The 57,671-nt window shown below is 70.8% G+C and carries 47 protein-coding genes (2 of these 47 only partly in view); 18 read left to right on the top strand and 29 right to left on the bottom strand.

The window, feature by feature from the left end; all coding sequences use genetic code 11:
- The 4 genes in view from JOD51_RS08090 to JOD51_RS08075 are tightly spaced (at most 3 nt apart) and all read left to right on the top strand, a layout consistent with a single transcriptional unit that may run on beyond the window.
- Positions 1 to 679, top strand: partial view of a hypothetical protein gene (locus tag JOD51_RS08090; protein ID WP_204607788.1) — the 3' portion only. 242 nt of this gene lie to the left of the window's left edge; the window shows 679 of its 921 coding nt (coding positions 243-921); its start codon lies off the left edge, out of view; it ends in the stop codon at positions 677 to 679.
- A 3-nt stretch (positions 680 to 682) separates the two neighbouring features.
- Positions 683 to 1,849: an HpcH/HpaI aldolase/citrate lyase family protein gene (locus JOD51_RS08085; protein ID WP_204607787.1), complete on the top strand. Its 1,167-nt coding sequence runs from the start codon at positions 683 to 685 to the stop codon at positions 1,847 to 1,849.
- On the top strand, positions 1,846 to 4,629 hold the full coding sequence (locus JOD51_RS08080; protein ID WP_204607786.1) for a phosphoribosyltransferase domain-containing protein: 2,784 nt from the start codon (positions 1,846 to 1,848) through the stop codon (positions 4,627 to 4,629). The genes JOD51_RS08085 and JOD51_RS08080 overlap by 4 nt, the downstream gene beginning before the upstream one ends.
- A complete protein-coding gene (locus tag JOD51_RS08075) occupies positions 4,626 to 5,447 on the top strand; it encodes an HAD family hydrolase (RefSeq protein ID WP_204607785.1) in 822 nt (273 codons plus the stop codon). The genes JOD51_RS08080 and JOD51_RS08075 overlap by 4 nt, the downstream gene beginning before the upstream one ends.
- An 87-nt stretch (positions 5,448 to 5,534) precedes the next feature.
- On the opposite strand, the gene JOD51_RS08070 is transcribed toward JOD51_RS08075, so the two are convergent.
- The 3 genes from JOD51_RS08070 to glgA all read right to left on the bottom strand — a co-directional run bounded on the left by JOD51_RS08070 (position 5,535) and on the right by glgA (position 8,040).
- Positions 5,535 to 5,783, bottom strand: a complete 249-nt coding sequence (locus JOD51_RS08070; RefSeq protein WP_071275272.1) for a type B 50S ribosomal protein L31 — start codon at positions 5,781 to 5,783, stop codon at positions 5,535 to 5,537.
- Positions 5,784 to 5,922: 139 nt separating this feature from the next.
- Positions 5,923 to 6,705, bottom strand: a complete 783-nt coding sequence (locus JOD51_RS08065; protein ID WP_204607784.1) for an ABC transporter ATP-binding protein — start codon at positions 6,703 to 6,705, stop codon at positions 5,923 to 5,925.
- A gap of 138 nt (positions 6,706 to 6,843) precedes the next feature.
- On the bottom strand, positions 6,844 to 8,040 hold the full coding sequence (gene glgA / locus JOD51_RS08060; protein ID WP_204607783.1) for a glycogen synthase: 1,197 nt from the start codon (positions 8,038 to 8,040) through the stop codon (positions 6,844 to 6,846).
- A gap of 47 nt (positions 8,041 to 8,087) precedes the next feature.
- On the opposite strand from glgA, the gene glgC reads away from it, so the two are divergent.
- Both glgC and serB read left to right on the top strand, forming a co-directional pair.
- The gene (glgC, locus tag JOD51_RS08055) at positions 8,088 to 9,329 is read left to right on the top strand and encodes a glucose-1-phosphate adenylyltransferase (RefSeq protein ID WP_204607782.1); all 1,242 of its coding nucleotides are present in this window, start codon (positions 8,088 to 8,090) and stop codon (positions 9,327 to 9,329) included.
- A gap of 26 nt (positions 9,330 to 9,355) precedes the next feature.
- Positions 9,356 to 10,033 carry a phosphoserine phosphatase SerB gene (gene serB / locus JOD51_RS08050; protein ID WP_204607781.1) on the top strand — a complete coding sequence of 226 codons (678 nt, stop codon included), beginning with the start codon at positions 9,356 to 9,358 and terminating at the stop codon, positions 10,031 to 10,033.
- Positions 10,034 to 10,212: 179 nt separating this feature from the next.
- On the opposite strand, the gene fabG is transcribed toward serB, so the two are convergent.
- Positions 10,213 to 10,926: a 3-oxoacyl-ACP reductase FabG gene (fabG, locus tag JOD51_RS08045; protein ID WP_204607780.1), complete on the bottom strand. Its 714-nt coding sequence runs from the start codon at positions 10,924 to 10,926 to the stop codon at positions 10,213 to 10,215.
- Between the two features lie 164 nt (positions 10,927 to 11,090).
- On the opposite strand from fabG, the gene JOD51_RS08040 reads away from it, so the two are divergent.
- Genes JOD51_RS08040 through JOD51_RS08030 form a run of 3 tightly spaced genes read left to right on the top strand, consistent with a single transcriptional unit; the run spans position 11,091 to position 12,867 of the window.
- Positions 11,091 to 11,606, top strand: coding sequence for a DUF3099 domain-containing protein (locus tag JOD51_RS08040; RefSeq protein WP_204607779.1), 516 nt, complete (start codon positions 11,091 to 11,093; stop codon positions 11,604 to 11,606).
- Complete coding sequence (locus tag JOD51_RS08035; RefSeq protein ID WP_204607778.1) at positions 11,606 to 11,881, top strand: hypothetical protein; 276 nt, start codon at positions 11,606 to 11,608, stop codon at positions 11,879 to 11,881. The genes JOD51_RS08040 and JOD51_RS08035 overlap by 1 nt, the downstream gene beginning before the upstream one ends.
- Positions 11,878 to 12,867, top strand: coding sequence for an SURF1 family cytochrome oxidase biogenesis protein (locus JOD51_RS08030; protein WP_204607777.1), 990 nt, complete (start codon positions 11,878 to 11,880; stop codon positions 12,865 to 12,867). The genes JOD51_RS08035 and JOD51_RS08030 overlap by 4 nt, the downstream gene beginning before the upstream one ends.
- Before the next feature lie 138 nt (positions 12,868 to 13,005).
- Here JOD51_RS08030 and JOD51_RS08025 read toward each other — a convergent pair whose 3' ends face one another.
- Positions 13,006 to 14,604 (bottom strand): ABC-F family ATP-binding cassette domain-containing protein, encoded by a 1,599-nt coding sequence (locus JOD51_RS08025; protein ID WP_204607776.1) that lies wholly within the window; start codon positions 14,602 to 14,604, stop codon positions 13,006 to 13,008.
- Positions 14,605 to 14,720: 116 nt separating this feature from the next.
- Here JOD51_RS08025 and JOD51_RS08020 point away from each other — a divergent pair, with 116 nt between their 5' ends.
- Positions 14,721 to 15,320 (top strand): biotin transporter BioY, encoded by a 600-nt coding sequence (locus tag JOD51_RS08020; protein ID WP_204607775.1) that lies wholly within the window; start codon positions 14,721 to 14,723, stop codon positions 15,318 to 15,320.
- A gap of 348 nt (positions 15,321 to 15,668) precedes the next feature.
- Here JOD51_RS08020 and JOD51_RS08015 read toward each other — a convergent pair whose 3' ends face one another.
- The 5 genes from JOD51_RS08015 to sufB all read right to left on the bottom strand — a co-directional run bounded on the left by JOD51_RS08015 (position 15,669) and on the right by sufB (position 19,864).
- Complete coding sequence (locus JOD51_RS08015) at positions 15,669 to 15,998, bottom strand: metal-sulfur cluster assembly factor (RefSeq protein ID WP_204607774.1); 330 nt, start codon at positions 15,996 to 15,998, stop codon at positions 15,669 to 15,671.
- A gap of 2 nt (positions 15,999 to 16,000) precedes the next feature.
- Positions 16,001 to 16,774, bottom strand: a complete 774-nt coding sequence (gene sufC / locus JOD51_RS08010) for a Fe-S cluster assembly ATPase SufC (RefSeq protein WP_204607773.1) — start codon at positions 16,772 to 16,774, stop codon at positions 16,001 to 16,003.
- A 61-nt stretch (positions 16,775 to 16,835) separates the two neighbouring features.
- A complete protein-coding gene (locus tag JOD51_RS08005) occupies positions 16,836 to 17,162 on the bottom strand; it encodes a non-heme iron oxygenase ferredoxin subunit (RefSeq protein ID WP_372377828.1) in 327 nt (108 codons plus the stop codon).
- Positions 17,162 to 18,445, bottom strand: coding sequence for a Fe-S cluster assembly protein SufD (gene sufD, locus JOD51_RS08000; RefSeq protein ID WP_204607772.1), 1,284 nt, complete (start codon positions 18,443 to 18,445; stop codon positions 17,162 to 17,164). The genes JOD51_RS08005 and sufD overlap by 1 nt, the downstream gene beginning before the upstream one ends.
- On the bottom strand, positions 18,446 to 19,864 hold the full coding sequence (sufB, locus tag JOD51_RS07995; RefSeq protein WP_110902235.1) for a Fe-S cluster assembly protein SufB: 1,419 nt from the start codon (positions 19,862 to 19,864) through the stop codon (positions 18,446 to 18,448). It abuts the gene before it with no gap.
- A 250-nt stretch (positions 19,865 to 20,114) separates the two neighbouring features.
- Here sufB and JOD51_RS07990 point away from each other — a divergent pair, with 250 nt between their 5' ends.
- Positions 20,115 to 21,080 carry a COX15/CtaA family protein gene (locus tag JOD51_RS07990; protein WP_204607771.1) on the top strand — a complete coding sequence of 322 codons (966 nt, stop codon included), beginning with the start codon at positions 20,115 to 20,117 and terminating at the stop codon, positions 21,078 to 21,080.
- A 392-nt stretch (positions 21,081 to 21,472) separates the two neighbouring features.
- Here JOD51_RS07990 and JOD51_RS07985 read toward each other — a convergent pair whose 3' ends face one another.
- A complete protein-coding gene (locus JOD51_RS07985; protein WP_204607770.1) occupies positions 21,473 to 22,402 on the bottom strand; it encodes a heme o synthase in 930 nt (309 codons plus the stop codon).
- A gap of 414 nt (positions 22,403 to 22,816) precedes the next feature.
- On the opposite strand from JOD51_RS07985, the gene tkt reads away from it, so the two are divergent.
- From tkt to pgl, 6 genes are all read left to right on the top strand, one after another.
- Positions 22,817 to 24,916, top strand: a complete 2,100-nt coding sequence (gene tkt, locus JOD51_RS07980; protein ID WP_204607769.1) for a transketolase — start codon at positions 22,817 to 22,819, stop codon at positions 24,914 to 24,916.
- 155 nt (positions 24,917 to 25,071) lie between these two features.
- Positions 25,072 to 26,184, top strand: a complete 1,113-nt coding sequence (gene tal / locus JOD51_RS07975) for a transaldolase (RefSeq protein ID WP_204607768.1) — start codon at positions 25,072 to 25,074, stop codon at positions 26,182 to 26,184.
- A 2-nt stretch (positions 26,185 to 26,186) separates the two neighbouring features.
- On the top strand, positions 26,187 to 27,791 hold the full coding sequence (locus JOD51_RS07970; protein ID WP_204607767.1) for a phosphoglucose isomerase-related protein: 1,605 nt from the start codon (positions 26,187 to 26,189) through the stop codon (positions 27,789 to 27,791).
- A 19-nt stretch (positions 27,792 to 27,810) separates the two neighbouring features.
- Positions 27,811 to 29,349 (top strand): glucose-6-phosphate dehydrogenase, encoded by a 1,539-nt coding sequence (gene zwf / locus JOD51_RS07965; RefSeq protein ID WP_166778867.1) that lies wholly within the window; start codon positions 27,811 to 27,813, stop codon positions 29,347 to 29,349.
- A complete protein-coding gene (locus tag JOD51_RS07960) occupies positions 29,346 to 30,290 on the top strand; it encodes a glucose-6-phosphate dehydrogenase assembly protein OpcA (protein WP_204607766.1) in 945 nt (314 codons plus the stop codon). The genes zwf and JOD51_RS07960 overlap by 4 nt, the downstream gene beginning before the upstream one ends.
- Positions 30,291 to 30,403: 113 nt before the next feature.
- Entirely contained in the window at positions 30,404 to 31,174 is a 771-nt protein-coding gene (pgl, locus tag JOD51_RS07955) for a 6-phosphogluconolactonase (protein ID WP_204607765.1), read from the top strand.
- A gap of 197 nt (positions 31,175 to 31,371) precedes the next feature.
- On the opposite strand, the gene JOD51_RS07950 is transcribed toward pgl, so the two are convergent.
- The 11 genes from JOD51_RS07950 to uvrB form a co-directional block, all read right to left on the bottom strand.
- On the bottom strand, positions 31,372 to 31,734 hold the full coding sequence (locus JOD51_RS07950) for an RNA polymerase-binding protein RbpA (RefSeq protein WP_204607764.1): 363 nt from the start codon (positions 31,732 to 31,734) through the stop codon (positions 31,372 to 31,374).
- A gap of 1 nt (position 31,735) precedes the next feature.
- Positions 31,736 to 31,987 (bottom strand): preprotein translocase subunit SecG, encoded by a 252-nt coding sequence (secG, locus tag JOD51_RS07945; RefSeq protein ID WP_110825023.1) that lies wholly within the window; start codon positions 31,985 to 31,987, stop codon positions 31,736 to 31,738.
- 141 nt (positions 31,988 to 32,128) lie between these two features.
- On the bottom strand, positions 32,129 to 32,908 hold the full coding sequence (gene tpiA / locus JOD51_RS07940) for a triose-phosphate isomerase (RefSeq protein WP_204607763.1): 780 nt from the start codon (positions 32,906 to 32,908) through the stop codon (positions 32,129 to 32,131).
- Complete coding sequence (locus tag JOD51_RS07935; protein WP_204607762.1) at positions 32,905 to 34,122, bottom strand: phosphoglycerate kinase; 1,218 nt, start codon at positions 34,120 to 34,122, stop codon at positions 32,905 to 32,907. The genes tpiA and JOD51_RS07935 overlap by 4 nt, the downstream gene beginning before the upstream one ends.
- A gap of 4 nt (positions 34,123 to 34,126) precedes the next feature.
- Entirely contained in the window at positions 34,127 to 35,131 is a 1,005-nt protein-coding gene (gene gap / locus JOD51_RS07930) for a type I glyceraldehyde-3-phosphate dehydrogenase (RefSeq protein ID WP_204607761.1), read from the bottom strand.
- Positions 35,132 to 35,381: 250 nt separating this feature from the next.
- The gene (gene whiA, locus JOD51_RS07925; protein WP_110902223.1) at positions 35,382 to 36,362 is read right to left on the bottom strand and encodes a DNA-binding protein WhiA; all 981 of its coding nucleotides are present in this window, start codon (positions 36,360 to 36,362) and stop codon (positions 35,382 to 35,384) included.
- A gap of 78 nt (positions 36,363 to 36,440) precedes the next feature.
- Positions 36,441 to 37,328, bottom strand: coding sequence for an RNase adapter RapZ (gene rapZ / locus JOD51_RS07920; protein ID WP_111073544.1), 888 nt, complete (start codon positions 37,326 to 37,328; stop codon positions 36,441 to 36,443).
- Between the two features lie 150 nt (positions 37,329 to 37,478).
- Complete coding sequence (gene uvrC, locus JOD51_RS07915) at positions 37,479 to 39,638, bottom strand: excinuclease ABC subunit UvrC (protein ID WP_204607760.1); 2,160 nt, start codon at positions 39,636 to 39,638, stop codon at positions 37,479 to 37,481.
- Positions 39,639 to 42,647, bottom strand: a complete 3,009-nt coding sequence (gene uvrA / locus JOD51_RS07910; RefSeq protein WP_239539813.1) for an excinuclease ABC subunit UvrA — start codon at positions 42,645 to 42,647, stop codon at positions 39,639 to 39,641.
- Between the two features lie 48 nt (positions 42,648 to 42,695).
- Positions 42,696 to 43,688, bottom strand: a complete 993-nt coding sequence (locus JOD51_RS07905; RefSeq protein WP_204607759.1) for an SDR family NAD(P)-dependent oxidoreductase — start codon at positions 43,686 to 43,688, stop codon at positions 42,696 to 42,698.
- Positions 43,678 to 45,768 (bottom strand): excinuclease ABC subunit UvrB, encoded by a 2,091-nt coding sequence (uvrB, locus tag JOD51_RS07900; RefSeq protein ID WP_204607758.1) that lies wholly within the window; start codon positions 45,766 to 45,768, stop codon positions 43,678 to 43,680. The genes JOD51_RS07905 and uvrB overlap by 11 nt, the downstream gene beginning before the upstream one ends.
- 143 nt (positions 45,769 to 45,911) lie before the next feature.
- Between uvrB and JOD51_RS07895 the strand changes: the two genes are divergently transcribed.
- On the top strand, positions 45,912 to 47,243 hold the full coding sequence (locus JOD51_RS07895; RefSeq protein ID WP_204607757.1) for an MFS transporter: 1,332 nt from the start codon (positions 45,912 to 45,914) through the stop codon (positions 47,241 to 47,243).
- 135 nt (positions 47,244 to 47,378) lie between these two features.
- On the opposite strand, the gene JOD51_RS07890 is transcribed toward JOD51_RS07895, so the two are convergent.
- From JOD51_RS07890 to polA, 7 genes are all read right to left on the bottom strand, one after another.
- Entirely contained in the window at positions 47,379 to 48,533 is a 1,155-nt protein-coding gene (locus tag JOD51_RS07890) for an acyltransferase (protein WP_204607756.1), read from the bottom strand.
- Entirely contained in the window at positions 48,530 to 50,143 is a 1,614-nt protein-coding gene (locus JOD51_RS07885) for an AMP-binding protein (protein ID WP_204607755.1), read from the bottom strand. Before JOD51_RS07885 ends, JOD51_RS07890 begins: the two co-directional genes overlap by 4 nt.
- 22 nt (positions 50,144 to 50,165) lie before the next feature.
- Complete coding sequence (locus tag JOD51_RS07880; RefSeq protein ID WP_204607754.1) at positions 50,166 to 51,242, bottom strand: BPSS1187 family protein; 1,077 nt, start codon at positions 51,240 to 51,242, stop codon at positions 50,166 to 50,168.
- Entirely contained in the window at positions 51,239 to 51,841 is a 603-nt protein-coding gene (coaE, locus tag JOD51_RS07875; protein WP_204607753.1) for a dephospho-CoA kinase, read from the bottom strand. The genes JOD51_RS07880 and coaE overlap by 4 nt, the downstream gene beginning before the upstream one ends.
- 144 nt (positions 51,842 to 51,985) lie before the next feature.
- A complete protein-coding gene (rpsA, locus tag JOD51_RS07870; protein ID WP_204607752.1) occupies positions 51,986 to 53,437 on the bottom strand; it encodes a 30S ribosomal protein S1 in 1,452 nt (483 codons plus the stop codon).
- A 175-nt stretch (positions 53,438 to 53,612) separates the two neighbouring features.
- Positions 53,613 to 55,292 (bottom strand): DUF885 domain-containing protein, encoded by a 1,680-nt coding sequence (locus tag JOD51_RS07865; RefSeq protein ID WP_204607751.1) that lies wholly within the window; start codon positions 55,290 to 55,292, stop codon positions 53,613 to 53,615.
- 166 nt (positions 55,293 to 55,458) lie between these two features.
- Positions 55,459 to 57,671 carry the 3' portion of a DNA polymerase I gene (gene polA, locus JOD51_RS07860; protein WP_204607750.1) on the bottom strand. It continues 460 nt past the right edge of the window, so 2,213 of the gene's 2,673 nt are visible here — the last part of the coding sequence; its start codon lies beyond the right edge, outside the window; the stop codon is at positions 55,459 to 55,461.

Below are 57,671 nucleotides of genomic sequence, written 5' to 3'. Positions count from 1 at the left end.
GCTGAGCCTGTCCTTCGGCCGCCAGCCCGCGCCCTCCGCGGACCGGACCCCGGCACCCCGTACCTCCGCCGCGCCGACGTCGGGCGCAGCCCGCGTGCCCGCACCCGGCGCGACCGCGCCCGCCCAGCCCCGTCCCGACCGCATCGCGCGTCGGCTGGCGGAACGGGCCTCCCGGATCCGTCCCTTCCCGGCACCGGACCCGCGTGACGTCCGCGTCCTCGGTCCCGAGGACCCGGTGGTCCGCATCGACCGCCGCCGTGCAGCCGTCGGCGCACTCCGCGTGACCGGTTCGACGAGTGCCGCGTGGGAGTCGGTCGACCACGTCGTGGGCGCGGCGACCGCCGACGGCGCGAGCGCCGGGCGCACCGTCACCACGCGGGGCAACCGTCCGCTGGTCGGCTACGACGGCGCCGACGTGCTGGTCGCCCTCCGCCACGTCCGCGAACTCCGCCGGGCACTCGTGATGGGCCGCGGGTCGGACCGGCTCGTCATCGGGCTGCACGACGGCACCACCCTGGCGGTGGACCCCGGTGACGCCGACACCACCACGATCCTGGCGCTCTCCGTCATCGACGGCGAACTCGAGCTCCGCGCCGAGCCGTTCCCCAGGGCGACCCACGACGGCGACGTGTTCGCCGCGTTCGGGTTCCTCCTGTCCGCCCCGACCGTCGGAGTCTGATCCGTGCGCCACTTCGCCAACATCGCCGACCAGGAACCACTGTTCCTCCGACCACCCGAGGACGTGACGCGGGACAGTCCGCAGGACCTCCGCGCCGTGGCCCTCGGTGCCACGCTGTACACGCCCGGGATCCGGCCCGACCTGGTCCGTGACGTCCGTCGCCAGACCGAGCTCGGTGCCGGTTCGATCGTGCTCTGCCTGGAGGACTCCGTCGCCGACGACGACCTGCCCACGGCCGAGGCGAACGTCGAGACCGCGCTCCGCACCCTCACCGAGGAACTGGACCTGGCGACGCTGCCGCAGCTGTTCCTCCGCGTCCGGACTCCCGAGCACTTCGCACGCCTGCTCGACCGCTTCGGCAGCCGGGCACTCGACGTCCTGGCCGGCATCGTCCTGCCGAAGTTCGAGAACCCGGACGGTGCCGGTGCCCGGTGGTTCGAGGTGCTCGACGCCGCGAACGCGGGCCGCGCACCCGGGTCCCGACTGCTCGTGATGCCGATCCTCGAGTCCCCCGGGATCATGCACCGCGAGTCCCGCACCGAGGCCCTCGCCGACGTCCACGACCTGCTGCTGGAACGGCGGGACGACGTCCTGGCGGTCCGGATCGGCGCGACCGACCTGTCGAGCGTCTACGGCCTCCGTCGACCATCGCACCTGACCGTCTACGACGTGCAGGTGCTGGCCTCGGTGATCGGCGACGTGGTGAACGTCCTCGGTCGTGCCCGCGACGGCTTCGTCGTCGCGGGGCCGGTGTGGGAGCACTACCCGGACTCCGACCGGGTGTTCCGCACGCAGCTGCGCACCACGCCGTTCCAGGAGGCCGGGGACCTGAAGCTCCGCCGGCAGCTCCTCCTGGAGGGCTTCGACGGACTGCTCCGCGAGGTCACCCTCGACCGCGCGAACGGCCTCACCGGCAAGACGGTCATCCACCCGCGCCACGTGCCGCTCGTGCACGCGATGTCGGTCGTCAGCGACGAGGAGTTCTCGGACGCCTCCGACGTGCTCGCGAACGCGACGGGCGGGGTCGCCGCCTCCCGGTACGGCAACAAGATGAACGAGATGAAACCGCACCACGCGTGGGCGGAGCGCACCATGCTCCGGGCCCGGGCGTTCGGTGTGGCCACCCCGGACGTGACCTACGTCGACCTGCTCGAGCGGAGCCAGCCGTGACCACGCCCACCCCCACCGCAGCCCCGACGGGGTCCGTCCTGCCGACGCCCGACGAGCTCGGCGTGGTCCTGACGGACGAGCCCACCGCCGGTACCGCGTCCACCTCCCCCGGCGTCCCACTGGCGTCGCTCGTCCGGCTCGCACTCCGGCGGAACCCGCGCCGCGCGCACCTGCTGGTGTCGACGGTGCTCGCGAAGCACGTGCCGACCGTGCCCGCGGTCGCGCTGCTCGCCGGTGAGGCCCTCGGAGCCCGCGTCGCCGACGTCCTGGACGGCGGCGCACGCCTCGACGCCGGGGCCGCCACGCGCCTCCGGGAGGTCCTGGACCTGCAGGCCGTCCTCGATCAGCGGTTCGACACGGGCCAGCAGTTCGACACGGGCCAGCCGGTCGTTCCGGGCCAGCAGCGGGAGACCGACCCAGCGACGGGTGCGGCGCCGGACTCGGGCCACGGGTCCGACGCCCTGCACCGTGCCGCCACGACGCTCCGCACCGACCTCGCCGCGGTCCGGCCGACCCTGCCGGACGTCCTCGTCCTCGGGTTCGCCGAGACCGCGACCGCCCTCGGCGCGACCGTCGCCGAGGCCCTCGGCGCCGGGTACCTGCACTCGACCCGCCACGACCCGCCCGGGGCGACACCCGCCGCCGGCTTCGACGAGGCGCACTCGCACGCCACCGCGCACCGCCTGCTCCCGACCGAGGACGACTGGCTGCCGACCGACGGCACCGTGGTCCTGGTCGACGACGAGCTGAGCACCGGCGCGACGGCCCGCGCCACGATCCGCGCCCTGCACGCCGTCGCACCGCAGCGGCAGTGGGTCGTCGCGGCGCTCGTCGACCTGCGCTCCGACGCGGACGTCGCGGCGACCGACGCCCTCGCGACCGAGCTCGGCGCGCCCGTCGCGGTCGTCGCCCTCGGGCGGGGCCGGGTGTCCCTGCCGGACGGACTCACCGACACCGCTGCGGACCTCGTCGCCGCGGCCGCCGCACCGCTCACCACGGGCCCGCTCGACAACGCAGCATCGTCCAATGGTGTCCCGACGTCGGACGGGAGGCCCACGCCGGGCCCGGCACGCGCCTCCAGTCCCGAGACGGTCACCGCACCGCCCACCGCGGTCGACCGCACCGGCACCCCCGCCGCGCGCGTCCGCACTCCGCGGACCGACGTCGAGGGCATCGCCGCGGACCTGGCCCGGGTGCTCACCGACGCATCGGGCCGGGTGCCGGACCGGGTCCTGGTCCTCGGCACCGAGGAGCACATGGCCACACCGCTCGCGATCGCGGACGCACTCCGCCGTCGGACGACCGCGGACGTCCGCTCGTCGACGAGCACCCGCTCCCCCGTCGCGGTGTTCGACGACCCGGCCTGGCCGATCCGATCCGGTATCCGGCACCGCTCCCACGACGTGACGGTCGACGGCCCGGGCGAGCGGTACGCGTACAACGTGCACGGGTTCGACGCGGTCGTCGTCGTGCCCGAGCCGGGCACCGACCGCGGATCACTCGAGGGTCCCGACGGCCTGCTCGACGTCCTGGCCGCCGTGACACCCCGTGTGGTGGTCGTGGACAGCGCACTCGAACCGGCCGGTGCTGCGCCGTCGTCTCCTCGGCCGCTGACGGGGCCGTCCTTCGGGTCGTACGAGCCGGACGAGGTGACCTGGCTGCTGCAGGACCTGGCCGACGCGGCGCTCGAGGCCGACACCGCCGACCGCGAACGGGCCATCCAGCTCGAGGGAGCGAACTACGCCGAGTCGCTGCCCGTCGAGTACGTGCCGTCGGAGTCGTACGAGGAGCTCTACCGTGACGCCCTCGGCCGATCGGCGGACCGCATCGCCGAGGCGGTCGGCATCGTCACCGACCTGGTCCTCCGCGACCGCCCGAACGCCGTGCTCGTCTCCCTCGCCCGTGCCGGCACGCCCGTCGGGATCCTGATGCGCCGGTGGGCCGAGCAGCAGCGCGGCGTCCGCCTGCAGCACTACACGGCGAGCATCGTCCGCGGGGTCGGCATCGACGAGACGGCGCTCCGCTGGCTCGCGGCGCACCACGACGCGTCCCAGGTCGTCTTCGTCGACGGCTGGACCGGCAAGGGCGCCATCACCCGCGAGCTGACCGACGCGCTCGACCGGTTCGCGGCGACCGACGGCGTGCGCTTCGGCGACGAGCTCGCGGTCCTCGCCGACCCGGCCGGCTGCACGCCGCTGCACGGCACCCGTGACGACTACCTCGTGCCGTCGGCGTGCCTCAACTCGACCGTGTCGGGGCTGGTGTCCCGCACGGTGTTCAACCGCGCCTGGACCCCGGAGGGCACGCTGCACGGCGCGAAGCAGTACCGCGAGCTCGGTGCCCGCGACCACTCCCGCTCGTTCGTCGCGACCGTCGCCGAGCGGTTCGCCGCCGTCTGTCCCCGGGTCGACGCGGCCGTGGCTGCCGACGGTGGCCCGGCGTCGCGCGCGGTCGACTGGCGCGGCATGCGGACCGTCGAGGCGATCGGTGCCGAGTACGGCATCACCGACCTGCACCTGGTGAAGCCGGGTGTCGGCGAGACCACCCGGGTGCTGCTCCGTCGTGTCCCGTGGCAGGTGCTCGTCCGCGACCCGGACGACGTCGACATCGCGCACGTCGTCGCCCTGGCCCGGGAGCGCGGCGTGCCGGTCGTGACCCGGCCCGACCTGTCCTACAGCTGCGTCGGACTCATCCACCCGCTCGGCAGCCGGGTGTCGGACACGGGTACGGACACCGCCGCGGACGCCATCGACCCCACCGGCACGGGGCCCGCCGCATGAGCGCCCTCGTCGGGTTCGACCTCGACCGCACCGTCGTCTACTCCGCCGCCGCACTCATGCTCGACGGCCCGGACGAGGACGCCCCCGCGCTCGTCGTCACCGAGGTGTACCAGGGCCTGCCGCTGTCGTTCATGACCCGTCGTGCGGAGCGTGCCCTGGAGGCCCTGGCCGAGACGTCCGTCGTGGTCCCGGTGACCACCCGGACCGTCGCCCAGTTCCAGCGCATCCGCCTGCCGCTGCCGTCCACCGGCTGGGCCGTGACGACGAACGGCGCCGTCGTGCTGCACGACGGCGTGCCGGACGAGTCCTGGACCGCCACCCTGCGCGACGAGGTGGCGGCGACGTCGGCGCCGCTGCCCGAGGTCGAGCACCGGCTGGCCACTGCGCTGCCCGAGGGGTCGGTCCTCCGCACCCGCCGCGCCGAGGACGTGTTCGTGTACGCGATCGTCGAGCGCTCCGAGTTGCCGGACACCGCCGTCGAGGCCTTCGCCGCCGAACTCGCCGAGCTCGGGTGGCGGGTGTCCGTGCAGGGCCGGAAGCTCTACGCGGTCCCGACGCCGATCCGGAAGGAACGTGCCCTGGCCGCCGTCGCCGAACGCACCGGCGCGACCCGCACGATCGCCGCGGGTGACTCGCTGCTCGACCGGGAGATGCTCGCCTGGGCGGACGTGGCGATCCGGCCGGCGCACGGTGAGCTGCACGCCGTCGGGTGGACCGCGCCGAACCTCATCGTGACGCATGCGCAGGGTGTCCTGGCCGGCGAGGAGCTCGTCCAGCTCGCCGCTGCTGCCGCTGCCGAGGCGACGTCCCGCGCCTGATCGGCAGGCGATCCGATCGGAACGCGGAACGGGCAGCCCTCCCGGAGGAGGACCGCCCGTTCGCACTCCCAGCGGGAGCGAGGCTGCTTACTTGCTGAAGCCCTTGAAGCGCTGGTTGAACTTCTCGACGCGGCCGGCCGAGTCGAGGATGCGCTGCTTGCCCGTGTAGAACGGGTGCGAGGCGGACGAGATCTCGACGTCGATGACCGGGTAGGTCGCACCGTCGAGCTCGATGGTCTTGTCGCTGTTCGCGGTCGAACGCGTCAGGAACGTCTCACCGGAAGCCAGGTCGCGGAAGACGATGGCGCGGTACTCGGGGTGGGTTTCGGTCTTCATGGGGATTCCTCGGTGGATCGCGATGACGGAAGATGGGAAGTCGTGTGGCCTACGCCAGCGGACCACGTTACCAGACGACGGCCCCGATCGGGAGCGCGAGGCGCTGTGTCGTGGTGGGTCAGGGCTGTGTCGCGCCCGGTCAGACGGCGCGGGCGGTCCAGCGTCCGGCGTCGTGGGACACCGTCAGCTCGACACCGAACGCGGTGGAGAGGACCTCGGCGGTCAGGACCTCCGCGATCGGACCGGCGGACTGCACGTGCCCGTCGGCCAGGACGAGCGCGTGCGTGAAGCCCGCGGGGATCTCCTCGACGTGGTGGGTCACGATGACGATCGCCGGCGAGTCCGAGCTCTGCGCGTAGCCGCCGAGCGTCCGCACCAGGCTCTCGCGGGCACCGAGGTCGAGCGACGCGGCCGGCTCGTCGAGGAAGAGCACCTCGGGGTCGGTCATCACCGCACGGGCGATCTGCACGCGCTTCTGCTCGCCGTCGCTCAGCTCCCCGAAGCTGCGCTCGGTGAAGGCGCCGAGGCCCCACTCCTCGAGCACGCGCTGGGCACGGCGGACGTCGAGTTCCTCGTACTCCTCGTTCCAGCGGCCGGTGACCGAGTACGCGGCGGTGAGGACCACGTCGATGACCTTCTCGGTCATCGGGATCCGACGCGCCAGCGCGGTCGACGCGAAGCCGATCCGGGGGCGGAGCTCGAACAGGTCGGCGCCGCCCAGTTCGGTCCCGAGGACCTCGACGTCGCCGGACGTCGGGAACGTCTGCGCACCCGCGATCTGGAGCAGCGTGGTCTTGCCGGCACCGTTCGCACCGAGCACCACCCAGCGCTCGTCGTCCTGCACCTCCCACGAGATCCCGTCGAGGATGGTGGACCCGTCACGGACCACGGAGACGTCTGACAAGCGCACGACCGAGGGCATGCCGCCAGCCTACGCGAGCGCGGTGCGCTCCCCCGTCAGCGCCGCGCGTGCGGCGGTCGACGGGCGGCAGACGGGAGGCCCGGTGCCGGTCTCGAGGACCGGCACCGGGCCTCCAGGCCGTCGGCGCGTGGGACGCGGTCAGCGACCCGCGAGCACCTCGTCGTAGACGGCACGTGTCTTCGTGGCGATCGCGCCCCAGGTGAACTCGCTCTCGACGCGGAGTCGACCGGCGCGCCCCATGAGCTTCGCGAGCCCGAGGTCGGCCAGCACCTCGTTCAGGGTCGCGGCGAGGTCGGCGACGTACCGGTCCGGGTCGGTCGGCGTGCCGGTGCCGTCGGTCGCCTGGTCGATCGGCACGATGCGGCCGGTCAGACCGTCGGCGACGACCTCGGGGATGCCGCCGGTCTTCGTGCCGACGACGGGGATGCCGCACGCCATGGCCTCGAGGTTCACGATGCCGAGCGGCTCGTAGATCGACGGGCAGACGAACACGGTCGCGCTCGAGAGGACGTTGACGATCTCGCGGTGCTCCAGCATCCGGTCGATCCAGACGACGCCGTTGCGGCGGGTCCGCAGGTCCTCGACCAGTCCGGTGACCTCGGCGAGGATCTCGGGTGTGTCGGGAGCGCCGGCGCAGAGCACGACCTGGACGTCCTCGGGCAGGGACGCCACCGCACGGAGCAGGTAGGGCAGCCCCTTCTGGCGGGTGATCCGGCCGACGAAGACCACGCTGGGGCGGTCCGGGTCGATGCCGAGCGCCCGGACGGCGTCGTCGTCGCGCTGGGGCTTCCAGTCGTCGATGTCGATGCCGTTGTAGACGACCTTCACGCGGGACGGGTCGATCGAGGGGTACGAGCGCAGGATGTCCGCGCGCATCGCCTTCGACACCGCGACGACGCCGTCGGCGTTGGTGAACGCCTCGCGCTCCATCCAGCTGGACAGGCGGTAGCCGCCACCGAGCTGCTCGGCCTTCCACGGACGGAGCGGCTCCAGGCTGTGGGCCGTGACGACGTGCGGGATGCCGTGGGTGAGCTGCGCGAGACGCCCGGCGGAGTTCGCGTACCAGGTGTGCGAGTGCACGAGGTCGGCGCCCTCGACGTCGGCAGCGATCTGCACGTCGGTGCCGAGCGCCTGCAGCGCACCGTTCGCCTGCTCGAGGCCCGCCGGGGTGCGGTAGGCCCACACACCCTGTTCATCGCGGAAGCCACCGAAGGCCCGGACACGGACGTCGGTGTCCGTCCCGGACCGCAGCGCCGCGGTCAGCTGGGCAACATGGACACCGGCACCGCCGTAGACCTCCGGCGGATACTCCCTGGTCAGTAGATCGACTCGCACGCGTTCAAGGTAACGGTTTCCCAGTGCTGACGCCTACTGTGAGCGACATGGCAACGAAGAAGGTATTCGGCATCGTCCTGGCCGGCGGCGAGGGCAAACGGCTCATGCCGCTCACCGCAGACCGTGCGAAGCCGGCCGTGCCGTTCGGTGGGAACTTCCGCCTCGTGGACTTCGCGCTGTCGAACCTGGTCAACTCCGGGCTCAAGCGCATCGTCGTCCTGACGCAGTACAAGTCGCACTCACTCGACCGGCACGTCTCCCAGACCTGGCGCATGGAGGGGCTGCTCGGCTCCTACGTCGCCTCCGTCCCCGCACAGCAGCGGCTCGGCAAGCGCTGGTTCGCCGGCTCCGCCGACGCGATCCTGCAGTCGCTGAACCTGATGCGCGACGAGCGGCCCGACATCGTCGTCGTGGTCGGCGCGGACCACGTGTACCGGATGGACTTCTCCCAGATGGTGGAGGCGCACATCGCCTCGGGCCGCAGCGCCACCGTCGCGGCGATCCGGCAGCCGATCGAGCTCGCGGACCAGTTCGGCGTCATCAAGGTCGACGACGCGGACCCCACCCGGATCGAGGCGTTCCTCGAGAAGCCCAAGGACGCCACCGGCCTGCCCGACTCCCCGCACGAGGTCCTGGCGTCGATGGGCAACTACGTCTTCGACGCCGACGCCCTGGTGGACGCGGTCCTCCGCGACGGCCAGATCGAGTCGTCCGACCACGACATGGGCGGCGACATCATCCCGGACTTCGTCGCACGTGGCGACGCCGGCGTGTACGACCTGCAGCGCAACGAGGTCCCCGGGTCGAACGACCGTGACAAGTACTACTGGCGCGACGTGGGCACGATCGACTCGTTCTTCGACGCCCACATGGACCTGATCGCCCCGGTCCCGGTCTTCAACCTGTACAACCAGGACTGGCCGATCTTCAACCAGCAGACGAACCTGCCGCCCGCGAAGTTCGTCCGCGACGCCAACGGCAACACCGGGTCGACGGTGGACTCCATCGTGTCGCTCGGCTGCCTGCTCTCCGGGGCCCACGTCGAGCGCAGCGTCATCGGCCCGTGGGCGACGATCGACTCGCAGGCGAAGGTGCTCGACTCGATCGTCTTCGAGCGCGCGACCATCGGAGCCGGCGCGATCGTGAACCGGGCGATCCTGGACAAGGACGTCGTCCTCGCCGCGGGCGCCCACGTCGGCGTGGACCGTGAGGCAGACGAGGCCCGTGGCTTCACCGTCACCGACTCCGGCATCACCGTCGTCGGCAAGGGCGTCCGCGTCGAAGCCTGACCCCGTCCGCTCCGCGTCGTGACCCCATGACGTCACGGGGCACCCGACCCCGCTACCGTGGTCGGGTGCCCCGTTTCCTCGTCGTCCTCGATGCCGATTCGACCCTGCTCGAGGACGAGGTCATCGAGCTCCTCGCCGACGCGGCGGGGACCCGGCCACAGGTGCAGGCGATCACGGAGCGCGCCATGCGCGGCGAGATCGACTTCGCCGAGAGTCTCCGGGAGCGGGTCGCGACGTTGGCGGGCCTCCCGGTCGACACGTTCGTCCGCGCCCAGCAGGCGGTCCGCGTCACCCGCGGCGCCGATGAACTCGTCCGCGGCGTGCACGCCGCCGGCGGGACCGTCGCCGTCGTCTCCGGCGGCTTCCACGAGGTGCTCGACCCCTTCGCCACCGGACTCGGTCTCGACCACTGCCGGGCGAACCGACTCGAGACGCGGGACGGCGTGCTGACCGGGCGTGTCGCCGGCGCCGTCGTCGACGCGTCGGCGAAGGCGGAGGCCCTCCGGACCTGGGCCGACGCGGACGGGGTACCGCTGGCCCGGACGGTCGCCGTCGGGGACGGGGCGAACGACCTCGCGATGATGGCGGTCGCGGGGCTCGCCGTCGCCTTCGACGCGAAACCGCGGGTCCGTGCGGAGGCGGACGTCGCGGTCGTCGACCGCGACCTGTCGGTCGTGCTGGCCGCGCTCGGCCTGCGCGGCTGACGCGCCGCTGCGCCGGGCGGCGGCTGCGCCGCGCGCGGCGGGCGTGGCGTGGCGTGGCGTGGCCGAGCCTCGGCCCCGCGGACAGTTCGCGCCGCCGAACGGCCGCGAAGTGTCCGCCCAGCCGAGGCTCGGCCCTCGCGGCAGCGCCGCGCGGCAGCGCCGGCGCCGGCGTCAGCGGGTCAGTGGCCCATGCCCAGGCCGCCGTCGACCGGGATGACCGCGCCCGAGATGTAGCCCGCGCCGTCGCCGGCCAGGAACAGCGTGGCGTCCGCGACGTCGTCGACGCTGCCGTAGCGCGCCGCCGGGATCGCCTTCTTGAACTCGGCCTGCAGCTCGTCCGACAGTGCCGCCGTCATGTCGGTCTGGATGAAGCCCGGGGCGACGACGTTGGCGGTGATGCCACGGGAGCCGAGCTCGCGCGTGATGGACCGGGCCATGCCGACCAGTGCGGCCTTGGACGAGGCGTAGTTGACCTGCCCGATCTGCCCGTACGCCCCGACGACGCTCGACATCAGGACGATGCGGCCGAACTTCGCCTTCATCATCCCCTTGGTCGCACGCTTGACGACGCGGAACGTGCCGGTCAGGTTCGTGTCGATGACGCTCGTGAAGTCCTCCTCGGACATCCGGAGCAGCAGCTGGTCGTTCGTGATCCCGGCGTTGGCGACCAGGACCTCGATCGGGCCGAGCGCGGCCTCGACCTCGGTGAACGCACGGTCCACCGACGCGGTGTCGGTGATGTCGGCCTGCACGGTGAGCGCACCCTCGGGGCCGCCCTGCCCGGTGCGCGACGTCACGGCGACCCGGTGTCCGGCGTCGACGAAGCGGGCGGCCAGTGCGTGGCCGATGCCGCGGTTGCCGCCGGTGATGAGGACGGTACGGGGGGTGGTCATGGTCGCTCCGTTCGCTGGTGGTCGCTGGCACGTCGGGCCCCACGGGTCCGGACACGCCCGGACGAGCCTAGCGGTGCACTCCCCCGACGGCCGGTCTCCGCACCACCGGTCGGATGTCGGCCCCCGGGCGTAAACTGGAGGTCGGCAGACGGAGACCCCACCGCATGAACCGCAAGAACCAGCAGAACCCGAGCGGCCCGCGCATCCAGCTCCAGCGTGCAGCGCCGGAACACGTGATCGCGGAGCCGATGGCCTCGCAGAACATCACGACGCTCCCCGACAACCCCGAGATCGACCGCGCGCACCGGCTGTCCCGCTACGTGTGGCAGATGGCCTTCCGCGTCGTCTGCTTCGTCGGGGCCGTCCTGATCTGGAGCGCCTGGCACTCGTGGATCGCCGTGCTGCCGATCGTCGCCGCGGCCGTCGTCCCCTGGGTCGCGGTGGTGCTGGCGAACGCGGGCAACCGCACCGGCGGCGACGTCGTCCGACCCGGCGGCGCGGTCGAGCTGTACGACGCGGTCGACCCACACCTCCGTGACGAGCAGGAAGACGCGCGGGCCCAGGCCTACCGTGCCGAGCAGGAGCGACTGCGCGACCAGGCCCAGCGTGCGCAGGAGGACTGGCAGCGCAACGGTGACCGGTCCCGCGTCTGGACCGCGCGGAACGGCGGCCGCCGCTGATGGGAGCGACCTTCGACCTGTTCACCGAACCCGGCGCGACGCCGGTGTGTTCGCGGGCCGGTTGTTCGTCGACGGCCTCGTGGCGGGTGAACTGGCGGAACCCCCGGATCCACGCCGAGGACCGCGTGAAGATCTGGGCCGCCTGCGACGAGCACCGCGACTTCCTCGCCGACTACCTGCGCTCCCGGTCGTTCCCGGTGCGGGTCACCGGCATCGACGACGACGTGGAGAACCTCGACGACACCTCCGCGCGTGTCGCGGGTGACGGGCGATGACCGAGGGCTTCGACCCCGGCTCCCGGTACGGCCGGCGCCACGCGGCACGGATCCGTCAGGCGAACGACGGCGCGACGACATCGCCGGCGGACGGCGCGACCGCACCGGTCCGCGACGACGGACCCGCCGAACCGTTCGTCGGGTGGCACTTCGTCCGCAGCCGCCGCTGGCTCGGCTACTTCGCCATCGCCGTCGCGTTCGCGATCATCTGCACGCTCTTCGGCATGTGGCAGTGGGACCGTCGGAACGAGGCCGTCCGACAGAACGACCAGATCGCCGCGAACTACGACCACGCCCCGGTCCCGATCGACCAGGTCCTCCCCCGTGCCGGCACGTGGAGCAACGACCTGACCTGGCTGCGCGCGAGCGTCACCGGACGGTACGACACCGACCACCAGCTCCTCGTCCGCAACCGCGTGCACAACGGCCAGCCCGGGTTCGAGGTCCTCACTCCCCTGGTCACGACCGATGGCCGTGCCTTCGTCGTCGACCGCGGTTGGGTGCCGACGGGCAACAAGCAGGACGCCCCGGACAGCGTGCCGGCCCCTCCGACCGGCACCGTCACCGTCGTCGTGCGGCTGCAGCAGTCCGAGCCGCGCATCCCCGGGCGCACCGACCCCGCGAACACCGACCAGGTGCAGTCCGTCACGCTGCCCGACGTCGCCGACAAGGCCGGGCACCCGATCTGGACCGGCGCGTACGGCCAGCTCGACAGCGAGACGCCGGCCCCGGCCGAGCGCGCACCACTCGGCTGGGACCGGCCGAGCGCCGACACCGGCCTGCACCTCAGCTACTTCATCCAGTGGTTCCTGTTCGCCGTCGGAGGCTTCGGCTTCCTGGCCTACGTGATGGTGCAGGAGTACCGGAACCTCAACCAGGACGACCCGGAGGAGCGCGAGCGCGCCCTCGACCGGCAGCGCCGCAAGGATGCGAAGCCGAAGTCCGACGCGGAGATCGAGGACGAGCTCCTGACGACCGGTCGCTGACGGACCGCACAGACGGACGGGAGGCCCGTGGCGGTGTCGCCACGGGCCTCCCGTCCGTCTGTGGCACGGCCACGCACCCGCGGTCGCGCACCCGCGGTCCCGCACGCGCGGGACCGCACGCGCGGGCCCGCGCTCGCGTCAGGCGAGCTCGATGAGCTCCGCGTAGTCCTTGTTCCAGTGGTCCTCGGTGCCGTCCGGCAGGAGCAGCACCCGCTCGGGGTTCAGCGCCTCGACCGCACCCGCGTCGTGGGAGACGAGGACGACGGCACCCTCGAAGCCGGCCAAGGCGTTGAGGATCTCTTCGCGCGACGCCGGGTCGAGGTTGTTCGTGGGCTCGTCGAGCAGCAGCACGTTCGCGCCCGAGACGACGATCATCGCGAGCGACAGACGGGTCTTCTCACCACCGGAGAGCACCCCGGCCTTCTTGTAGCCGTCGTCACCCGTGAACAGGAACGAGCCGAGGACGCGACGGGCCTCGGTCTCGTTGAGGTCGGTCGACGCGGAGACCATGTTCTCGATCACCGTGCGGTTGACGTCGATGTTCTCGTGCTCCTGCGCGTAGTACCCGATGCGCAGGCCGTGCCCGGGCAGGATCGCCCCGGTGTCCGGCGCGTCCGCACCCGCGAGGATGCGCAGCAGCGTCGTCTTGCCGGCACCGTTGAACCCGAGGATGACGACACGGGAACCTCGGTCGATCGCCAGGTCGACGCCCGCGAAGATCTCGAGCGACCCGTAGGACTTCGACAGCCCCTCGGCCATCAGCGGCGTCCGGCCGCACGGAGCGGGCGTGGGGAAGCGGATCTTCGCGACCCGGTCGGCGACGCGCTCGTCCTCGAGGCCCGCGAGCAGCTTGTCGGCACGCGCGACCATCTGGTGGGCCGCAGCCGCCTTCGACGCCTTCGCACCGAAGCGGGCGGCCTGGTCCTTGAGCGTCGCGGCCTTCTTCTCGGCGCCGGCCCGTTCCTTGCGGCGGCGCTCCTCGTCGGCCACACGCTGCCGCTGGTAGAGCTTCCAGCCCATGTTGTAGATGTCGATGGTCTGGCGGTTCGCGTCGAGGTAGAACACGCGGTTCACGACCTCGTCCACCAGCTCCACGTCGTGGGAGATGACGATCACACCGCCCGGGTAGGTCTTGAGGTGCTCGCGCAGCCAGAGCACCGAGTCCGCGTCGAGGTGGTTCGTCGGCTCGTCGAGGATCATCGTGTCCGCCTCGGAGAACAGGATGCGTGCCAGCTCGATGCGGCGACGCTGCCCACCGGAGAGGGTCTTGAGCTGCTGGTCGAGGATCCGGTCCGGCAGCTTGAGGTTCGACGCGATCGACGCCGCCTCGGCCTCGGCCGCGTAACCACCCAGCGCGTTGAACTCGTCGTCCAGACGGGAGTACCGCTTCATCGCCTTCTCGGCGACGGCCGGGTCGGTGCTGGCCATGTCGAGCGTGGCCTTCCGGATGCCGTCCACGAGCTCACCGAGGCCGCGGGCGTCGAGGATCCGCTTGCGAGCGGTGTCCTCGGGGTTCCCGGAGCGAGGGTCCTGCGGCAGGTAGCCGATCTCACCGGACCGCTGGATCGTCCCGTCGGTCGGAGCAGCCTCACCCGCCAGGGCCTTGGTCATGGTGGTCTTCCCCGCGCCGTTCCGGCCGACGAGGCCGATCTTGTCACCCCGCTCGACGCGGAAGGACACGTTCTCCATCAGGAGGCGAGCCCCGACGCGGATCTCGAGTTCGTGCACGGCAAGCACAGTGGACGTCCAATCAGTTGGTGGGTTTGCACAACGGTGTGTGCGGGAGGTGCACCGCTACGCTGACGGGAACCGATGGTCCAGAACAGGACCAGCAGTCCATTCTAGGAGAATCCATGACGAACGCCACCGGGTTCGCTCCCCGCGCAGTCCTCGCCGACCGTCTGCGCACCCACGGCCTGGCCACCGACGCCGCCCTGATCGCCGGTGGGGCGCTGTTCACCGCCGCGCTCGCGCAGGTCGAGGTGCCGATGTGGCCGGTCCCCGTGACCGGTCAGACGCTGGCCGTCGTCCTCGTCGGCGCGACCCTCGGCGCCCGCCGCGGTGTCCTCTCGATGCTCGTCTACGCGATCGTCGGGCTCGCCGGTGCACCGTTCTTCGCCGACGCGCAGGGCGGCCTGCACGCGCTCACCCTGCCGAGCTTCGGGTACGTCATCGGCTTCATCCCGGCCGCCGGCCTCATCGGCTGGCTCGCGCGTCGGAACTGGGACCGTAAGGTCGGCCGCGCCGCGGTGGCGATGCTGCTCGCCAGTGCGATCCCCTTCGTCACCGGTCTGCCGTACCTGGCGGTCGCCCTCGGCGCGCTCGGTGCGCCGAACGACCTGCAGTCGGTCCTGGCGGCCGGCCTCTACCCGTTCGTCATCGGCGGCATCGCGAAGGCCCTCATCGCGGCCGGCGTGCTGCCCCTGGCTTGGAAGGCGCTCGGCCGCCGCTGAGCGCACTCCGCACCCTGCCGAGAGGCCCCGCACCGATCCGGTGCGGGGCCTCTCGTCGTCCGCAGTGCGTCCGGCGCTCACACGACACCCCGGCTGCCCTCCGCCGACCGGTCACAACACCCCGCCTGCCCTCCGCCGAGCGGTCACGATCCGTCGGTTCGGGACGCCGAGAACGACGTTCCGTGACCGCTCGGCGGGGGACGGCTGGCGCGTCGGAAGGCGGGCGCGTCGGACGGCCGGCGCGTCGGACGGCCGGCGCCCCGGACGACGGCGCGGGTGGGCACGACGACGGACGGGAGGCCCGGTACCAGCTGGTACCGGGCCTCCCGTCTGCGGATGGTCGCGTGGCTAGATCGAGAAGCCGAGCGCGCGCATCATCTCGCGGCCGTCGTCGGTGATCCGCTCCGGACCCCACGGCGGCATCCAGACCCAGTTGATGCGGAACGCGTCGACGATGCCGTCGAGGGCGTTCGCGGTGTCGTTCTCGATGACATCGGTCAGCGGGCAGCCCGCGCTCGTCAGCGTCATGCTGATGATGAGCGCGGTCGCCTCGTCGTCCCAGGCCAGGTCGTAGATGAGCCCGAGGTCGACGATGTTGACGCCGAGCTCCGGGTCCTGGACCTCTTTCAGGCCCTCGACGACCTCGTCGAACTTGTCCGGTGCCAGTGTGGTGATCATCGTCACTCCACCGGCGCGGCGGCAGCGGCCTGCACGTAGCGGTCGTAGCCCTCGTTCTCGAGGCGCTCGGCCAGCTCCGGGCCGCCCTGCTCGGCGATCTTGCCGGCGACGAACACGTGGACGAAGTCCGGCGTGATGTAGCGGAGGATGCGCGTGTAGTGCGTGATGAGCAGCACGCCGAGGCCGGTCGCGGCCTTGGCGCGGTTGACGCCCTCGGACACGATCTTCAGCGCGTCGACGTCCAGGCCGGAGTCGGTCTCGTCGAGGACGGCGAACTTCGGCTTCAGGAGCTCGAGCTGCATGATCTCGTGGCGCTTCTTCTCGCCACCGGAGAAGCCCTCGTTGACGTTGCGCTCGGCGAAGGCCGGGTCCATCTTGAGGTCCGCCATCGACGTGCGGAGGTCCTTGATCCAGCCACGGAGGGCCGGGGCCTCGCCGTCGATCGCGGTCTTGGCGGTACGGAGGAAGTTCGACACCGTCACGCCGGGGATCTCGACCGGGTACTGCATCGCGAGGAACATGCCGGCGCGCGCACGCTCGTCGACGCTCATCGCCAGGACGTCCTTGCCGTCGAGGGTGATCGAGCCGCCGGTGACGTGGTAGCGCGGGTGCCCGGCGATCGTGTACGCCAGGGTCGACTTGCCGGACCCGTTCGGGCCCATGATCGCGTGGATCTCGCCCTCGTTGATCGTCAGGTCGACGCCCTTGAGGATCTCCTTGACGCCCTGGTCGGTGTCGATGGCGACCTGCAGGTCACGGATTTCGAGAGTGGACATTGCGTTCCTTCGGTTGCAGCTGTGGTGCGGCGTCAGCCGCGGGAAGAGTGTGGGGTCGCGCTCAGTCGACCGGGACGGGCTCGTGCACGTCGACGTAGACGTCGCCGTCACGGACCTCGACCCGGAAGACCGGCACCGGCTCGTACGCCGGGAAGTTCTTCGGCTTGCCGGTCGTCAGCGAGAACTGCGACCCGTGTGCCCAGCACTCGAGCGAGTCGCCCTCGACGAAGCCTTCCGACAGCGAGATGTCGCCGTGCGTGCAGGTGTCGCCGATGGCGTGCACGGTGCCGGCCGAGTCCTTCACGATCGCGATGGCGGTGCCGTCGACGACCGCGCGCATCGGGCTGTCCACCGCGATGTCGCTCTCGGCGCAGACCTTCTCGGCCATCAGGCGTCGACCCCGGCAGCAGCAGCCTCGGCGGCGGGCGCGGCGAGGACCGTCCGGCCCTCCATGAGCTCCTGCTCGACGGCGGCGATGAGCCGTTCCTCGAGCTCGGGTGCGCCGATCTTCTGGATGACCTCGACCAGGAAGCCCAGGACGACGAGACGCCGGGCCTCTTCCTCCGGGATGCCACGGGCCTGCAGGTAGAAGAGCTGCTCGTCGTCGAAGCGACCGGTGGCGCTGGCGTGGCCGGCACCGGTGATGTCGCCGGTCTCGATCTCGAGGTTCGGGATGCTGTCGGCGCGCGTCCCCTCGGTCAGGACCAGGTTGCGGTTCTGCTCGTACGAGTCGGTGCCCGGAGCGGAGCGTCCGATGAGGACGTCGCCGATCCAGACCGTGTGCGCACCCTGGCCCTGCAGCGCGCCCTTGTAGTTGACACGGCTGCGGGTGTTAGGTGCGTCGTGGTCGACGTAGACCTGCTGCTCGATGTACTGGCCGGCGTCCGCGAAGTAGACGCCGTACATCTCGACGTCGCCGCCCTGCGCACCGAGGTGCGTGGACGGGTTGACGCGGATGACGTCACCGCCGAGCGAGACCACGACGTGCTTGAGGAAGGCGTCGCGGCCGACCTCGGCGAAGTGCGTCGAGACGTGCACCGCGTCGTCGTCCCAGTCCTGGACCGTGACGAGGGTGAGGCGGGCGCCGTCGCGGACGACGACCTCGACGTTCTCGCTGAGGAGCGCCGACCCGCGGTTGTCGATCACGACGATGCCCTGCGCGTGCGGCTCGGCGGTGATGACCGTGTGTGCCGCCCGCGGCTGCGTGCCGAAGTCGGAGCGGGTCACGGTGATGAACTCGTGCTCGTCCGTGCCCTGCACGGTGATCGCCAGGACGGCGTCACGCGCGCTCCAGGCAGCGGCGGCCGCCCGGTCCTCCGGCAACCCGGCGCCACCGACGCGGGGGTCGTCGCTGCGACCCCACTCGACGTCGGCGCCCGCGGACTGGGTCGCGAGGAAGGGGTACGCCGAGCCGTCCAACGTGCTGTCGAGCAGCGGCTGGATCTTGGCGAGCGGCGCGAACTTCCAGTTGACCTCTCGGCCGGTGACGGTGGGGAAGGCGCCGACGTCGCCCGAGCGGAACCGCTGGGAACGCGTCTGCACCGGCACCTTGGTGTCCCAGCCGCCGTCGGAGTGCGCCCGGGCGCCGTGCTGGTCCGTACCGCCCGACGAGAGCGTGCTCGCGGGCTCCGTCGGCTGGTCGATGTGGGGAGGAGGGGTGGTGCTGGACATCTAGCCGACGGATCCTTCCATGCTCATCTCGATGAGCTTGTTGAGTTCGAGTGCGTACTCCATCGGGAGCTCGCGGGCGATGGGTTCGATGAATCCGCGCACGATCATCGCCATGGCCTCGTCCTCGGCCATGCCGCGGGACATGAGGTAGAACAGCTGCTCCTCGCTGACGCGGGAGACGGTCGCCTCGTGGCCGAGCTGCACGTCGTCGACGCGGATGTCGATCGCCGGGTAGGTGTCGCTCCGCGAGACGGTGTCGACGAGCAGCGCGTCACAGCGGACCGTGTTGGCCGAGTGGTGTGCGCCCGGGTCGACCCGGACCTCGCCGCGGTACCCGGCACGACCGCCACCGCGGGCGATCGACTTCGAGACGATCGACGACGTCGTGTACGGCGCCATGTGGATCATCTTCGCGCCGGCGTCCTGGTGCTGGCCGGGGCCGGCGAAGGCGACGGACAGGGTCTCGCCCTTGGCGTGCTCACCGGCGAGGTAGATGGACGGGTACTTCATCGTGACCTTGGACCCGATGTTGCCGTCGATCCACTCCATGGTCGCACCCTCGTGGGCGATCGCACGCTTGGTGACGAGGTTGTAGACGTTGTTCGACCAGTTCTGGATCGTCGTGTACCGAACGCGGGCGTTCTTCTTGACGATGATCTCGACGACGGCCGAGTGCAGGGAGTCCGACTTGTAGATCGGGGCGGTGCAGCCCTCGATGTAGTGGATGTACGAGTCCTCGTCCGCGATGATCAGCGTCCGCTCGAACTGGCCCATGTTCTCCGTGTTGATGCGGAAGTAGGCCTGCAGCGGGATCTCGACGTGGACGCCCTTCGGGACGTAGACGAACGAGCCGCCGGACCACACGGCCGTGTTCAGCGCGGCGAACTTGTTGTCGCCGGCGGGGATCACGGTGCCGAAGTACTCCTCGAACAGCTCGGGGTGCTCGCGGAGCGCCGTGTCGGTGTCCATGAAGATGACGCCCTGCTGCTCCAGGTCCTCGCGGATCTGGTGGTAGACGACCTCGGACTCGTACTGCGCGGCGACGCCGGCGACGAGGCGCTGGCGCTCGGCCTCCGGGATGCCCAGGCGTTCGTACGTCGTGCGGATGTCCTCGGGGAGGTCCTCCCACGACTCGGCCTGCTTCTCCGTCGACTTCACGAAGTACTTGATGTTGTCGAAGTCGATGTCCGACAGGTCGGCACCCCACGAGGGCATCGGCTTGCGGTCGAAGAGCTTCAGCGCCTTCAACCGGTTCGCACGCATCCACTCGGGTTCACCCTTGCGGCCGGAGATGTCGGTGACGACCTCTTCCGACAGGCCACGGCGCGCAGAGGCGCCGGCCGCGTCGGAGTCGGCCCAGCCGAATTCGTACTGGCCGAGCCCTTCGAGTTCTGGACGGTCGATGAGCACGTCGGACATGGTCTCCTCGTTTCCTTCTCGCAACAGCGTCTCCGGGACAACCCGGTGGTGTCGGACACCATTCCACCGCAGGCCGCCGACACGGCGTCCCACGGTGTTGCTGCCTCGCAACGTCGATGCTTCCACGCAGTCGCGGGACCGATCGGCGATCACGGCTCATTCGGAGCCGGCGCCTGCCTAGACTTGACTGCTGCTGAACCCTCGAATCCTACAGGTCCAGGGCCCGGAACAACAGGAAGGCACCACCCTCGTGACTCGCGTCGGTCCCACCGTCGAGCAGGACGTCCGGACTCGGACCACCTGGTGGTCGCTCCCCCGCACCGTGGACCCGCGTGTCGTCGTCCTCGCCTGGGCCTCGTTCGTCGTCGAGGTCGTCCTCATCGGGACCGGTGGCCTCGTGCGCCTGACGGCCTCGGGCCTCGGCTGCCCCACGTGGCCGAAGTGCACCACGGACTCGCTCGTGTCGACCCCCGAGATGGGCATCCACGGGATCATCGAGTTCGGCAACCGTCTGCTCACCTTCGTGCTGGTCGTCGTCGCGATCGCGATGTTCCTGGCGGTCGTCCGGATGCGGAAGACCCGCCCGGAGTTGTTCTGGCTGGCGTTCGCCCAGGGCGCAGCCATCCCCGTGCAGGCGGTCATCGGCGGCGTGTCGGTCATCTCCGGCCTGAACCCGTTCGTCGTCGGCCTGCACTTCGTCGTCTCCGCCGTCCTGACGAGCATCACGGCCGCACTCGTCTACCGCTCGGTGAACGGCCCCCGTGTCCGAGACCGCATCGTGCCCGGATGGTACTTCGGCGTCGTCCGCGGCACCGTGGCCGCCGTCGCCGTGACCGTGCTCATCGGCATCCTCACGACCGGCAGCGGCCCGCACGCGGGCGCCAGCGAGCGCGTCGACGGCGGCGCCGTGCACCGGACCGGCTTCGACACGCAGCTCATGGAGCACCTGCATGCCGTCCCCGCCTACGCGACCTTCGCCCTGACGCTCGTGCTCGTCATCGGTGCGGTCCGCCTCCGGCTCTCGAGCAGGATCGCGCTGCTGCTCCTCGTCGTCGAGTTCGTCCAGATCGCGGTCGGGCTCACCCAGGCGCGCACGGGTCTGCCCGTCGGACTCGTCGGCACCCACATGGTGCTCGCCGGTCTGCTCGTCGCGGCGATGACCGCGGTGGTGCTCTCCACCCGGTCGAGCGCCGGTCGGGACGCCGTCCGGGCCTGATCCGGCTCGGTCGCCCGCGGGCGCGGCGCCGACCACGTCGGTACCGCGGCCGGCCTGGGCGAGGCGATCCGCGCCTCCCGGACAGCCAGGGCTCCAGGTGCCCCCAGGAGCGACGCTTCCGCGCAGGATCGACGCTTCCGCGCAGGAGCGACGCTGCAGCGCAGGAGCCCCGCGCTGCGGTACCGGCCTGGAGGCGCGCCCGACGCCCGAGCCGCGGGTCACGCCCCCGACGTGGCCGGCCCGGCACCGCCCACCCCGACCCGGCCCTGCCGACACCGGCCCGCGCCGCGCACTCCTCGCCGGCTCCGCCCGTCCAGCACTCCGAACGCCGACAGGGAACGACGACGGGCCCGGCCTCCGAGGAGGCCGGGCCCGTCGTCACCCCGTGCTTGTCAGATCGAGAAGGTGAAGACCTGCGGCAGCAGCGGGTCGATGCCGACCGCGATGAACAGCAGCGTCAGGTAGGTGATCGAGCTGCGGAAGACGCGCATCGGGTGCACCTGCTCCATGTGCTGGATCGCCCGGTCGTAGAGCAGGTGCGACTCGACGACGAACCAGATGCCCGCGGCGAGGGCGACGACCGTGTAGAGCGGCCCCATGTTCGCGACCGGGATCAGCAGCAGCGAGCAGACCAGGGTGGCCCAGGCGTAGAGCACGACCTGCAGCCCGACGACGGTGCGTCCGCGCACGACGGCGAGCATCGGGACGTCGGCGGCGTCGTAGTCGTCGCGGTACTTCATCGACAGCGGCCAGTAGTGCGGCGGCGTCCAGAGGAAGATCACCATGAACAGGATGACGGGGGTCCAGGTCAGCGAACCGGTCACGGCCGCCCACCCGATCAACACCGGCATGCAGCCCGCCGAACCGCCCCAGACGATGTTCTGCGGCGTCCGACGCTTGAGCCAGAGCGTGTACACGAACACGTAGATGAGTATCGCGGCGACGCTCAGTGCGGCGGCCAGCCAGTTCACGAACACGACGAGCACGACGGTCGACGCGATGCCGAGGAGCCACGAGAACACGAGTGCTTCGCGGTCCGACAGCTCGCCGGTGACCAGCGGCCGGGTGCTCGTGCGCTTCATCAGGCGGTCGATGTCGCGGTCGATGTAGCAGTTGAACGCCGACGCCGACCCGGCCGACATCGCGCCGCCGAGCATCGTCCAGAACACGAGCCACAGGTCCGGCACGCCGCGCTCGGCGAGGAACATCGTCGGCGCCGTGGTGACGAGCAGCAGCTCCATCACGCGCGGCTTGGTGAGCGAGACGTACGCCCGGACCTTGCGGGACAGCATCGACCGACGAACGGTGTCTGGCCTGGTCACGGTGGCAGTCGGCAAGGGAACCTCAGTCTGTTTCGCTGCAGCTCGCACGCTCGGGAGGACGTCACCGTCGGCGTCTGGGCGTGCGTGACCGCGGAATGATCGCGGGTCACGACCAGTTTACGCGATGGACGGCGCCACGACGATGTCCCGCCGCTCTCCAGCGGCTCCGGGACACGCCCGGACGACGAGCGGTCACCGACCGGTCACCGAGACCAGCCGGTGGCCTGAGCACCTTCTGAGTGCCGGTTCACTATGCTGGAGAGGCCCTCCCGCAGCGTGCCCCGAAGACGTCGGCCGCGATCGAGCCGGTCGGCCGCCGGCAACGGCGCCGCGACGGAGCCCCGGGTGGGCACCATGTCCGTGCGATGGCACGAGCCCTCGCACATGTCGCATCAATGAAGGGTCAACATCCAAGTGGCTGAATTCACCTGGGACGCCATCGACCGGAAGGCCGTCGACACGGCCCGCGTCCTCGCCGCCGACTCTGTCGAGGCGGCCGGCAACGGTCACCCCGGCACCGCGATGAGCCTCGCGCCGCTGGCTCACCTCCTCTTCCAGAAGGTGATGCGTCGCGACCCGAGCGACTCCACGTGGATCGGTCGCGACCGCTTCATCCTGTCGGCGGGTCACGCATCGATCCTGCAGTACGTGCAGTTCTACCTGCACGGCTACGGTCTCGAGCTCGACGACCTCCAGCACCTCCGCAAGTGGGGCTCCAAGACCCCGGGTCACCCGGAGTACGGCCACACCGACGGCGTCGAGATCACCACCGGCCCGCTGGGCCAGGGCCTCGCCTCCGCCGTGGGCTTCGCCTACGCGCAGCGCTTCGAGCGCGGCCTGTTCGACCCGGAGACCCCGGCCGGCCAGTCGCCGTTCGACCACTACACCTACGTGATCGCCGGCGACGGTGACATGCAGGAGGGCGTCACGAACGAGTCCGGTTCGCTCGCGGGCCGCCAGCAGCTCGGCAACCTCATCGCGTTCTACGACTCGAACCAGATCTCGATCGAGGACGACACCGACATCGCGTTCTCCGAGGACGTCCACGCCCGCTACGAGGCGCTCGGCTGGCACGTGCAGGTCGTCGACTGGAAGAAGACCGGCGAGTACCACGAGGACGCCGAAGCACTCTTCGCCGCCGTCGAGGCCGCCAAGCAGGTCCACGACAAGCCGTCGCTCATCGTCATCAAGACGATCATCGGCTGGCCGTCGCCGACCAAGCAGAACTCCGGCAAGATCCACGGCTCCGCGCTCGGCGCCGACGAGCTCAAGGGCCTGAAGGAGGTCCTCGGCTTCGACGCCGAGAAGACCTTCGACGTCGACCCCGAGGTCCTCGACTACACCCGCGGCGCGATCGCCAAGGGCCAGGCCGAGCACGCCGAGTGGCAGAAGACCTTCGACGCGTGGGCCGCGGCCAACGCCGACAAGAAGGCGCTGTTCGACCGCGTCCAGGCCAAGCAGCTCCCCGAGGGCCTCGAAGCCGCACTCCCGGTGTTCAGCACCGAGAAGGCCGTCTCGACCCGTGCCGCCTCCGGCAAGGTCATCAACGCCATCGCGCCGCTGATGCCCGAGTTCTGGGGTGGCTCCGCCGACCTCGCCGAGTCGAACCTCACCACGATCGAGGACGGCAAGTCCTTCGGTCCGGCCGAGGCCTCCACGAAGACCTGGACGACCGACCCGTTCGGCCGCGTGCTGCACTTCGGAATCCGCGAGCACGCGATGGGCTCGATCCTCAACGGCATCGTCCTGCACGGGAACACCCGCCCCTTCGGTGGCACCTTCCTGATCTTCAGCGACTACATGCGCCCGGCGGTCCGTCTCGCCGCGCTCATGAAGGCGCCGGCGATCTACGTCTGGACGCACGACTCCATCGCCCTCGGCGAGGACGGCCCGACGCACCAGCCGATCGAGCAGATCACCGCCCTCCGTGCGATCCCGGGTCTCGACGTCGTCCGCCCCGCGGACGCCAACGAGGTCGCGTACGCCTGGCTCGAGATGCTCAAGCACCAGGACCGCCCGGCCGGCATCGCGCTGAGCCGCCAGAACCTGCCCGTGTTCGAGCGTGGCGACGGCGACGCGTCCGGCGAGGTCTTCGCCTCGGCGAAGAACGTCAGCAAGGGCGCGTACGTCCTGGCCGAGGCGCCGAACGGCACTCCGGACGTCATCCTGATCGGCACCGGTTCCGAGGTCCAGATCGCGGTCGACGCCCGTGAGCAGCTCAAGGCCGAGGGCATCAACGCCCGGGTCGTGTCCGCTCCGTCGCTCGAGTGGTTCCACGAGCAGGACGAGGCGTACCGCGAGTCGGTCCTGCCGAAGGCCGTCAAGGCCCGCGTCTCGGTCGAGGCCGGGATCGCGATGAGCTGGCGCGACATCGTCGGCGACGCCGGCCGCAGCGTGTCGATCGAGCACTTCGGTGCCTCGGCCGACTACCAGAAGCTGTTCGAGGAGTTCGGGTTCACCACCGAGCACGTCATCTCGGCAGCCAAGGAATCGATCGCAGCAGCAGCATCCTGACCCGAACGGGCCGGGTCCGGAACGTCGGACCCGGCCCGTCGGCACGGGAGGCCCGTGGCGGCCCCGCCACGCGCCTCCCGTCCCGGGGGTTCGACCCCCGACACAGACCACGGCTCCCCGGAGCCGACGAACGAAACGAAGCAGAGAAGAAGCGAATGACTGACACCACACCCACCGAAGACCTCTCCGCCGTCGGCGTGAGCATCTGGCTCGACGACCTGTCCCGCGAGCTCCTCGAGACCGGCCGTCTCGAGAACCTGATCGCCGACCGCAACGTCGTCGGTGTCACCACCAACCCGACGATCTTCGCGTCGGCCCTCGCCAAGGGCGAGCGCTACGACGACCAGGTCAAGGAGCTCGCCGCCGCGGGCACCGACGTGACCAACGCGATCTTCGAGATCACGACGCGCGACGTCTCCGACGCCTGCGACATCTTCACGCCGCTCTACGCATCGACCAAGGGCTTCGACGGCCGCGTGTCGATCGAGGTCGAGCCGGGTCTCGCGCACGACACCGCGAAGACCATCGAGCAGGCCAAGTTCCTGTTCGACAAGGTCGGCAAGGAGAACGTCCTCATCAAGATCCCGGCGACCGTCGACGGTCTCGAGGCGATCACCGAGGTCATCGGCGCCGGCATCTCGGTCAACGTCACCCTGATCTTCTCGCTCGAGCGCTACCGCGCCGTCATCGACGCCTACCTCGGTGGTCTCGAGAAGGCCAAGGCCGCCGGCCACGACCTCTCGAAGATCCACTCCGTCGCGTCGTTCTTCGTCTCGCGCGTCGACTCCGAGATCGACAAGCGCCTCGACGCCGTCGGTTCGGACGAGGCCACCGCCCTGAAGTCGAAGGCCGGCATCGCCAACGCGCAGCTCGCCTACCAGGTCTGGACCGAGGCGTTCTCGACCGAGCGCGCCCTGGGCCTGCTCGAGTCGGGTGCGAACACGCAGCGTCCGCTCTGGGCCTCGACCGGTGTCAAGGACCCGTCGCTGCCCGACACGCTCTACGTGACCGAGCTCGCCGCCCCGAACACCGTCAACACGATGCCGGGCAAGACGCTCGAGGCCACGTTCGACCACGGTGAGGTCCACGGCGACGCCATCGCCGGCACGTTCGACGACGCGAACCAGGTCATGGACCAGCTCGCCGCCGTCGGCATCGACTACGACGACGTCGTCGACCTCCTCGAGAAGGAGGCCGTCGAGAAGTTCAACGTCTCGTGGGGCGAGCTCGTCGACACCGTCAAGACGGCACTCGAGAACGCCAAGTAAGAGTGACCGTCTCCATCGCCGCCAGCGGTGACGCGGCGCGGGCCATCGACACGGTGGTCCCGCGCCTCGTCACCGACCTGGTGGCGTCCGGGATCACGGCCCAGGACGCCGCCCTCTGGGGCCCCGAGGCCGAAGCCGAGGCGTCGAACCGCCTGGGTTGGGTCGAGGCCGTCTCGGTCTCGCGTCCGCTCGTCGCCGAGGTCGCGGCACTCCGCGACCAGCTGCACGAACAGGGCGTCGACCGCGTGGTCCTCGCCGGCATGGGCGGCTCGTCGCTCGCGCCCGAGGTCATCACCCGCACCGCCGGGGTCCCGCTCGTGGTCCTCGACTCGACCGACCCTGCGCAGGTCCGCGCCGCACTGACCGACCTCGAGCGCACCGTGCTCGTCGTGTCGTCGAAGTCCGGCTCCACCGTCGAGACCGACTCGCAGCGCCGGGTGTTCGCGCAGGCGTTCGAGGACGCCGGCATCGACCCCGCTGGTCGCATCGTCGTCGTCACGGACCCGGGCTCGGCGCTCGAGTCCGACGCACAGCAGGCCGGCTACCGCGTCTTCACCGCCGACCCCACGGTCGGCGGCCGCTACTCCGCGCTGACCGCCTTCGGGCTGGTCCCGGCCGGACTCGCGGGTGCGGACATCGCCGAGCTCCTCGACGAAGCCGACGCCATCAGCGTGCTGCTCGCCGTCGACACCGACGAGAACCCCGGCCTGGTGCTCGGGGCCGTCCTCGGCGGCACCGCTCCCCTGCGCGACAAGATCGGCATCGTCGCGGACGGCACGCACATCCTCGGCTTCGGTGACTGGGTCGAACAGCTCATCGCCGAGTCGACGGGCAAGGACGGTCGCGGTCTCCTGCCGGTCGTGCTCGAGGTCGACGCCCCCGAACTCGGTGCCGACCTGCCCGACCTGCAGGTCGTCCGACTCGTCGGGTCCCGCGACGACGAACGCCACGTCGCCGACGGCGAGCTCGAGATCACCGGTACGCTCGGTGGGCAGTTCCTGGTCTGGGAGTACGCGGTCGCGGTCGCCGGCCGGCTGCTCGGCATCAACCCCTTCGACCAGCCCGACGTGGAGGCCGCCAAGGTCGCCGCCCGCGCGCTGCTCGACGGCCCTGCCACCGACGACGTCGCCACCACGCCCGCCTTCGAGGAGCACGGCATCGCCGTGTCCGCGACGGGTGGGCTCGACGCCGGGACGACACTCACCCAGGCCGTGTCGGGCCTCCTGGCCGGTCTCGGTCCGGACGGCTACGTGGCGCTCCAGGTCTACGCGGACCGCACCGCCGGTGCCGACCTCGGGGCGCTCCGCGACCTGCTGGCAGCACGCACCGGCCGTCCCGTCACCTCCGGGTACGGTCCCCGGTTCCTGCACTCCACCGGCCAGTACCACAAGGGCGGCCCCGCGAACGGCGTGTTCCTGCAGATCGTCTCCGACGAGCAGGACGACCTCGCCGTCCCCGGCCGCCCGTTCACGTTCGGCCGGCTCATCCGAGCCCAGGCCGCCGGCGACGCGAGTGTCCTCGCGGCGCACGGCCGTCCGGTGCTGACCCTGTCGACGCGGGACGTCCCCGCGGCGGTGGCGGTCATCGCGGCTGCACTCACCACCTGATTCAAAGGAGTTCACCGACATGTCACCGGTGGCGATCACCCCGGAGCACAACCCGCTCCGGCTGCCCACGGACCGTCGACTGAACCGGATCGCGGGTCCCAGCACCCTCATCATCTTCGGGGTGACGGGAGACCTCTCCCGCAAGAAGCTGATGCCCGCGGTCTACGACCTCGCGAACCGAGGGCTCCTGCCCCCGGGGTTCGCGCTGGTCGGGTTCGCTCGACGCGACTGGGAGGACCAGGACTTCTCCCAGCTCGTCCACGACGCCGTCAAGGAGCACTCGCGGACCCCGTTCGACGAGGACGTCTGGCGTCAGCTCGAACAGGGCATCCGCTTCGTCCAGGGATCGTTCGACGACCCCGAGGCGTTCCGGCTGCTCAAGGAGACGGTCGACACGCTGGACGACGAGCGAGGCACGCTCGGCAACCACGCCTTCTACCTCTCCATCCCGCCGAAGATGTTCCCGGTGGTCACGGAGCAGCTCAAGGTCTCCGGGCTCACCGAGAAGCGCGACGGCTCCTGGAGTCGTGTCGTGGTCGAGAAGCCGTTCGGCTCGGACCTCCGCACCGCGCGCGAACTGAACGCCATCGTCGAGAGCGTCTTCGCGCCCGACGACGTGTTCCGCATCGACCACTACCTCGGCAAGGAGACCGTCCAGAACCTCCTGACGCTCCGGTTCGCGAACCAGATGTACGAACCCATCTGGAACTCGAACTACGTCGACCACGTGCAGATCACGATGGCCGAGGACATCGGCGTCGCCGGACGTGCCGCCTACTACGACGGCATCGGCGCGGCCCGCGACGTCATCCAGAACCACCTGCTGCAGCTCCTCGCCCTCACCGCGATGGAGGAGCCGGTCTCGTTCAAGGCCGGACACCTCCGCGCCGAGAAGGAGAAGGTGCTCTCCGCCGTGCGGCTCCCCGAGGACCTGTCCACGGCGACCAGCCGCGGACAGTACGCCGGCGGGTGGCAGGGCGGCGAGAAGGTGCTCGGGTTCCTCGAGGAAGCGGGCATGAACCCCGAGTCCACGACCGAGACCTTCGCGGCGATCCGGCTCGACATCGCGACCCGACGGTGGCAGGGCGTGCCCTTCTACCTGCGCGCCGGCAAGCGACTCGGTCGTCGGGTGACCGAGATCGCGATCGTGTTCAAGCGCGTCCCCGAGGACGTGTTCGGCATCGAGCAGTCCCCGCTCGGGCAGAACGCCCTCGTGATCCGCGTCCAGCCGGACGAGGGCGTCACGCTCCGCTTCGGCTCGAAGGTCCCCGGCGTCGGGACCCAGGTCCGCGACGTCACGATGGACTTCGGCTACGGTCACGCGTTCACCGAGGCCTCCCCCGAGGCCTACGAACGGCTCATCCTCGACGTGCTCCTCGGTGACCCGCCGCTGTTCCCGCGGCACCAGGAGGTCGAGTTGTCCTGGAAGATCCTCGACCCGATCGAGGAGTTCTGGCGGACACAGGGCCAGCCCGAACAGTACCGTCCCGGCACCTGGGGCCCGGCTTCGGCCGACGAGCTCCTGGCCCGCGACGGTCGGACCTGGAGGCGTCCATGAAGATCGACCTGCCGAACACCACGGTCTCGAAGATCCAGAAGACCCTGGTGCACATCCGCGAAGAGGGCGGCGCCGTCGCCCTGGGCCGCGTGCTCACCCTCGTCGTCTCGACCGCGCTCGGTCGGGAGGAAGAGGCGATCGAAGCCGCGAACCAGGCGTCCCGCGAACACCCGATGCGCGTCGTCATCGTGTCGAAGAACGAGGGCGACATCGCCTCCCCCGGTCGTCTCGACGCGCAGATCCGCGTCGGCAGCGACGCGGGCGCCAGCGAGGTCATCGTCCTCCGTGCCTACGGCGAGACCGCGGCGGACGAGGAGAGCCTGGTCACCGGGCTGCTCCTGCCCGACGCGCCCGTCGTCGCATGGTGGCCGGAAGCCGCGCCGGAGAAGCCCTCGGCGTCCCCGCTCGGCCGGATCGCGCAGCGCCGGATCACCGACGCGGCGGCGCAGAAGGACCCGAACGCGGCCATCATGGCGCTGGCGGACTCCTACGCGCCGGGCGACACCGACTTCGCCTGGACCCGCCTGACCCTCTGGCGGAACCAGCTCGCCGCGGCGCTCGACCAGCCGCCGTTCGAGCCGATCACCGCCGTCGAGGTCTCCGGCGCGTCCGACAGCCCGTCGACCGTGCTGCTCGCCGCCTGGCTCGGCCTGCAGCTCAAGGTCCCGGTCGAGGTCACCACCTCACCCCGTGCCACGGGCTCGTCCGGCATCCACGGTGTGACCCTGGTCCGCGAGTCCGGGACGATCGAGCTCGAGCGCTCCCTGGTCGACGTGGCGACGCTGTCGATGCCCGGTCAGCCGACGCACGACCTCTCCCTGCCGCGCCGCAACCTGCGCGACTGCCTGGCCGAGGAACTCCGTAGACTCGACCCGGACGTCCTCTTCGGAGACGTCGTCAAGCACGGGGTGGCCAAGCTCCGCGAACGCATCGCGGGCTGAACCCCCACGGTCCGGTCGTCCGTCCTCCCCCGCTGCCGTCCGCGGCGGGATGGTCGGGCGGCCGGCCGGACCGACCGCGGTCGCACCGGCCGCACCACGAACACAGGAGTCACGTGACCAACGAACGGCGGGTGCTCGTGCACCCCGACAAGCAGGCCCTCGGCGCCTCCGTCGCCGCACGCTTCATCACGAAGATCATCGACGTCCTCGACGAGCAGGGACGGGCCGACATCGCGATCAGCGGCGGTTCCGTCTCCACCCTCGTCCTGGCAGCGATCGGTCAGTCGCAGGCGAAGCAGAGCGTCGACTGGTCGAAGGTCCACGTCTGGTGGGTCGACGAGCGCTGGGTGCCGGAGGGCGACGCCGACCGGAACATCACCGGGACGCAGACCGACTTCCTGGACCACGTGAACATCCCGGCGGAGAACATCCACCCGATGGCTCCGTCGGACGCCGGCATCAGCATCGACGAGGCCGCGACGCAGTACGAGCGCGAGCTCCTCGCCGCCGCCCCCGACTCCGCGGAGACGCCCCGCTTCGACATCACGCTGCTCGGCGTCGGCCCGGACGGCCACACCGCGTCACTGTTCCCGGAGTTCCCGCAGCTGCGCATCACCGACCGCAAGGTCGTGCCCGTCGACGACTCCCCCAAGCCGCCGGCCCAGCGTCTGACGCTGACCTACCCGGTGATCAACGCGTCGCAGCGTGTCTGGGTCATCCTCTCGGGTGCCGAGAAGGCGTCGGTCCTCGGACTCGCCCTCGCCGGCGCTGCGGTGGACGAGGTCCCCGTGGGCGGCGTGCAGGGCCGGAAGCGCACGGTCTTCTTCGTCGACCAGGACGCCGCACGCGACGTCCCGGAGAACCTCATCGCGTCGACGTACTGACGCACGGGGCGCGTGACGCGCCTGCGGACGGACGGGAGGCCCGGTACCAGCTGGTACCGGGCCTCCCGTCCGTCGTCTGGTCACCCGGCGTTTGGTCGCCCGCCGCTGCCGCGCGTCGCCGGTCGAGCGCGAACGGAGCAGGCCCCCACACCATCCGGTGTGGGGGCCTGCTCCGTGTGCTCGGTCTGTTGCCGTGGCTACTTGGCCGCGGTCCCGCGACGCAGCCGCAGCTGCTGGAGCGCGTCCTCGAGGAGTTGCGCTGCCTCTTCCTCGGTGCGCCGTTCCTTCACGTACGCGAGGTGCGTCTTGTAGGGCTCGGTCTTCGCGACCTGCGGCGGGTTCTCCTTGTCGCGACCGGCCGGCAGACCCGTGGACGGGGAATCGACCGTCTCCGGGATCTCTTCGTCGGGCAGGTTCGCGGCGAAGTACCGCACGACCTCGTTGCCCATCGCGTCCCAGTAGGAGATCGCGACGCGCTCGGCCTGGACCCCGCGGTCCTGTTCGCCCATCGGGCCCGCGCCGACGCGCGAACCGCGGATTGCGCTTCCTCCGGATGCCATGTCAGCTCCCTGCCGTGAACTTGTTGATGAGACCGAGCACGATGATGCTGGAGATCCAGAGGAGCCCGAGGATCACCGTGATGCGGTTCAGGTTGCGCTCGGCGACGCCGGATGCCCCGAGGTTGCTCGTCACACCACCGCCGAACATGTCGGAGAGGCCGCCACCGCGGCCCTTGTGCAGGAGGATGAGGAGCGTGAGCAGGAGGCTCGTGATCGCGAGCAGGACCTGCAGCACGACGGAGAGTATCGCCACGACGTACCTTTCGTGTCAGTCAGCCATCCGAGTATACCGGTCGCGCGGAGCGCGCTCGGGACCCGGGCGGGTTGGGCGGTGCGGGAGGGACACGGCACGGGGCGCGACGGGCGGTGCCCGTCGCGCCCCGGCGGTGGTGGACTAGAGACCGACGTGCTGCTGGAACCGCGCGATGGCGGCGAACTCCTGCACGTCGAGGGACGCGCCACCCACCAGCGCGCCGTCGACGTCGGGCTCGCGGAGGAAGCCGGCGATGTTGCCCGACTTCACCGAACCGCCGTACAGCACGCGCGTGTCGGCGGCCGCCTGGTCACCCCAGGCGGCGGCGATCCCACGACGGAGCGCCGCACATTCGTCCTGCGCCTGCTCGGCCGTGGCGGCCTGGCCGGAGCCGATCGCCCAGACCGGCTCGTACGCGACGACGATCTCGGACGGCTGCACCGCGCCGAGGACGACCTGCAGCTGCTCGACCGGCACGACGCCGGCCCCGCGCTGCTCACGCTGTTCGCCGGTCTCGCCGACGCAGACGACCGGCACCAGGCCGTGCTTGACGGCGGCGGCGGTCTTCGCGGCGACGATCTCGTCGGTCTCGCCGTGCATGGTGCGACGCTCGGAGTGGCCGACGATGACGTACTTCGCGTCGAGCGCGGCCAGGAACGCGCCGGAGACGTCACCGGTGTAGGCACCGGAGTCGTACTGCGACAGGTCCTGGGCGCCGAACGCCAGCGGCAGCTTGTCCGCCGAGATCAGCGTCTGGACGCTGCGCAGGTCGGTGAACGGCGGGAAGACCGCGACCTCGACGTCCGCGTGGTCGTGCCGGGCGTCCTTGAGGGTCCAGGCGAGCTTCTGGACGGTGGCGATGGCCTGGAGGTGATCCAGATTCATCTTCCAGTTCCCGGCGATGAGCGGCGTGCGGGTCATGCGGACCACCCGAGGGCTTCGAGGCCGGGGAGCGACTTGCCCTCGAGGAACTCGAGGCTCGCCCCACCACCGGTGGAGATGTGGCCGAACTGGTCGTCGGTGAAGCCGAGCGACCGGACCGCGGCGGCGGAGTCGCCACCGCCGACAACACCGAGGCCGTCGACCTCGGTCAGCGCCTGGGCGACGGTCTTCGTACCGGCGGCGAAGGCGGGGAACTCGAACACGCCCATCGGCCCGTTCCAGAACACCGTCTTCGATGCAGCGACCGCGCGGGCGAACCGCTCCGCCGTCTCCGGTCCGATGTCCAGGCCGATGCCGTCGGTGCCGAACGAGGACGACTCGATGGCGTCCGCGGCGACCGTCTCGTGCTCGGCGTCCGCGGCGAACCCGGAGGCCACCACGACGTCGGTCGGCAGGTCGATGGTCACACCGAGCTCCGTCGCCCGCGACAGGTACTCACGGACGACGTCGAGCTGGTCCTGCTCGAGCAGCGACTTCGCCACCCCGTGGCCCTGGGCCGCGAGGAAGGTGAAGAGCATGCCGCCGCCGATGCAGATCGTGTCGACCCGCGGCAGGAGGTGGTCGATGACACCGAGCTTGTCGCTGACCTTCGACCCGCCGAGCACGACCGTGTACGGGCGCTCCGGGTCCTTGGTCAGCCGCTCGAGCACGGTCAGCTCCTGCTCGATGAGCTGACCGGCAGCGCTCGGGAGCGCCGATGCCAGCTCGTACACGGAGGCCTGCTTGCGGTGCACGACGCCGAACCCGTCGGAGACGAACGCGTCCCCCAGGGTGGCGATGCGCTCCGCGAAGGCGGTGCGCTCGGCGGCGTCCTTCGAGGTCTCCTCCGGGTTGAAGCGGAGGTTCTCGAGCAGCAGGACGTCACCGTCCTCGAGGGCCTCGGCAGCCGCGGTCGCCCCGTCGCCGACGGTCTCGTCGACGAAGGCGACCGGCTTGCCGAGCAGCTCGGACAGCCGCTGGGCGACGGGCGCGAGCGAGTACTCGGGCTTCCGTTCGCCGTCGGGTCGGCCGAGGTGGGACACCACGACCACGCGCGCGCCGGCGGTGATCAAGGTGTTCAGGGTGGTGAGCGACGCCCGCACGCGGCCGTCGTCCGTGATCGTGCCGTCCTTGAGCGGGACGTTCAGGTCACAGCGGACGACGACACGCTTGCCGGCGAGGTCGCCGAGGTCCTCGAGGGTGCGGAGAGCCATCAGTTCAGAGCTTCTCGCCCACGAACTCGGTCAGGTCGACCAGGCGGTTCGAGTAGCCCCACTCGTTGTCGTACCACGAGGTGATCTTCACGAGGTTGCCCATGACCTTGGTCAGGCCGGAGTCGTAGATCGAGGAGTGCGGGTCCGTCGTGATGTCGGTCGACACCAGCGGGTCCTCGCTGTAGAGCAGGATGCCCTTCAGCGGGCCCTCGGCGGCGGCCTTGTAGACGGCGTTGATCTCGTCGACGGTGACGTCGGACTTGGTCTCGAGCGTCAGGTCGGTGATCGAACCGGTCGGGACCGGGACGCGGAGCGCGAAGCCGTCGAGCTTGCCGGCGAGCTCCGGCAGGACCAGACCGATGGCCTTGGCCGCACCGGTGGAGGTCGGGACGATGTTCAGCGCGGCGGCACGGGCACGACGCGGGTCCTTGTGCGGGCCGTCCTGCAGGTTCTGGTCCGCGGTGTAGGCGTGCACCGTCGTCATGAGGCCACGCTCGATGCCGAACGCGTCGTGGAACACCTTGGCGAGCGGCGCGAGGCTGTTCGTGGTGCACGAGGCGTTCGAGATGATGTGGTGGTTCGCGGCGTCATAGGTGTCCTCGTTCACGCCGAGGACGATCGTGACGTCGTCACCGGTCGCCGGGGCGGAGATGATGACCTTCTTGGCACCGGCGTCGATGTGCTTCTGCGCGTCGGCGGCCTTGGTGAAGAAGCCGGTCGACTCGATGACGATGTCGACGCCCAGCTCGCCCCAGGGCAGGTTGGCGGGGTCGCGCTCGGCGAGGACCTTGATGGCCTTGCCGTCGACGACGATGTTGTCGCCGTCCAGCTCGACGGAGACGCCGAGCTTGCCGGTGATCGAGTCGTACTTGAGCAGGTTCGCGAGGGACGCGTTGTCGGTGAGGTCGTTCACCGCCACGATCTCGAGGTCGCTGCCCTTGGCCAGAGCGGCGCGGAAGAAGTTACGGCCGATCCGGCCGAAGCCGTTGATGCCGATCTTGACGGTCAATGGATCTCCTGTTGGGTGTGGAGCGCCTCGGGAGACGCTGCTTTTTCGGAGTGTGGAGGCGTCGTCATCGACGACGGCCGACCCACGCACGTGGACGATACGCCCCGTGACGTCGCCGTACCGACCCTAGCAGTCGGACCCCCGCGGACCGCCTGCATGACGCCGTCGCGGGGACGGGGTCGGTGCGGCGACCACGGGGGTCCGTCGGCCGGTGCAGGAGCCGCCCGGTGGGCTGCTCCCGGCGCTGCGCTCAGGCGCCTTCGAGCTCTTCCGGCACGCTGGCCTCGGTGCCCGGGATGCCGAGGTCGCTGGCGCGTTTGTCGGCCATCGCGAGCAGGCGACGGATGCGTCCGGCGATCGCGTCCTTCGTCATGGGCGGGTCCGCGTGCTGCCCGAGCTCGTCGAGCGAGGCGTCACGGTGCTCGAGGCGCAGGGCCCCGGCGTACTGCAGGTGGTCGGGGACCTCGTCGCCGAGGATCTCCAGTGCACGCTCGACCCGGGCGCACGCGGCGACGGCGGCCTGTGCGGAACGGCGGAGGTTCGCGTCGTCGAAGTTCACCAGGCGGTTGGCGGTGGCGCGGACCTCGCGGCGCTGACGCATCTCCTCCCAGTCGGCGGTGGTGCGGGCGGCGCCCATCGCGGTGAGCATCTGGCCGATCGCCTCACCGTCGCGGATCACGACGCGGTGCACCCCGCGGACCTCACGACCCTTCGCGGCGATGCCGAGCCGGGACGCTGCCCCGACGAGCGCCATGGCGGCCTCGTTGCCCGGGCAGGTGACCTCGAGCGCCGCGGCACGGCCCGGGTCGGTCAGGGTGCCGGAGGCCAAGAACGCACCGCGCCAGATGGCGGCCAGGTCCTCGCGGTTGCCGGTGGTCAGGCGGTTCGGGAGGCCACGCACCGGACGGCGACGGGCGTCCATCAGACCGGTCTGCCGGGCGAGCGTCTCGCCGGCCTCGAGCACACGCACGAGGTAGCGGGTGCCGCGACGCGAGGACGCGGTGGACCCGACGGAGGCCTCGCTGCGGACGCCGTAGAGCTCGGCGAGGTCCTTGCGGACGCGGTGCACGATGATCCGGGTGTCGAGCTCGACCTCGACCGCGATGCGGCCGGAGATGACGTGCAGGCCCCCGGCGAAACGCAGGACGGTCGCGAGTTCGGCGGCGCGGACCGTGTTCCGGTTGACGACGACCCTGGCCAGCTCGTCCTTCACCTCGGCAGTCAACGGCACGGCATCATTCCTTACGTTCTTCGGGGTGGGGCTCTGCGGTCCCGGGGCGCACACGTGTGGAGGCAGCCGGTGGGACGGTCACTCCCGGCCGAGATCTCGGTTCTTCACACGCACGGCGACGTTGGGCATCCCGCGGAGCAGGTTCGCCAACTCGGCGACGATGGCGACCGAACGGTGCTTGCCGCCGGTACAGCCGATGGCGATCGTAGCGTGTCTTTTGTTCTCGCGCTGGTACCCCTCGAAGACCGGCTCCAGGACGGAGGCGTAGCGGTCGACGAACGGACGGGCCCCGGACTGCTCCATGACGTAGTCCGAGACCGGCTTGTCGAGCCCCGTGTGCGCCCGGAGTTCCGGCACCCAGTAGGGGTTCGGGATGAACCGCACGTCGGCCACCATGTCGGCGTCGGTGGGCAGCCCGTACTTGAACCCGAAGCTCATCAGCGTCACCTGGACCCCGACGAACCGGTCCTCGGCGAACCGCTCGGTGACGGCGTTCGCGAGCTGGTGGATGTTCAGGTCGGACGTGTCGATGATCAGGTCGGATGCCTCGCGCAGCCCGAGCAACCGGGTGCGCTCCCGGGCGATGCCGTCGAGCAGCGTGTCCTCGCCCTGCAGCGGGTGCGGTCGGCGGACCTGCTCGAACCGGCGCACCAGGACCTGGTCGGTCGCCTCGAGGAACAGCACCCTCACCCGGGCACTCGTGCTCTCGCGCAAGGACTGCACCGCACGCTCGGGGTCCGTGAAGAACCGACCACCGCGGACGTCGACGACGGTCGCGATCTTCGGGATCGACTCCCCCGCACGGTCCGCCAGGTCGGTGAGCGGTCCGAGCATCTGCGTCGGCAGGTTGTCGACGACGTACCAGCCGAGGTCCTCGAGCGCCTTGCCGACCGTCGACCGCCCCGCCCCGGACATGCCCGTCACGATGAGGACGTCGTGCTGTTGCTGCGAGGTGGTGTCGGTCATCTGCGAAGGGGCTCCATCGTGGTGTGGCCGGGCGGGTCACCCGTCGTCACCGGGCGCGGCACGCTCGGCGGGGTCGGCCCACGGACCCAGGGGCTGTCCGCCCCGGGTCCGCGACCAGGCTACCGTCCGGCCGGGAGGCCCGTGCCGGGGTCATGCAGGTCGGTGCGGACCGTCCGGGGTCGTCTCGGGGACGCGCACCGGGCCTCCCGGCCCAGACGGACCGGCGGGCGGCGCGCCTGTCGGAACCGCACTGGCCGCCTCGGGTGCACTGGTCGGTTCCGGGGCACTGGTCGGTTCCGGGGCACTGGCCGGTTCCGGAGCGCTGGACGATTCCGGGGCACTGACCGGCACGGTCGTGAGCTTCCGGACCACCGCGGCAGCGGTCGCCGGTCCGACGCCCGGGACCTCGGCGACCTCCTCTGCCGTCGCCTGCCGGAGGCGGGCGACGGACCCGAAGTGCTTGAGCAGCGCCGAGACCCGGTTCGGTCCGAGCCCGGGGATCTCGGAGAGCTGCGAGCGGACGTCACGCTTCCGACGGGTCCGCTGGTGCGTGATCGCGAACCGGTGCGCCTCGTCGCGGAGGCGCTGGATGAGGAAGAGCGCCTCGGAGTTGCGCGGCAGGATCACCGGGAAGTCGTCGTCCGGCAGCCACAGCTCTTCGAGCCGCTTCGCGATGCCGACCAGGGCGATGTCCCTGACGCCGGCCTCGTCGAGCGCACGTTTCGCCGCCGCGACCTGCGGTTGCCCGCCGTCGACCACGAGCAGCTGCGGGCGGTACGCGAACCGTTTCGACGGCTTCGACCCCTCGACCACGCCGTCCGCCGTGACGTCCGGCACGTCGGGCACGGCTGCGTCCTCGTCGAGCCGGGCCACGCGCCGGCTGAGGACCTGGTACATGCTGTCGGTGTCGTCGGTGGTCTCGGCGATCGTGTAGCGGCGGTACTGGTCCTTGCGGGGCAGCCCGTCCTCGAACACGACCATCGACGCGACGACGTTCGTGCCCTGCAGGTGCGAGATGTCGTAGCACTCCATCCGCAGCGGCGCCTCGGTCATGCCCAGGGCCTCCTGGATGTCCGCCAGGGCCGCGGCACGCGTGGTGTAGTCGGCCGAGCGCTTGGTCTTGTAGAGCATCAGCGCCTGCTGGGCGTTCTGGGACGCCGTGCGGGCCAGGCCGGCGCGGTCACCCCGCTGCGCCGTGCTGAGCTTCGTGCCACGACCCCCGCGGCGGTCGCTGAGCCACTGCTGGAGCGCGTCGGCGTCGTCCGGCAGCACCGGCACCACGATCTCGCGGGGCGGCCCGTCGTTCGCGACCCCGGGGGTGGGGTCCGCGCTGGCCTGGGTGAGCAGTGCGCCGTCGGCACCGGTCGACAGACCGTCCTCGGCGTAGACGCCCTGGACGATCTGCTCGACGAGGTCGCCCGTGCTGATGTCGAGCTCCTTGTCGACGACCCACCCGCGGACACCGCGGATGCGGCCACCACGGACCGAGAACAGCTGCACGGCGGCGGCGAGCTCGTCCTCGGCGATGCCGAACAGGTCGAGGTCGACCGAGTCCTTGAGCACCACGGCGGACTTCTCGAGGACCGCCTCGAGCGCCTCGACCTGGTCGCGGAAGCGTGCGGCCTGCTCGTACTGCATGGCGTCGGCCGAGGCGGCCATCCGCTGCCGGAGCTGCGTGATGACCCGACGGTCGTAGCTGCCCATGAAGCGGACGAACTCCTCGACGAGGGCGCGGTGCTCCTCGATCGTGACGCGCTGCGAGCACGGGCCGCCGCACTTGCCGATCTGCCCCGGGAAGCAGGGCTTGCCGGTCTGCATGGCCCGCTTGTACGAGGACTCGGAGCAGGTCCGGATCGGGAACACCTTGATCATCAGGTCGATCGTGTCGTGCACCGCCCAGATCTTCGGGTACGGCCCGAAGTACTTGGCGCCCTTGATCTTGCGGTTCCGCGTCACCATCACGCGCGGCGCTTCGTCCGCCATCGTGATCGCCATGTACGGGTACGACTTGTCGTCCCGGAACTTGACGTTGAACGGCGGATCGAACTCCTTGATCCACGTGTACTCGAGCTGCAGTGCCTCGATCTCGGAGCCGACGGTCGTCCACTCGACGCTCTTGGCCGTCAGGACCATCCGCCGGGTGCGCTCGTGCAGGGTCGGCAGCGGGGCGAAGTAGTTGCTCAGGCGGGCACGGAGGTTCTTCGCCTTGCCGACGTAGAGCACCCGGCCGTTGCCGTCACGCCATCGGTAGACGCCCGGGTCGGTCGGGATCTCCCCCGCCTTCGGCCGCCAGGAGACGGTGTCGGCCACCTAGCGAGCACCTGCCTTCTGTGCACCTGCTCGACGTGCGCCGACCGACCGCTCCTTGCCCACGCGGGCGTCCTGCGCCTCGAGGATCTCGCGGAGGAAGACACCGGTGTGGCTCTCCGGGACGTCGGCGACGTGCTCCGGCGTGCCCGTCGCGAGGACCGTGCCACCGCCGGAGCCGCCCTCGGGGCCCATGTCGATGACCCAGTCGGCGGACTTGATCACGTCGAGGTTGTGCTCGATCGTGATGACGGTGTTGCCCTTCTCGACCAGCGACTGCAGCACGAGGAGGAGCTTCCGGACGTCCTCGAAGTGCAGACCCGTGGTCGGTTCGTCGAGCACGTAGACCGTGCGACCGTTCGAGCGGCGCTGCAGCTCGGTCGCGAGCTTGACGCGCTGCGCCTCGCCACCCGACAGGGTCGTCGCGCTCTGCCCGAGTCGGACGTAGCCGAGCCCGACGTCGACGAGCGTCGCCATGTACCGGTGGATCGCGGAGATCGGCTCGAAGAACTCGGCTGCCTCGCTGATCGGCATGTCCAGGACCTCGGAGATGCTCTTGCCCTTGTAGTGGACCTGCAGCGTCTCGCGGTTGTACCGGGCACCGCCGCAGACCTCGCACGCGACGTAGACGTCGGGCAGGAAGTTCATCTCGATCTTGATCGTGCCGTCACCGGAGCAGTTCTCGCAGCGCCCGCCCTTGACGTTGAAGCTGAAGCGACCGGGCTGGTAGCCGCGGGTCTTGGCCTCCTGCGTCTCGGCGAAGAGCTGCCGGATGCGGTCGAACACGCCGGTGTAGGTCGCCGGGTTCGAGCGCGGGGTGCGGCCGATCGGCGCCTGGTCGACGTGCACGACCTTGTCGAGCTGGTCGAGGCCCTTCACCCGCGTGTGCTTGCCGGCGATGTGTCGGGCGCCGTTCAGCTGGTTGGCGAGCACCTTGTAGAGGATGTCGTTCACCAGGGTCGACTTGCCCGAGCCGCTGACGCCGGTGACCGCCGTGAAGACGCCGAGCGGGAAGTCGACGTCCACGTCCTTGAGGTTGTTCGCCCGGGCACCCTGCACGGTGATCACGCGCTTGCGGTTCACCGTCCGGCGCTCGGACGGCATCTCGATCGAGCGGCGGCCGGCCAGGTAGTCGCCGGTGATCGACTCGCGGTTCTCGATCATGTCTGCGTACGAACCGGAGTGCACGACCTTGCCGCCGTTGACACCGGCACCGGGTCCGATGTCGACGACCCAGTCGGCGGTCCGGATGGTGTCCTCGTCGTGCTCGACGACGATCAGCGTGTTGCCGAGGTCCTTGAGCTTGACCAGGGTGTCGATCAGGCGGCGGTTGTCCCGCTGGTGCAGACCGATGCTCGGCTCGTCGAGGACGTAGAGCACACCGGTCAGACCCGAACCGATCTGCGTGGCGAGACGGATGCGCTGCGCCTCACCGCCGGAGAGCCCGCCGGCACCGCGCGCCAGGGTCAGGTAGTTGAGTCCGACCTCGAGCAGGAACTCGAGCCGTGCCCGGATCTCGCGGAGGACGGCGGCGGCGATGTGCGCCTCGCGCTTGGTGAGGGCGATGTCCGCCATGAACGCGTAGGCCTCGTCGAGGGCCATGCTCGTGACGTCGGCGATGCTCCGGCCGTCGACGGTCACGCCGAGCACCTCGGGCTTCAGACGGGTGCCGTCGCAGACCGGGCAGGGGACCTCGCGCAGGTAGCCCTGGAAGCGCTGGCGCTGCGAGTCGGTCTCGGCCTCGGCGAACTTCCGCTCGATGTAGGGCATGACGCCCTCGAACCCGCTGGTGTAGCGCATCTCACGGCCGAATCGGTTCCGCCACGACACCGACACCTCGAAGTCCTTGCCGGTCAGGATCGCCGCCTGCACGGACGTGGGGAGCTGGCTCCACGGCGTGTCCATCCGGAAGCCGAGCTCCTTGCCGAGTCCGGCGAGCAGCTTCTCGAAGTACGAGTACAGGCCGCTGGCACCGGTCCACGGCAGCAGCACGCCGTCCTTGAGCGAGGCGTCGGGGTCGCCGAGCACCAGGTCCGGGTCGACCGACATCCGGGTGCCGAGGCCCGAGCACTCCGGGCAGGCGCCGAACGGGGCGTTGAACGAGAACGTCCGCGGCTCGATCTCGGTGAGGGCCAGCGGGTGGTTGTTCGGGCACGACAGGTTCTCGGAGTACGTCCGCACGGCGCCGGGGCCCTCGTGGTCGACGAGGTCGATCGCCACGGTGCCGTTCGTCAGGCGCAGGGCGGTCTCGAGCGAGTCCGTCAGCCGCCCGAGGATGTCGTCGCTGGCGACGAGGCGGTCGACGATGACCGAGATGTCGTGCTTGACCTGCTTCTTCAGCGTCGGCGGGCTGCTCAGCTGGATGCGCTCACCGTCGACGATGGCGCGCGAGTAGCCGGACGCCGCGAGCTCCTGGAAGAGGTCGACGAACTCGCCCTTCTTCTTCGACACGATCGGCGCGAGCACCTGGAACCGCGTGCCGGACTCCTGCGTCATCAGCTGGTCGGCGATCTGCTGCACGCTCTGCTTGCTGATCACTTCGCCGCAGACTGGGCAGTGCGGGATGCCGATGCGCGCCCAGAGCAGACGCATGTAGTCGTAGACCTCGGTGATGGTGCCCACCGTTGACCGCGGGTTGCGGTTCGTCGACTTCTGGTCGATCGACACCGCGGGCGACAGGCCCTCGATGAAGTCGACGTCCGGACGGTCCACCTGGCCGAGGAACTGGCGGGCGTACGCCGACAGGGACTCGACGTAGCGTCGCTGTCCCTCGGCGAAGATCGTGTCGAACGCCAGCGAGGACTTGCCCGAACCGGACAGCCCCGTGAACACGACGAGGGAGTCGCGCGGGATCTCGAGGTCGACGTCCCGGAGGTTGTGGACGCGCGCGCCACGGACGCTGAGCGTCGACGTGTCGTGCGGGGCCGTCCCGCCGGGCAGGTGCAGGTCCGACGGCTCGTCGAAGTCGTCCGGGCCGGACGTGGCGGTTCCGCGGTCAGAGGTGATGGTCATTGCAGACGATTCTACGAAGCCGGTCCGACAAACGCTCGCCGAGTCGGCTCAGCCGAGTGCGTCCAGAGCGAACGTGACGCCGGAAGCGGTCTCGCTCGCCGTCCAGAGCCGCGCCGCCTCGTGCCGGTCGTGCGCCCGCGGCTCCGCGGGGACGACGCTCGCGCGGCCGCGGAGCTGGAACCAGCCGTCCGGACCCCAGTACTCGCCGGACCGCACGTCGTCGCCGACCGAGGCGTGCACGAGCGGGACCGCACCCGCGTCCTTCCCCTGCGCGACGAACCGCTGGCCCGGGCCGATCCACGACGGTTCGGACCGGGACGGGCGCGGCCGTGACGGACCCGGCCGCGACGGGCTGACCGTCGCGGGCGTCCCCGTCAGCGACTCGAGGGCGAGCCCCGGGTGCGCCACGACGCTCGAGACGGCCGACCCGGCGTCCGCCAGGCGCTGGGCCAGCTCGAACCCGAACAGCATCACCGCGAGCTTGCTCCGGGCGTACTGCCGGTAGCCGTTGTAGTACCCCGCACCGAGCGGGTCGTTGCGGTCGAGCGTCGCCCAACGGTGCGAGATCGAGCCGAGGTGGACGACCCGGCCACCGGTGGCCTGCAGCATCGGCAGCACCAACCCGGTCCAGGCGAAGTGTCCGAGGTGGTTCGTGCCGATCTGCAGTTCGTACCCCTGCGCCGTCGATCGAAGCTCGCGCGACCCGACCACACCGGCGTTGTTGAGGACCGCGTGCACCGGACCCATCGTGGACAGGGAGTCGGCCGCGGCACGGACGGAGTCGAGGTCCGCCAGGTCCAGGTGGACGTGCTCGAGCGAGGCGTCCGGCACGACCGAACGGATGCTGCGCTCGGCGGCCGCCGCCTTCTCCGGGTTGCGGGTCGCGAGGACCACCCGGTGCCCGGCGACGGCGAGCTGCTCCGCGGCCTGGTACCCGAGCCCGGCACTGGCGCCGGTGACGACGACCGTCCGCAGGCCGGGACGGGCGTCCGGCCCGCCCTGGGCATCCGGGCCGCCCGGGGCGACGTGGTCAGACGACATGGCCGGCCGACTCCATCTGCCGCAGGGCCTTCTTCAGGTCCTGGACCTCGTCGCGCAGTCGTGCCGCCAGCTCGAACTTCAGCTCCGCCGCGGCCTGCAGCATCTGGTCGTTGAGGTCGGCGATCGTGGCCTCGAGCTGCGTCGCGCCCTCGCCGGCGATGCCCTCGCGACGGAGGGACGGCGTCGGTGCCCGGCGACCGTCACGTACGCCACCACCGCGGCGCTCGAGGAGCTCACGGGTGTCGTCGCTCTCGCGGTTCAGGACCTCGGTGATGTCGGCGATCTTCTTGCGCAGCGGCTGCGGGTCGATGCCGTGCTCGAGGTTGTAGGCGACCTGCTTCTCGCGCCGGCGGTCGGTCTCCTCGATGGCCTGCTTCATCGAGTCGGTCATCTTGTCGGCGTACATCAGGACCTGGCCGGACACGTTGCGGGCCGCGCGACCGATGGTCTGGATGAGCGAGGTCGACGACCGCAGGAAGCCTTCCTTGTCGGCGTCGAGGATCGCGACGAGGGAGACCTCCGGCAGGTCGAGGCCCTCACGCAGCAGGTTGATGCCGATGAGCACGTCGTAGACGCCCTGGCGCAGCTCGGTGAGGAGCTCGACACGCTTCAGGGTGTCGACGTCCGAGTGCAGGTAGCGCACCCGGACCCCGGCGTTGCCGAGGAAGTCGGTGAGCTCCTCGGCCATGCGCTTGGTCAGCGTGGTGACGAGGACGCGCTCGTTCTTGTCGGAGCGCTGCTTGATCTCCTCGAGCAGGTCGTCGATCTGGCCGTCGCTCGGCTTGATGATGATCTCGGGGTCGATGAGGCCCGTCGGGCGGATGATCTGCTCGACGACGCTGTCCGTGATGCCGAGCTCGTACTTGCCGGGCGTCGCCGACAGGAAGACCTTCTGGCCGACACGGTCGAGGAACTCCTCCCACTTCAGCGGGCGGTTGTCCATCGCGCTGGGCAGCCGGAAGCCGTGCTCCACCAGGGTGCGCTTGCGGGAGGCGTCCCCTTCGTACATCGCACCGATCTGCGGCACGGTGACGTGCGACTCGTCGATGACGACCAGGAAGTCGTCCGGGAAGTAGTCGATGAGGCAGTGCGGGGCCTCGCCGGGGCCCCGGCCCTCCATGTGGCGGGAGTAGTTCTCGATGCCGGAGCAGAACCCGATCTGCTCCATCATCTCGATGTCGAAGGTGGTGCGCATCCGGAGCCGCTGGGCCTCGAGCAGCTTGCCCTGGCCTTCGAGCTCGGCGAGCCGCTCGGCCAGTTCGTCCTTGATCGAGCTGATCGCACGGTGCATCACGTCGGTGTCGGCCACGTAGTGGGACGCCGGGAAGATCGACACCGCGGGCAGGTCGTCGATGACGTTGCCGGTCAGCGGGTGCAGCGAGGAGAGCGCTTCGATCTCGTCGCCGAACATCTCGATGCGGATCGCGTGCTCTTCGTACATCGGGATGATCTCGAGCGTGTCGCCGCGGACCCGGAAGGTACCGCGGGCGAAGTCGACGTCGTTGCGCTGGTACTGCATGCTGACGAACTTCCGCACGAGCTGGTCGCGGGAGATGTTCTGTCCGATGTGCAGCGCGACCGAGGCGTTCATGTACTGCTCGGGCGTGCCCAGGCCGTAGATGCAGGACACGGTCGACACCACGACGGTGTCCCGACGGCTGAGGAGCGAGTTGGTCGTGGAGTGCCGGAGCCGCTCGACCTCGGCGTTGACGGAGGAGTCCTTCTCGATGAACGTGTCCGTCTGCGGCACGTAGGCCTCGGGCTGGTAGTAGTCGTAGTACGAGACGAAGTACTCGATCGCGTTGTTCGGCATCAGCCCGCGGAACTCGTTCGCCAGCTGCGCTGCGAGGGTCTTGTTGTGCGCGAGCACGAGCGTCGGCCGCTGCACCTGCTCGATCAACCAGGCGGTCGTCGCCGACTTGCCGGTACCGGTCGCACCGAGCAGCACGACGTCGGTCTCACCCGCGTTGATGCGCCCGGCGAGTTCGGCGATCGCCGCGGGCTGGTCACCGCTCGGTGAGTACTCGCTGATGACCTCGAACGGTCGGATGGCACGCGTGGGCTCTACGGCAACTCCCATGGACCCAACAGTAGGCGCGGCGACCGACATCGGAGTGCGCTGCTCGCCCTCGGCGTACTGTCGCCGGATAGCGCAGTCAGAGGTCGCTGATCGGAACCGGTCGTAGCCTCCGAGCTGTTCGACGACCCGACCGAAGAGGCCCCATGACCACGGCCGCCGCTGCAGCACCAGCGACGGGCACACCGTTCCGCGGACGCATCCGCGGGCGGGTGCTCCTGCTCCTCTGCTGCATGTACGCGATCTCGTACATCGACCGCACGAACATCTCGACCGCGCTCCCGCACATCACCGACGAGTTCGGCCTCAGCGACACCGACGCCGGGTTCGTCATCTCGGCGTTCGCGCTGCCCTACGCCCTGCTGCAGGTGTTCGGCGGGACCATCAGCGAACGCTTCGGCCCGCGCCGTGCGCTGTTCGTCATCACCGTCGTCTGGGGCGTGGCGACGCTCTGGACCGGCCTGTCCACGGGCTTCTGGACGCTCTTCGCGGCCCGGCTGCTGCTCGGCCTCAGCGAGGCCGCGGCGTTCCCGTCCGCCACCCAGGCGATGAGCCGGTGGATCCCCCGCGACCGGAACGGCTTCGCGCAGGGCATCGTGCACTCCGCCGCCCGACTCGGCAACGCGCTGGCGCCGCTGCTCGTGGCGTACTGCATCGCGATCAGCGGCTGGCGGCTGGCGTTCTTCGCGACCGCCGTGCTCTCGGTCACGTGGGGAATCGTCTGGTTCGTCCTGTTCCGCGACCGGCCCGAGGACGCCCGCGGGATCACGAAGGTCGAGCTGGCCGAACTGCCGCCGGTCGCGACCCGGGCCACCCGACCGCCGGTGCCCTGGCGCGCCCTGGCGAAGCAGATCCTGCCGGTGTCGTTCGTCGACTTCGGCTACGGGTGGACGCTCTGGGTGTTCCTCACCTGGATCCCGACGTTCCTCAGCGACCAGTACGACCTCGAGATCAGCGCCTTCGCCTGGTTCACGACCGCGGTCCTGCTGGCCGGGGTCGTCGGCGACACCGTCGGCGGGTTGCTCAGCGACCGGATCATCCACCGGGGCGGTGACGCCCGGCACGCCCGACGTCTCGTCCTGGTGATCGGTCTCGGCGGCTCGCTGGTCTGCCTGCTCCCCCTCGTCGTGGTCGGGCAGAGCCTGACCGTGGCGACGGTGTCGCTCGCGCTGTCGTTCTTCTTCCTCGAGCTCTGCAACGCCAACCTGTGGGCGATCCCGATGGACGTCGCACCGCAGTGGTCCGGCACCGCCTCCGGCTTCATGAACACCGGCTTCGGGGTCGCCGGCGTGGTCTCTCCCATCGTGTTCGGCTTCCTCATCGACCGGACGGGCTGGCAGCTGCCCTTCGGGATCTCGTGCGCACTCCTCGCCGGCGCGGCGGTCGTCGCGTGGGTGATGAAGCCGCAGCGCATCACCGTGACGGACGGTGTGCTCGAGGTGGGCGTCCCCGCCGCCGAGCGCGACGCCACGCGCTAGCCACGGTCGTCGACGGCCCGCCCTGCCATCCGCCGACCGGTGACGGTCCCGTCGGACGTGTGGCGGGCCTCCAGGCCGGGAGGCCCGCCACACGACGGTCCGTCCGGAACGTCGGCAGGGCCCCACGGCACGTCGTCAGGTGCGCGCTCGCCGCGCGCGTGACGGCCGACCCGTGAGCGGCACGCTGAGCGGTGTCCACCGGAACACCTCGGTCACCGCGACCGACAGCACCAGCACGAGCACGTACGTGACGGGCGTCAGCCACGGCTTCGGCACCGCGCCCTCGAGCCAGCTGTCGCCGTACAGCAGCACCCAGATCATGAAGGGGTGGCTGAGGAAGATGCCGAACGACCGGTCCGAGCCGTAGTCGACGACGCGCGCCAGGACCGAACCGGGCCGCCGACGGTCCGCCCAGGCCGCGCCGATCGCCAGGAACCCGACGAAGACCGCCGTGCTCCAGAGCACCTGGACGGGCTGCAAGGGGGTGCCGGCCGCGTAGAGGGACTGGCCGAGGCCCACCTGCAGCCACCACACGCCGAGCGTCAACGCGCCGGTGCCCGCGAAGGCCCAGAGGACGGCGCGGCGGTGCTCGCGGATGAACCGGAGGAACGGGTCGGCGTGGTCCGCCGCCACCGCCCCGGAGACGATGAAGAACACGTACGAGAAGAAGAACTGCTTTTGGTACCCGTGCAGCCAGTCGATCGAGTGCGGCCAGTACTTGTACGCGGCGAACACGGCGAGCTGCAGGAGGAACGCGACGACGAGCAGCGTCACGTGGTGGCGGCGGGTGACCCGGACCAGCCAGACGATCACCGGCAGCAGCAGGTAGACCTGCATCGTCACGAGCAGGAAGTACAGGTGGTACCAGGACGTCCCGGTGACGATCCCCTCGGCGGACGTCGTGACCAGGGCCGGCACGTCGCCGCGGGTCGACGGGCTGACCAGCCAGGACGCCCCGACGTACACGGACGACCACGCCAGGTACGGCACGCCGACGAGCAGGAAGCGGCGCGGCCAGAACTGCGCCAGCGGACGCGGGCGCAGCGACCAGCTGTAGACGAGCACGAACGCGGTGAGCGAGAAGAACACCAGGCGTGTGAAGTGCAGCAGGCCGAGCAGGGCGTTCAGCGGGACGTCGTCGCTGGCGATGGTGTGGCTCGTGGTGTGCACGCCGATCACGCACGCGAACGTGAGGATGCGGAGGACGTCGACCTCGTACAGGTGCCGCGGCTTGCCGGAGGCCGTCCGGGTCGGGGTCTGCACGCCGGGCGTGGTCGTCGCGGCGCTCACCGGGACTCGGCCATCGCTCGGACCCGGGCGCGCTGCACCTTGCCCGTCGGTGCACGCGGCAGGTCGGGCACGACGGAGATCTCGGCCGGACGGCGGAACCGGGTCAGGGCGGACTCGGCCAGGGCGGTCAGGTCGGCGACGAGCCCGTCCGTGTCGACGTCGGGCTGCGGGATCACGTACGCCACCGGGACGGCGCCGAGCACCTCGTCCGGACGGCCGACGACGACCGCTTCGAGCACGCGCGGGTCGCGGAGCAGGACGTCCTCCACCTCGGACGGGTAGACCTTCTCGCCGCCGCGGTTGATGACGTCGTCGGACCGGCCGGCGAGCGACACCCAGCCGTCGTCCGCGACGGACCCGAGGTCGCCGGTCGCGAGCCAGCCGTCCGCGTCGAAGCGGTCGGCCGCCCGACCGCCCAGGTACGAGCGCACGATGCCGGGCCCACGCACCCACAGGGCGCCGATCGCACCGGCGGGCAGGAGCGAGCCGTCCTCGCCACGGACCTGGACCTCGGAGCCGACGGGCAGCCCGACGGTGCCGGGTCGGGACGGTGCGTCGAGCGGTGTGGCGGTGATCTGGCTGGCGCCCTCGGTCATCCCCCAGCTCACCACGAGCGGCAGGTCCCCGAGGGCGGCGCGCACCGGGTCGGGCAGCGGTGCGGAGGCGCTCCGCACGAACCGCAGGGTCGCGGGCGGCTGCAGCGGCCCGGTCTTGGCGAGGACCGCCAGGACCGCGGGCACGGCGTTCAACCACGTCACGCGGCGGTCGGCGAGCAGCTCCCAGAACCCGGTGCGGCGGAACCGACGGTCGAGCACCAGGGTGGCCCCGGCGACGAGGGTGGCGAGCAGACCCACCACCTCGGCGTTGACGTGGAACAGCGGCAGCGAGTTGAAGCCCCGGTCGTCGGCGGTCAGCCCGTTGTGCCGGGCGATCGCGTGCGCCACGAACCGGAGCTGTGACTCCGGCAGCTCGACGCCCTTCGGTGTCCCGGTGGACCCGGAGGTGAAGAGCACGACGGAGCCCTCGCCGGGGCCGTCGGTGGGTGCGCCGGTGGGTGCGTCGGTGGGTGTGCCGGTGGGGCCGTCGGTGGGCGCGCCGGTGGGTGTGCCCGGGACGTCGCCGTCGTGGACCCCGACCGGGAGGCCCGTGGCCGGGTCGATGCCGGCGGCCGCGGCTCCGGCGGCCGCGGCTCCGGCGGCCGCGGCTCCGGCGGGCGCGTCCCCGTTCCGGTCCGACACGACCATCGCCGCAACGCCGAGGAGGGCCGCCAGTCGGGCGGGCTCGGAGGCCGGCTGCCCGGTGTCGACCGGCACGGACCGACGGCCGGTGGCGATCGCGGCGAGGTGCACGACGGCGAAGGCGATCGGGTCACCGACGTCGACCAGGACGCCGCCGGAGGCCGGGACACCGATCGCGTCGAACGTCCGCGACCACGCGGTCACCGCGGTGTCGAGACCACGGTAGGTCAGGGTCCGGTCGGAGCGTGCGTCCTCGAGGTAGACGTGGTCCGGGGTCTGCTCGGCCCGCTGCCGGATGAGCGCGGCCAGGGTGACGCCGTCGCTGGTGACCGGCGTCCGGTCGGGGGTGGGGCGTTCGCCGTCGTGCTGCACCGCCCCATCGTATTTCCGCCGGCTACGACCGTCCGGAGGGAACGGCAGGGGTCGGGAACCGGTGCAGCATCCACTGCCAGATCCGGAGCATCCGCGGGTCGCCGTGCTCGTCGAGCGGGGTCGAGTCCTTGATGATCCGCGAGTGCGCCCGGTGCGGCTCGCCCACCGGCAGCTCGGTGAGGATCGCGTGCGGATCGGCTCCCGGTGGCGGGGGCGCGGTGTCGGTCCGCCACGGCCCCGCGGTGCCGCCTGACCCTTCGGTGGAGCGGTCGCCGTCGAGGCCCATCGCCGACCACGAGCCGGTGATCCGCGGCCCGAACTCGTCGCGGACGTCGTCCAGCGCGTACATCCGGCTCACCGGGGTCTGCCCGGGGTGGTCCATCCAGGCCGCGTGCACCGGGCCGACGGACTCCACGGGTGACGAGAACATCAGCGCCCCGAGCACCGGCCGGATGTGCGCGATGTACGCGGCTTCACCCCCGCCCTGCGAGTGCCCGGCGACGACGATGTCCTGCCACCGGATGTCCTCGTCGGCGTGCACGAACCGCCCCCACCCGCCGTCGGGGTCGACGTCGTCCAGGTGCGCGACCGCGTCCCGGAAGCGGGACACGATCGACCCGGCCGGACTGACGTCGCTCACCGCGGAACCCCGGGTGCCGTCGAACCGGTTCCGCTGCACCTGGCCGTAGCAGCGGGCGTCCGCCTCGCACGTGCCGGACAGGGTCTTGCCGAGGTTCCAGTAGTCGAGGCCCAGCACGTGGTAGCCGTCGTCGAGCGCCGTGGTGAGGAACCGCTGGTAGTCGGCCGGCTTCGCCCGGGTCGCCGGCAGGAAGAGCAGCAGCGGACCGCTCGGCGAGGTCCGGGCAGCGAAGTCGTCCCGGTTCGGGGCCAGTCGCTCCCCGTCGATCGCGCCGAGTCGGAAGCGGTGGAAGTCGCCGTGCGGTGCGTCGCCGGGCTCGAGCGTCCGGTGCGGCTGCGCGGGCCGGCCGCCCTCCGCGACGCGCTGGCCGCCCAGGACGTTCGCCCCGACCAGCGCGGCGAGGCCCATCGCGACCATGACGAGGACCGCGACGACGAGCAGTCGGTGGTGCGTCCTCATCGGACGAGTCGCGCCCAGACCTCGTCGGCCGAGCGGAGCGTCTGCTCGAGCGTGCCGGTCGCGTCCACCACGTGGTCCGCCAGGGCCAGTCGCTCGGCGTCGGACGCCTGCGCGGCCACCCGACGCTCGGCGTCCTCGCGGCGCATCCCCCGGTGCTCGACGAGCCGGTCGATCCGGACGGCGGCGGGGGCGTCGACGACCACGACGGCGTCGAAGCGCAGCGGACGCGAGCCCCGGGCCTCGGCGAGGAGCGGGACGTCGTAGACGACCACGGCGTCCGGGTCGGCCGCCTCGGCTGCGTCGAAGCGCTGCTGTGCGAGGCGCCAGACCTCCGGGTGGGTGATGCCTTCCAATGCCTTGCGCGCCTCCGGGTCGGCGAAGACGACGGCACCGAGCGCCGGGCGGTCGAGACTGCCGTCCGGGGCGATCACCGCGTCGCCGAAGCGCTCGCGCACCGCCTGCAACCCCGGGCTGCCCGGCGCGACGGCGTCCCGCGCCAGTCGATCCGCGTCGACGACGACCGCGCCGTGGTCCGAGAACCGCTCCGAGACCGTCGACTTGCCCGCGGCGATGCCGCCCGTGAGTCCGATGATGCGCACACCGACAGGGTGTCACGGACTGCTCCACGAATGCCCGCAGCCGCCACGACGAGGAAGAAGCCCGGTCCTGGTCGTCCCGGGGGACGATCAGGACCGGGCTTCCGGTCGATGCGACGGGTGATCAGCTCACCCGGTCACATCCGTTCAGCTGTTGCTGAGCTTCTCGCGCAGCGCGGCGAGGGACGCGTCGTCGGCGAGGGTGCCGGCTCCGGTCGCCTCGCTCGTGAACGTCGAAGCGGCGGCCGGGAGGTCGAAGCCACCCTGCGCCTCCTCGGTGAGGGACTTGGCGACCTGGGCCTTGTGGGCCTCCCAACGCGCCTGGGCGGCCGCGTACTGGCCCTCCCACTCGGTGCGCTGGGTGTCGTAGCCCTCGAGCCACTCGTTGGTCTCCGGGTCGAAGCCGTCGGGGTACTTGTAGTCACCCTTGTCGTCGTACTCGGTCGGCATGCCGTAGAGCGCCGGGTCGAACTCGGTGCTCTCCGGGTCGACGCCCTCGTTGGCCTGCTTGAGGCTGAGCGAGATGCGGCGACGGTCGAGGTCGATGTCGATGATCTTGACGAAGACCTCGTCGCCCACGGACACGACCTGCTCGGCGAGCTCGACGTGCTTGTTCGAGAGCTCCGAGATGTGCACCAGACCCTCGATGCCGTCCGCGACGCGGACGAAGGCACCGAACGGCACGAGCTTCGTGACCTTGCCCGGCGCGATCTGACCGATCGCGTGGGTGCGGGCGAAGACCTGCCACGGGTCTTCCTGGGTGGCCTTGAGCGAGAGCGACACGCGCTCGCGGTCCAGGTCCACCTCGAGGATCTCGACGGTGACTTCCTGACCGACCTCCACGACCTCGCTGGCGTGCTCGATGTGCTTCCAGCTGAGCTCGGAGACGTGGACGAGACCGTCGACGCCGCCGAGGTCGACGAACGCACCGAAGTTGACGATCGACGAGACGACGCCCTTGCGGACCTGGCCCTTGTGGAGGTTGTTCAGGAAGGTGGTGCGCGACTCGGACTGCGTCTGCTCGAGCAGGGCGCGGCGCGAGAGGACCACGTTGTTGCGGTTCTTGTCGAGTTCGAGGATCTTCGCCTCGAGCTCCTGACCGAGGTACGGGGTCAGGTCGCGGACGCGGCGCAGCTCGATGAGCGATGCCGGGAGGAAGCCGCGGAGGCCGATGTCGACGATCAGGCCACCCTTGACGACCTCGATGACCGTACCGGTCACGACGCCGTCGGACTCCTTGATCTTCTCGACGTCGCCCCATGCACGCTCGTACTGTGCACGCTTCTTCGACAGGATCAGGCGGCCTTCCTTGTCCTCCTTCTGGAGGACCAGGGCCTCGACCTCGTCACCGACGTTGACGACCTCGTTGGGGTCGACGTCGTGCTTGATCGAGAGCTCGCGCGAGGGGATGACACCCTCGGTCTTGTACCCGACGTCGAGGAGGACCTCGTCGCGGTCGATCTTCACGACGGTGCCGGAGATGAGGTCTCCGTCGTTGAAGAACTTCAGGGTCTTCTCGACCTCGGCCAGGAAGTCATCAGCCGAGCCGATGTCGTTGATGGCGACCTGCTTGGGAGCCTTGGTCGTGGTGGTTGTCATGTAGAGATTGCTCCGAACGGACATGAGTCGGGCCGTGGCGGCGAGGGAGCGACCCCCGGTCCGCGAGCCGGTCGAGCGACCGGTGCGAGCCACCATGGCGATGAGTGTTGTTGGCGCGGATTGCGCCGCACAAGTCTATCCAGCTGGAGGGATGCCCACAACCGGGCACGTGGGCTCAGCCGACGAGCGCACTCCGCAGCGTGCCGAGGCCGACACCGCCGAGCGCGAGGGCCCGGTGGTGGAAGGCCTTGAGGTCGAACGCCGACCCCTCGCGTGCCGCCACGTCGTCGCGGATCGACTCCCAGACGCGCTGCCCGACCTTGTACGACGGCGCCTGTCCCGGCCACCCGAAGTAGCGAGCGACCTCGAACTGCACGAACGCGGGGTCCATGTTGACGTTCTGCCCCATGAAGTCGAGGGCGTACTCCCACGTCCAGCCGCCGCCGTCGGGGTTGGTCTTCTGCAGGTGCACGCCGATGTCGAGCACCACGCGGGCGGCCCGCATCCGCTGTCCGTCGAGCATGCCCAGACGGTCACCGTCGTCGTCCAGGAACCCGAGCTGCTCCATCAACCGCTCGGCGTACAGCGCCCAGCCCTCGACGTGCCCGGACGGCCCGGCCAGCTGACGGCGCCAGGTGTTCAGCTCGCCGCGGTTGTAGACGGCCTGGCTGATCTGCAGGTGGTGGCCCGGGACGCCCTCGTGGTAGACGGTCGTCTTCTCGCGCCAGGTGCCGAACTCGGTGACGCCCTGCGGGACCGACCACCACATGCGGCCGGCCCGCGAGAAGTCGTCGGACGGACCCGTGTAGTAGATCCCGCCCTCCTGCGTCGGGGCGATCCGGCACTCCAGGCGCTTGATCGGGTCCGCGATGTCGAAGTAGCGACCGTCCATCGCCCGGATCGACTCGTCGCTGGTCTCCTGCATCCACGCACGGAGCGCGTCGGTGCCGTGCAGCACCCGTGCGGGGTCCGCGTCCAGCACCTCGATCGCCCGGGCGACACCCGCGCCGGACTCGATGCGGTCGGCGATGCGCTCCTGCTCGTCGCGCATCCGGGCGAGCTCCTCGAGGCCCCACTCGTACGTCTCGTCCAGGTCGACGACGGCGCCGAGGAACCGACGGGAGTGCAGCGCGTAGTCGTCACGGCCGACGGCGTCCACCGGGGTCGAGAGCGGCAGCACGTCGTGCTCCAGGAAGGCGCCGAAGGACCGGTAGGCGGCTGCGGCGAGCTCCGCCCCGCGCGTCAGTTCGGCCCGCAGCTGCTCGGGGACCGGAGCACCACCCTCGAGTGCGGCACCGTCGGCGAGGTGGCGGAAGAAGCCGTCCGGCGCGCCGTTCCGGGCGGCCTGCTCGGCGATGAGCTCGACCTGGCGCTTCGCCGCGGTGACCCCCTCGCGCGTGCCCTCGAGCAGCGTCTCGCGGTAGCCCTCCAGCGCGTCCGGCAGCGCCTGCAGACGACCGGCGACGTCCTGCCAGTCCTCCGCGGTGGCGGTCGGCATCAGGTCGAACACGTCACGGAGGGACTGCGCCGGGCTCTGGATGACGTTCAGGTCGCGGAGGTGCAGCTGCCGCTCGTACGACTCGACGGTCAGGTCGAGCTCGGCACCCAGGTCCGTCTTCGTCACCCGGTCGACGTCGTCCTGCGCATCAGCGGCGTCGAGCGCGCGGCGTGCGGCGCGAGCGGCGTCGGCCAGGGCTGCGGCTCCCGCCGGCGAGGTGTCGCCGTACCCGTCGGTCCGCCCCGGGACGCCGATGTAGGTGGCGACGGTCGGGTCGAGGTCCACGAGCGTGGTGACCCACTGCTCGGCGACCTGGTCGACGGCGGACGGCTGACGGACGGGACGGTCATCGCTCATGTCCCCGACCCTACCCACCGGCCCGACCCTCCCCACCAGCACGACCCTCCTCACCAGCACGACCCTCCCCACCGGCGCGACCCTCCCACCAGCACGACGTGGGCGGCGGGACGGACGGGAGGCGCGCCTCCCGTCCGTCCCGCCGCCCACGCGGGTGCGACCGCGCTCAGTGCGCCGCCGCCTCCCAGTTCGCGCCGACGCCGACCGAGACGTCGAGCGGGACGGTCAGCTCGGCTGCGCCGCCCATGCGGGTCCGGAGGATGTCCTCGACCTGGTCCTGCTCCCCCGGTGCGATCTCGAGGATCAGTTCGTCGTGCACCTGCAGCAGCAGCCGTGATCCGAGGCCGCGGTCGCGGAGGTCCGAGTCGACCCCGAGCATCGCGATCTTCATGATGTCGGCGGCCGACCCCTGGATCGGGGCGTTCAGCGCGGCACGCTCGGCGTTCTCGCGGAGCACCCGGTTCGGGCTCTTCAGGTCCGGGAACGGGCGGCGGCGACCGAAGATCGTCTCGGTGTAGCCGTCTTCGCGGGCCTGCTCGACGACGTTCCGGAGGTAGTCACGCACCGCACCGAAGCGGGCGAAGTACTCGGTCATCAGGGTGCGGGCTTCGCTCTGCTCGATGCGGAGCTGCTTCGACAGGCCGAACGCGCTGAGCCCGTACGCCAGGCCGTAGGACATCGCCTTGACCTTGGTGCGCATCTCGGGGCTGACGTCGGACGGCTCGACGCCGAAGACGCGGGCGCCGACGAAGCGGTGCAGGTCCTCGCCCTCGTTGAACGCCTGGATCAGCCCGGCGTCACCCGACAGGTGCGCCATGATCCGCATCTCGATCTGCGAGTAATCGGCGGTGAGGAGCGTCGTGTACGGCTCGGCCACCGCGAAGGCCGACCGGATGCGGCGACCCACCGCGGTCTTCACCGGGATGTTCTGCAGGTTCGGGTCGGTCGAGGACACGCGGCCGGTGCTCGTGCCGGTCTGCTCGTACCGGGTGTGGATCCGGCCGTCGACCACGGCGGCGTCGAGGGTGTCGACGATCTGGCGCAGCTTCGTGGCGTCGCGGTGCTGCAGCAGCAGGCCGAGGAACGGGTGCGGGTGCTGCTCCTGCAGGTCGGTGAGGCTGGCGGCGTCGGTGGAGAAGCCGGTCTTCGTCTTGCGGGTCTTCGGCATCGCGAGCTCGGTGAAGAGCACTTCCTGCAGCTGCTTCGGCGATCCGAGGTTGACCTCGTGCCCGATCTCGGCGAAGGCCTGCTGGGCGAGGTCCGCGGCGCGCTCCCCGAGTTCGTGGGACAGCCCGGTCAGGACCGGCCGGTCGATGCCGACGCCCGTGGTCTCCATCCGGGCGAGCACCGACGTCAGCGGCAGCTCGATGGTGTCGAGGACCGTGAGCGAGGTCGGGTCGACACGTGCCCGGAGCGCGGTGACCACGCGGAGGACGTACCAGGCGTGCACGCCGACGTTCACCGGGTCGGTCTCGGGGACGAGCTGGTTCGGGTCCGCCGTCGGCAGTTCCTCGCTGAGTTCCTGGTAGACGAGGTCGGCCAGGGGCTGCCCCTGCTTGCCGGGGTTCGCGAGCCAGCCGGTGATGCGGGCGTCGCCGGCGATCCCCGCGACGGTGAAGCCCGCCGTGCCGAGCGCCTTGATCGCGGCCTTGGCGTCGTGGAAGTGCTTGGGTGCGTCCGAGGCGAACCAGGCGGCGAGCTGCTCGTAGTCCTGCGCACCGCTGCCGCCCGGCACCAGCACGGCGTCGTCGTGGGTCGCGATGCCGATGGCGCTGAGGCGGCCGTCGATGACCTCCACCGCGACCCCGAAGCCGTTCTCGGCGTCGGCGGCGGCCTTGCGGTCGAGCCAGTAGCCGAGCTCTTCGTCGATCAGGGTCTTCACCGGCGGCGGGGTCGGACCGGCGTCCGAGACGCTGCCGTCCGTCGTCGACGGGTCGGTCGGTTCGCCGCTGCCGACGACCTTGAACACCCGGTCGAGCAGGGTGCGGAACTGCAGCGTGGCGAAGAGTTCCCGCACCGCGGCTTCGTCGAGCGGGCGGAGGGCGACGTCCGCGGGGCCGACCGGCAGCTCGACGTCGGTGACGAGCCGGTTCAGGCGGCGGTTCCGGATCGCCCGGTCGCGCTGCTCGCGGAGGTTGTTGCCGACGACGCCCTTGATCTCGTCGGCGTGCTCGAGCACCCCGTCGAGCGAGCCGTACTGGGTGACCCACTTCACCGCGGTCTTCTCACCGACCTTGTCGATGCCGATCAGGTTGTCGCTGGTCTCCCCCACCAGCGCCGCGATGTCCGGGTACTGGTGCGGTTCGATGCCGTACCGCTCGTACACCTTGTCGCGGTCGTAGCGGGTGAGTTCGGAGACGCCCCGGACCGACGGGTACA

The organism is Curtobacterium herbarum (assembly GCF_016907335.1).
Taxonomy (GTDB): Bacteria; Actinomycetota; Actinomycetes; order Actinomycetales; family Microbacteriaceae; genus Curtobacterium; species Curtobacterium herbarum.
This window is presented reverse-complemented; position numbering and strand designations above follow the sequence as displayed.

Bases quoted from the DNA above. Each gene is read 5' to 3' on its own strand.
- JOD51_RS08075 (WP_204607785.1), top strand. From the start codon at position 4,626: ATGAGCGCCCTCGTCGGGTTCGACCTCGACCGCACCGTCGTCTACTCC.
- JOD51_RS08070 (WP_071275272.1), bottom strand. From the start codon at position 5,783: ATGAAGACCGAAACCCACCCCGAGTACCGCGCCATCGTCTTCCGCGAC.
- JOD51_RS08065 (WP_204607784.1), bottom strand. From the start codon at position 6,705: ATGCCCTCGGTCGTGCGCTTGTCAGACGTCTCCGTGGTCCGTGACGGG.
- glgC (WP_204607782.1), top strand. From the start codon at position 8,088: ATGGCAACGAAGAAGGTATTCGGCATCGTCCTGGCCGGCGGCGAGGGC.
- serB (WP_204607781.1), top strand. From the start codon at position 9,356: ATGACGTCACGGGGCACCCGACCCCGCTACCGTGGTCGGGTGCCCCGT.
- fabG (WP_204607780.1), bottom strand. From the start codon at position 10,926: ATGACCACCCCCCGTACCGTCCTCATCACCGGCGGCAACCGCGGCATC.
- JOD51_RS08040 (WP_204607779.1), top strand. From the start codon at position 11,091: ATGAACCGCAAGAACCAGCAGAACCCGAGCGGCCCGCGCATCCAGCTC.
- JOD51_RS08035 (WP_204607778.1), top strand. From the start codon at position 11,606: ATGGGAGCGACCTTCGACCTGTTCACCGAACCCGGCGCGACGCCGGTG.
- JOD51_RS08030 (WP_204607777.1), top strand. From the start codon at position 11,878: ATGACCGAGGGCTTCGACCCCGGCTCCCGGTACGGCCGGCGCCACGCG.
- JOD51_RS08020 (WP_204607775.1), top strand. From the start codon at position 14,721: ATGACGAACGCCACCGGGTTCGCTCCCCGCGCAGTCCTCGCCGACCGT.
- JOD51_RS08015 (WP_204607774.1), bottom strand. From the start codon at position 15,998: ATGATCACCACACTGGCACCGGACAAGTTCGACGAGGTCGTCGAGGGC.
- sufC (WP_204607773.1), bottom strand. From the start codon at position 16,774: ATGTCCACTCTCGAAATCCGTGACCTGCAGGTCGCCATCGACACCGAC.
- JOD51_RS08005 (WP_372377828.1), bottom strand. From the start codon at position 17,162: ATGGCCGAGAAGGTCTGCGCCGAGAGCGACATCGCGGTGGACAGCCCG.
- sufD (WP_204607772.1), bottom strand. From the start codon at position 18,445: ATGTCCAGCACCACCCCTCCTCCCCACATCGACCAGCCGACGGAGCCC.
- sufB (WP_110902235.1), bottom strand. From the start codon at position 19,864: ATGTCCGACGTGCTCATCGACCGTCCAGAACTCGAAGGGCTCGGCCAG.
- tal (WP_204607768.1), top strand. From the start codon at position 25,072: ATGACTGACACCACACCCACCGAAGACCTCTCCGCCGTCGGCGTGAGC.
- zwf (WP_166778867.1), top strand. From the start codon at position 27,811: ATGTCACCGGTGGCGATCACCCCGGAGCACAACCCGCTCCGGCTGCCC.
- JOD51_RS07960 (WP_204607766.1), top strand. From the start codon at position 29,346: ATGAAGATCGACCTGCCGAACACCACGGTCTCGAAGATCCAGAAGACC.
- JOD51_RS07950 (WP_204607764.1), bottom strand. From the start codon at position 31,734: ATGGCATCCGGAGGAAGCGCAATCCGCGGTTCGCGCGTCGGCGCGGGC.
- tpiA (WP_204607763.1), bottom strand. From the start codon at position 32,908: ATGACCCGCACGCCGCTCATCGCCGGGAACTGGAAGATGAATCTGGAT.
- JOD51_RS07935 (WP_204607762.1), bottom strand. From the start codon at position 34,122: ATGGCTCTCCGCACCCTCGAGGACCTCGGCGACCTCGCCGGCAAGCGT.
- rapZ (WP_111073544.1), bottom strand. From the start codon at position 37,328: ATGACCGACACCACCTCGCAGCAACAGCACGACGTCCTCATCGTGACG.
- uvrA (WP_239539813.1), bottom strand. From the start codon at position 42,647: ATGACCATCACCTCTGACCGCGGAACCGCCACGTCCGGCCCGGACGAC.
- JOD51_RS07905 (WP_204607759.1), bottom strand. From the start codon at position 43,688: ATGTCGTCTGACCACGTCGCCCCGGGCGGCCCGGATGCCCAGGGCGGG.
- uvrB (WP_204607758.1), bottom strand. From the start codon at position 45,768: ATGGGAGTTGCCGTAGAGCCCACGCGTGCCATCCGACCGTTCGAGGTC.
- JOD51_RS07895 (WP_204607757.1), top strand. From the start codon at position 45,912: ATGACCACGGCCGCCGCTGCAGCACCAGCGACGGGCACACCGTTCCGC.
- JOD51_RS07880 (WP_204607754.1), bottom strand. From the start codon at position 51,242: ATGAGGACGCACCACCGACTGCTCGTCGTCGCGGTCCTCGTCATGGTC.
- rpsA (WP_204607752.1), bottom strand. From the start codon at position 53,437: ATGACAACCACCACGACCAAGGCTCCCAAGCAGGTCGCCATCAACGAC.
- JOD51_RS07865 (WP_204607751.1), bottom strand. From the start codon at position 55,292: ATGAGCGATGACCGTCCCGTCCGTCAGCCGTCCGCCGTCGACCAGGTC.